Raw genomic sequence first — 57,671 nt, forward strand, 5'->3', positions numbered from 1 at the left:
ATGTCGACAAAGTTCTGAAGCTCAGCGAACTCAATAATGCCGTCAAAGTTGGCATCGATGAACTCCTTGGTATATCCGAGCAGAGCGCCGTTCAGATAGATGTTCTCACGGGCAGTCAACTCAGGATCAAAGCCGGCACCAAGCTCAATCAATGGTGCGATATTACCGTGAACCTTAACGCTGCCCTCACTAGGCTCAAGCACGCCGGCGATGATCTTGAGCATCGTAGACTTACCGGAACCATTGGTACCAACCAGACCGACAACTTCGCCGCGATGAATATCGAACGAGATATGCTTAAGTGCCCGAAACTCTTCAAAGAACAGCTCGTGCTTGGCAAGCTTAATAAAGTACTCCTTGAGGTTGGTCAGCGACTCGGACGCCATGTTAAAGATCATGGTGACGTCGTCGACCTCGACAGCCAGAGGCTGCTCGCTGTAATCAACAACAGATTCAGTCATCACAGCACTCCTTAGATGTAGAGGATAAATTTGCGCTCAGATTTATGGAACACAGTGTAGCCAATAACAAGCGCAAGGACCGCCCAAGCGACGCACATGCCAAACGTCACAAGCGAGGGCGTCGTCTGGAACAGGAAGATATCGCGCATAAACTGCAGGTAGTTGTACATGGGGTTCGCATACATCAAGATACGCACGAGATGCGGCATTTGCGCAATATAGTCAGTCGTCCAGAAGATGGGCGTAATGTAGGTCCATGCCGTAATGACAACGCTCCACAGATGCATGACATCGCGGAAGAAAACCGTAAGGGCAGAGAGCATCATGCCCAGGCCCATGCAGAAGCACATAAGCAGCAGCAGGCAGACAGGCAGCAAAATGAGATGCCAAGAAGGCATAACGCGGAACCACAGCATAACGATGGCGACGGCGACCAGCGAGAAGGCAAAGTTGACCAGCGAGAAGAGCACCTTCTGCACCGGGAAGACCCAGCGGTGCACCTTAACCTTCTTGAGCAGAGGGGCAGCGTCAACGATCGACGTCAGGGCCTGGTTCGTAGACTCTGACATGACGGCAAAGGTAACGTTACCCACGATCAAGTACAGCGGGTACATCTCGGGCGTCATTGAGCCATTGCGGCCCTGGCCAAAAATCGTCGAGAACACGATGGCCATGACAATCATCATCAGCAACGGATTGAGCACCGACCATGCGACGCCCAGAACGCTACGGCGATACTTGATCTTAAAATCCTTGGTAACCAGCTGGCGAAGGATAAACGCATCCTTCTCAAATTCATTCTTAGCAAACGTCGCAGGCAGACTGCGAGTTTCTTGTTGCTTTGTCTGATCCGACACGGATGCAACTCCTTTACTCGTAATCGTTGACAAACGAACAGTATAGACCCGCCCTCAACGCCATAAGGCGGCGTTGCGAAACTGGAAAACTATCCCACAACATCGTTTTCGGAACGTCTTCCATCAGACAGCATGCCGCGAGCGACCACCACAATCACAACAGGGAGACCAAATTGAGCAGCCACGATATAACGAGGCCAATACCAAATAGGACTGGCAATAAAGAGCGTTCCGTACAACAACAAAAAGGGCAAAAGCGGCAAAACAAGTCTTGCGCGACCACATGACACCAACAGTGCTGCCGAAAACATGAGCAACCAAAAGACAACGGCGCCAGAAATAGACCAAGCGCTCAGTCCAATCGCCACATCAACATCATCGCCGAGGGGCACAAGCAAGTTGCGAAATGTAACTCCCGTAGAAGCCTTTGCGTCGGCCACAAGGTTATACGGAACACCCATGTGAAAGTTTTCGGGAAGGCCGTCGGCACCCATTACGTTTGGGGCCCAAAAACCAAACGTCTGCAGCTCCCACGCCTCAAAGTATATCGATGGGTTACGCGAAAGCATCGAGGCCCAATGAGCCCAGAATCCATCCTTTAAATGGTCCGAATTAAAGTCATCGTTCCATTTAAGCGGATCGATAATACTGGGGTGGTAAACCTCTTTGTAACGATCAAGCGGAAGCAGCTCGTTCATATAAGAACGGTCGGACTCGGACATATCGCCATCGAGCGCGGCAACGCGAGCCATCTGAGCAAGCGGAATACCCACTGACTCAACATCCTCCGATGGAACAACGCCCATAGCCGAGTACACGGGCCCCGTAATAACCAAGCATGTGACAAGCGCAAACCCAAGAGATACGGCCAAACGAGAGGCAGACTTCATCGGGGCAATGCAGCCGAGTCGGTCCAAAGCTACAGCTATCGCAAGCACCACGAATAGCGCAGCGCAAATATACAAACCGTTATTCCGTAGAAGCATAACGCCCAACGCTAGGGCACCAAAAACGAGCAAACGCAACGCGCTCGACCGGGAATCCTTTCCCGTGACGGCATCGGCAAGCATGGTCACCATCAAGACAAGACAGCAGGAAAACAACGGGTCTTTCCAAAGCGCCACAGAATAAAGAGCGCGATACCGTGACAAGCCAAAATAGACTACGAGCAGCCAAGACCAGCGAGAGGAGACCCCCAAGCGGGAAGTCACCCAAATTGAAAGATAGCCAAACGTGCTGGCAACACAGGCCATCTGAAGCACCGTTAGCAAGGCAACGCCCACCGAAGGGCTCATCCCCATGAGGCCTGCAATTTTGATACAAGCAGCCATCATCATGGTGAATGCAACCGGATGATGGTTGCTCAATGGGTTCCACCCCATAATCTGAGCGAACGACGAGAAGGTATCCCAAAAAACAGGCCGGGACAATACCTCAGGAAGAACGGGAGATACAAAAGAAATATCACTAGAGCACGGACCGCAACAGATAGGAGTCGAATGGACGAGTCACCATCATTAGTCCGCAGCGAGTCATTGCAGAAAACACAGCAGCGGCAACGACAAGACAGCTGAACAAGCACCGACAAGACCCAAAAGACCAGCGCCGACATCACCCAAAAAGCAACAGAATCAATCGCGGAATATGGCTCAATATAGTTCTCGTAAATCCCGCCGGCAATCACCGGTTCAGTCACACGAATATGCGCTCCCAGCACAAGAACAAACGAAAATACAAGGGAAATCACTAAGCAGCAAGCTCTACCAAAAACCGACGGAAATGCAAAATCCCTGCACGCAAACTTATTGAAATTAACCAATGATGCGATTATCGCAACACATGCCAAGACAGATGGAAACAGGTCGAAGGAACCACTACAATACGTCACCGTAGCGATGCTTGCTGCAAACAGCAAAACAGCACGTGTCACATCTAATAACCTGAACTCTCGAATCAATGCGCCCATCCTAACCACGAAACAAACGATTCGATTGTACGCGACCAAAGGAACCTTCATGGCCGAGCAAACGATTGCCGTTATTATCCCCTGTTACAACGAGGCAGTCACCATCGGAAAGGTCATCGACGACTTTCACCGCGAGCTTCCGCAAGCGACGGTCTATGTCTATGACAACAACTCATCGGACGATACCTCACGCATCGCCGCCGAGCACGGCGCCACGGTCCGCTTTGAGCCCCGCCAGGGAAAGGGCAACGTGTGCCGCCAGATGTTTCGCGACATCGACGCCGATTGTTACCTGATGGTCGACGGCGATGACACCTACCCCGCCGAGGCGGCGAAGGCCCTCTGTGAGCCCATCCTTAACGGCACGGCCGACATGACCGTAGGCGACCGCCTTTCCAACGGCACCTATGCCGAGGAAAACAAGCGCGCCTTCCACGGCTTTGGCAACAATCTAGTTCGCGCCATGATCAAGTGGATCTATGGCTACAGCTTCGATGACGTTATGACGGGCTATCGCGCAATGAGCCGCCCCTTTGTCAAAACGTTCCCCGTGCTTTCCGAGGGTTTTCAGATCGAAACCGAACTCTCCATCCATGCCGTCGATCACCGCTGGCGCATCAAAGACGTGCCCATTGAGTACCGCGATCGCCCCGAAGGATCCGAGTCTAAGCTCAATACCGTCAGTGACGGCATCAAGGTCGTCGCCATGATCGGTACGCTGTTCAAGGACTACCGTCCGCTCAAATTCTTCAGCCTGGCCGCGCTTCTGTTTGCGATTATCGGCCTCGCCCTGGGCATCCCCATCGTCGTCGAATATTTCCAGACCGGTCTCGTCCCCCGCTTCCCCACCGCAATGCTCGCCGCATCTTTCATGTTCCTTTGGGGCCTGAGTCTCGCGACGGGGCTTATCCTTGATTCCGTTGCAAAGGTTGAGCGTAAACAGTGGGAGGTCAACGTGTATAACACATATGGCCGCAGCATTCCCTCCAGCGCAAATAAAAACGAGAGGTAAATCGCATGCCACTCATTTCCATCGTCGTGCCATGTTACAACGAGCAGGAATCGCTTCCGATCTTTCTCAAAGAGCTCGATGGCGTCGTTCAAATCATGACCCAGCAAGACCCCTGCATCTCCTTTGAAGCCGTCCTCATCGACGATGGCTCAGCGGACAAAACGCTCACCGTCATGAAGGCGGAAGCCGCGGCGGCGCATCCATACGCCATCCGCTGGCACTCTTTCTCGCGCAACTTTGGCAAGGAGGCGGCACTGTTTGCCGGACTCCAACATGCAAAGGGCGACTATGTCGCTACCATGAACGCCGACATGCAGGACCCGCCCTCGCTCCTGCCGCAGATGTACGAGATCTTGCAAACCGAAGACTGCGACAACGTCGCTACGCGCAGGACCACCCGCAAAGGCGAGCCTCCAATCAGGTCGTTCTTCGCCCGCATGTTCTACAAGATCATCAACCGCATTTCCAAGGCGGACATCGTCGACGGCGCACGCGACTTTAGGTTCATGAAGCGCCCCATGGTTAACGCCATCGTCTCCATGGGTGAATATAACCGATTCTCCAAGGGCATTTACGGCTGGGTGGGCTTCAAGACTAAATGGCTCCCCTACGTAAACGTCAACCGCGTCGCAGGCGAGACCAAGTGGAGCTTTTGGTCGCTACTCCTCTATTCCATCGACGGCATCGTCGCGTTTTCCACGGCGCCGCTCTCCCTCGCCGCTCTCACGGGTATCGTTTTCTGCCTCATCGCCATTCTGGGATTCGTCGTCATCCTGGTCAAAACACTCGTTTGGGGTGACCCCGTCGGCGGATGGCCGTCGCTCGCCTGTCTCATAACGCTGTTTGGCGGCATGCAGCTTCTGTGCTTAGGAATCATCGGTGAATACTTGGCGAAAGCCTACTTGGAAACCAAGCGACGTCCCATCTATATCATTCGAGAATCCAACGAGGAATCTGATGACACGGTCCAATAAATGCACGTTCAAGAATGTAGCATTCTATGCTGCCTGCTTTACGTTTACCGCCACGCTCTTTGTCGCACTTGCAGCGGCGGGGCACGTCTACCCCTTTGGCGACAACTCGTTTCTCGCTAGCGACCTCAAGTACCAGTACATCGACTTCTTTGCTTGGTTCCGGCGCGTCCTTTTGGGCGAGGAGAATCTTCGCTACTCCTTTTCTCAGGGACTGGGCATGAACACGTGGGGGCTCTATAGCTACTATCTCGCCAGCCCCTTTAACCTGCTCTGCGTACTGTTTCCTCAAGACAAGCTGACGCTCTTTGTGTTTGTTATCACCGCGCTCAAGCTCGGCTGCATCCACATCAGCAGCGCCTGGTTCCTGCAAAAGCGCTTTGGCCTACCCAAGCCCGCAGCATTCCTGCTTTCTCTCTCGTTCACATTTTGCAGCTGGACCATCAGCAACCTGCGCAACCCGCTCTGGATCGATTGCCTCATCCTGCTGCCCATCTGCGCCTACGGATGCCACGAGCTCATCCGTAAGCAGCGCATGATCCGCCTCGTCATCGCAACGGCGCTCAATGTCATGTTCTGCTGGTATACGGCCTACATCAGCATCCTGTTCCTCTGCATCTTCGTATTGGTCGAATTTATCGATTATGTTACAGAAGAAGGATTTAGCTGGAAGCTCACGCTCGATCGGGCCCTGCGATTCGCCGGGGGTATCGCGCTTGGACTGCTCCTGTCCGCATGGACCTTTTTGCCGACCATCCTTGCCATGTCCAAGGGCGGTCCCGTTCTGGCGCTCGGCCCCCTACTTAAAACCAGCCTCAAATCGCTCATCAGGGGCTTTCTTCCCTGCATGTGGGTAAACAACGATAGCACACCGCAGTTCTATTGCGGCATCATCATGATGCTGCTTGCGGCGAGCTTGCTGGTTAACCGCACGGTTTCAATCAAGACGCGTATCGCAACACTCGTCGTCACGATAACCTTGGTCGCAAGCTCCGTTTTGAGCCCGCTCGAGTACATCTGGTGCGGCATGCGCGTTCCTAACGGATTCTACTCGCGCACGGCATTTTTGCTTAGCTTCTTTGCGCTGTGGGCCGCAGGATACGCGTTGCAGAAACTCAATGAGCGGCCAACATTTCGTCGAGCCCATCGTCCGGCCATTATCATGCCGCTCCTGGCACTCACGGCAATTGAACTATTTACCAACGCCCATGTTATATGGAACCAGCTGTACACAGGCTATTCCGAAGAAGCCAACAGCGCCTATGTCGCCACCGCAACCAACACGATCACAGCCATTCAAGACCAGGATTCGGCGTCTTTCTACCGTATCGACCGTACGATTACGCGCGCCGATAGCGCCGCCCTCAACGAAGGCCTGGCGCTTGGATACAACCAACTGTCTTCATATTCGTCGGCAAACAACCCGCAGGCAATTGCACTGCTCAACTCCCTTGGATACAGCAGTGTCGGCGAGTTTTCGACCCGTTATGCCGAGCCCATTCTTGCCGTCGATGCCCTACTGGGAGTCAAGTATGCCATTCCTGAGAACGCGCCTGCGGGATACGTTTCGGCCAAAACGAATCAGGCGGACTCCACAAGCGCGGTGTACGAGAACCCCTATGCGCTCAGCATTGGCGTCGCAGCCTCAAGCGATATCCAAAACAGCACGCTGAAGATCGAGGACCCCTTCGAAAAGCAGAACGACCTCTACAGCAAAATCCTAGGCCGCGAGGTCGAGCTCTATACCAAGATCGAGGCCACGAGCACAGAGAATAGCGATAGCTTAAAGCAATGGAACGTCACCGTGCCACCGGGTTTCCTCGGGTATCTCTACATCAACAAAGATGCAACCGCCGGCAGCTATTGGCCCGTCGCACTTACCATCGACCAGCGAACGATCGAAAACGAAGCCTGGAGATTCGACAATAATATCCGTCAAATTGCAGGCGCATCGGATTCCGCAAGTCAGCATACGGTGTCAATCGGAGTCGCAGAGGGCTATACCAACATGCCCCAAGACAATCAGCCGGTCTTTTACGCACTCAATCTAGGAGTATTTGAGCAGATCATCGACAAGCTTAAGACAAACGAGTTTGTTCCGACAGTTTTTGAAGACGGCAAAATCGAAGGCGAGTATACCGCCGAGGATGACGGTAACTTGCTGTTGAGCGTTCCGTATGATGAAGGCTGGACGGCAACAATTAACGGAGCCGCCGCAGAGCTGACGCCCGCCGCCGATAAGGGCTTGTCATGTCTGAGCGTGCAGAAAGGCGCGAATAAGATCGTGATGAGCTATAGGACCCCGGGAGCATTTGCGGGGCTTGCAGTCAGTTTGGCGACCGCCGTTGCCCTTGTTATAGCGAGGTTATACACCACACATAAGAAAAGCCGCCGTTAACAAGCGGCGGCTTTTACTCTCGCAAATTAAATAGAGACTAGAGTGTCTTGAGGTACTCCTCCAGCTCTTCCTCCCAGTCGGGCATGTGGAAGCCGACCGACTCGAGCCTGGACAGGTTGAGTGCGGAGTGGACCGGGCGCGGGGCGATGGGGTTCGAAGCGTTCGCGTAGTAGTCGGCGGTGCTCACCGGCACGACCCTCTCCCCGTTGCCGTTGGCGGCCTCGAAGACGGCGCGGGCGATATCGGCCCAGGACTTGACGGCGCCGGAGCCGGTGCAGTCGTAGGTGCCGTAGGGGGCCTTCGCGTCCAGCACGTGGAAGATGGCCGCTGCCATGTCGCGCGTGAAGGTCAGGCGGCCCAGCTGGTCGTCGACCACGGTGACCTGCTCGAGCCCGTCCTCGGGGTCGGCGACTCGGTCGGACAGCGCCTTCATCGTCTTGACGAAGTTGTGCCCCTCGCCGATGACCCAGCTGGAGCGCATGATGTAGTGGCGCGGGCAGCCGGCCACGGCGATGTCGCCGGCTGCCTTGGTCTGGCCGTAGACGGACAGCGGGCTGAGCGGCTCGTCCTCGGTGTGGACCTCGGCGGCGCCGTCGAAGACGTAGTCGGAGGACACGTGGACCAGGGTGATGCCGTGCCCGGCGCAGGTGCGGGCGAGAAGCGCCGGGCCGGTTGCGTTGGCCTTCCAGGCGGTCGCGCGGCCCTCGGGGGTCTCCGCTTTATCCACGGCAGTGTAGGCACCGCAGTTGATCACGGTGCCGTAGAGCGACCAGTCGTACTGCGCATAGGCCTCCGGGTCGGACATGTCGAAGGTGTCGATGTCGCAGAAGTCGAAGTCCTTCGCCACGCCGCGATCCTCGGCCAGCTCGCGGACCGCGCGGCCCAGCTGGCCGTCGCAGCCGGTGACGAGGGTGCGCTTCGGCGCCATGGGGACGACGTCCTTCAGCATCGGGTGGTTGAGGTCGGCCTCGGAGACGGTGGCCTGCTCGAGCGGGATCGGCCACTCGATGGCGAGCTCGGGGTCGGCGAGGTTCACGAAGGTGTAGGTCTTCTTCAGCTCGAGGGACCAGTGGGCGTCCACCAAGTAGGTGTAGGCGGTGCCGTCCTCGAGCGCCTGGAAGGAGTTGCCCACGCCGCGCGGGACGTAGATGGCCTTGGACGGGTCCAGGGTGCAGGTGAAGACCTTCCCGTAGGTGGCGCTGCCCTCGCGCAGGTCGACCCATGCGCCGAAGACGCTGCCGCGGGCCACGGAGATGAACTTGTCCCAGGGCTCGGCGTGGATGCCGCGGGTGACGCCGCGGCTGTCGTTGTAGGAGATGTTGTTCTGGACGACGCGGAGGTCCGGGATGCCCAGGGCGGTCATCTTGGCGCGCTGCCAGTTCTCCTTGAACCAGCCGCGCGAGTCGCCGTGGACGGCGAGGTCGACGACCTTCAGGCCCTCGATGCCGGTCTCGGTGACGGAGAGGTCCTTCTCGAATGCGATGTCTGCCATGTGGGAAAAGCTCCTATCGAAGAGGTTGGGTAACCGGGGGCGCCCGCGCGGGGACGCAGGATCATCCCCATGCCCTGCGGCCCCGCGCGGGCGCCCCGCGGTGCGGTCCGTCGGGGTTCGGCCTACTGGCCCTGTGCCCGGTAGCGGGCCTCGGTGGCCTCCTTGGCCGGGCGCCACCAGGACTCGTTCTCCACGTACCAGTCGATCGTCTGCTTAAGCCCCTCTGCGAAGTCGGTGTGCGCCGGCCTCCAGCCGAGCTCGCGCTGGAGCTTGGTCGAGTCGATGGCGTAGCGGCGGTCGTGGCCGGGGCGGTCGGCGACCCAGTCGAAGTCCTCGGGATCCTTTCCCATCGCCTCGAGGATCATGCGGAGCACGGTGATGTTGTTCTTCTCCCCGTCGGCGCCGATGAGGTAGGTCTCCCCCGTGCGGCCGCGGGTCAGGATGTCCCAGACGGCCGAGGAGTGGTCCTCGGTGTGGATCCAGTCGCGGACGTTCTCGCCCTTACCGTAGAGCTTGGGGCGGACGCCGTCGATGATGTTGGTGATCTGCCTGGGGATGAACTTCTCCACGTGCTGGTAGGGGCCGTAGTTGTTGGAGCAGTTGGAGATCGTGGTGCGCAGGCCGTAGGTGCGGGTCCAGGCGCGCACGAGCATGTCGGAGGACGCCTTGGTCGAGCTGTACGGCGAGGACGGCCTGTACGGCGTCTCCTCGGTGAACTTGGCGGGGTCGTCGAGCTCCAGGTCGCCGTAGACCTCGTCGGTGGAGACGTGGTGGTAGCGGATACCGTATTTGCGGACGGCCTCAAGCAGGCGGAAGGTGCCCTCAACGTTGGTGCGGAGAAAGGGCTCCGGGTCGGCGATGGAGTTGTCGTTGTGGCTCTCGGCGGCGTAGTGCACGATGGCGTCGTGGCCGGGGACCAACTCATCGAGCAGCCCGGCGTCGCAGATGTCGCCGACGACGAGCTCCACGCGGTCGGCCGGCAGCCCCGCGATGTTCTCGGGGTTGCCGGCGTAGGTCAGCTTGTCCAGGACGGTCACGTGCACCCCGGGGTGGTTGTCCACCACGTAGTGGACGAAGTTGCTGCCGATGAAGCCGCAGCCGCCCGTGACGATGATGTTCTTCGGGGAGAAGGTCTCCTCTGCCATATGAATGTCTCCTCAGTTCCTAGTACTCGCGCGGGCTGTTGACGATCTCGCCGGCGGCGACCTTCTTGAGGTGCCGGCCGTAGACCGACTTGCCGTAGGCCTTCGCGGCCTCCTCCAGATCGGCTGTCGTGATCCAGCCGTTCTCCCAGGCGATCTCCTCGGGCACGGACACGGGCAGGTCCTGGGAGTGCTCGACGGCGCGGACGAACTCCGCGGCCTCGTGCAGGCTCTCCATGGTGCCGGTGTCCAGCCACGCGTAGCCGCGGCCCAGGGTGACGACGGACAGCGTCCCCTCCTCCAGGTACATCTGGTTGAGCGTGGTGATCTCCAGCTCGCCGCGGGCCGAGGGCCTTACCTCGTGCGCCTTGGCGGCCACGTCGCCCGGGTAGAAGTACAGGCCGGTGACGGCGTAGGAGCTCTTGGGCTCGGCGGGCTTCTCCTCGATGGACACGGCCCTCCCCAGCGCGTCGAACTCCACGACGCCGAAGCGCTCGGGGTCGTCCACGTGGTAGCCGAAGACCGTGGCGCGGCCCGACTCGGCGTTCTGGACGGCGCGCGTCAGGTGGCGGGAAAGGCCGTTGCCGTAGAAGATGTTGTCGCCCAGCACCAGGGCGCACGGCTCGCCGGCGATGAACTCCTCGCCGATGGTGAAGGCCTGCGCCAGGCCGTCGGGGCTCGGCTGCTCGGCGTAGGACAGGTTCACGCCGTAGCGCGAGCCGTCCCCGAGCAGGCGCTCGAAGTTGGGCAGGTCGGTCGGCGTGGAGATGACCAGGATGTCCCGGATGCCCGCCAGCATGAGGGTGGACAGCGGGTAGTAGATCATGGGCTTGTCGTAGACCGGCAGCAGCTGCTTGGAGGTCACGAGCGTGAGCGGGTACAGGCGGGTGCCGGACCCGCCGGCGAGGATAATGCCTTTCATGTAGTCCTCCGTGTCATTTAACTCATTTAGTTACGATTTATATAATAAGCTCTATCGGTCATATTAATTAAAAATATATGAGCGGTACCCATTGAACAGGGCATCTAATTGCCTCGGCACGGAAAGAGCGACCATAACGTGAAGATTTATATCGCAGCGCATAAGCACTTTAACATTGATGCAGAGGTGCCTTACCAGCCGCTCTTCGTCGGGGCAAGCTTCATTCCAGAAGAAAACCGTCGAGCTGGATGGCAGTACGACGATCAAGGCGACAATATTTCCCAGAAAAACAAACACTACTGCGAGCTTACCGGCCTCTATTGGATATGGAAGAATTCTCCTGAGTCAATAGTTGGGCTCACGCATTATCGAAGGGCGTTTGAGTCGCCCAGCAACTCGAAGCAGATGCTCAGAGACTATGAAATTGAGAATATTCTTGCTAATTATGACTGTATTGTTGCAGCCAAAGAACCCTGCACAAGCTCAATCGGGTGCAACTTAATCACTGTTGCCGAGCAGTATAGAATGATCCATTCTTCGACAGATCTGCTACATGCAAGGGAAATTATCAGGACGAAACGCCCTGACTACTTGGACGCTTTTGATGAAGCAATTTGCGAGGGGCACTCTTTTTCACCCTGCAATATGATTATTTGCAAAAAGGAACTGATGGACAGATATTGTAAGTGGCTTTTCAAAATTGAAAAACAACTTGATAAGCGGATTGACTATATAAGTGGTCGCGATAGCTATCAGCAAAGGATGCCTGGCTTTATCTCAGAACGACTGCTCAACGTTTTCCTTAGAAAGCATGACTTAAAATGCTATGAATGCCGCATCTTTAACCCAGCAAATAAAGATGCTCTCACAATCGATCGATGCACGTGGCCTCGGACAAGACCCCAGCTTACATGTGATTCCTCCGCTAAGGCCATATTTAACGGGGTGGACTATTCATCGGTATTTAATTATTCCTTTTATGTAAATCATTACGAAGATCTCTTCGATAGATATAAGAACGACCCTCTAGGAGCTTTGGAACATTTCATTGCAATTGGCATTAATGAGCATCGAGTTGCACATCCTCATTTTTCTATTGGCTCTCTTTTAAACGGAAACCCCGATTTACGAAAAAGGTGCAGCAAAAATCTCGAAGCGGTGCAAATGTATATAGCGGACCCTAAAGCGTATGAGCATCCAATTGGATATGAAAACATTCATCTGCTAGACGAGCAAAGCAATTCAACTATGGCTACATGGCATGAACGTCGAATTGCAGCAGCGCGCATTCGATACCAGGAAAGAATCGAAAGGCTACCTGTACTGGGTTAATTCAACGAAAGAAACTACTTGAAATCTGAGTGAAGTAGTAAATGTATCTTTAGTGCTACGGAAAGGTAAATTGAAATGAAAATTAACGCGGATTGCATTTGCCGTGGAAGCGGAAAGATGTATATTCTCCTAAAAAATGTAGAGGTAGATGCATCAAGTATTCAGGTGACTGCATCAAAGAGCGACGGGACAACGATACCGAGCTCAATCTATCCATACGAATCAAATGATAATCAATACGTCGTAGTTCTTCCCGACCTGGGAACTGGTGATTGCGATATTCAGATTAAAGATTTGAGTGCGCAATATGCCTACGCTGCCATTAAAATCTGCTTTAGCAAGGCAAAATGGGCGTCAAGATTAAACTACAAAATTAAGAATGAATTGTCCCACTCTATTAGGAACTATGATGATAAGCATGACTTGGATGTAGCAAGCATGCGTTTTCACGAGTTTATCGAAGATGGAGACGAGGCCATTCTTCGCTGCTCAGTTAAACTCCCTCAGCGCAACGACAACAAGATAGCCATCAAGTGCTTCGATATTTCAATGACTCGCATTCAGATTGAGCCGATTACCACCGATGACATTACGATTCCACTGTGGTTTGCCCCAGATAAAAAACGCCGTGAAATTCAATACTCGATTCGGATTCCTAATAGCACAAATAGGTTAATCTTCACAATCGAAGACGACAACCATCCGAGCTTCAACAGCTTTGCTGTTGCGGATAACGAAGAGCTTGAAAAGCTGCGCATTTTAACCACATCGAAAATGAAGCCTATTTCAATTGACCCATCTGCATATCCAAAATGGCTCGATCAACACAAGGCAAGCTCGGCAATGCTCGAAAAACAATCGATGGTCACCTTCAAGGAAATGCCATTGTTTAGCATCGTCGTCCCCCTATTCAACACACCCGAAAAACTGTTCAAGGAAATGGTGGAATCGGTTCTTAAGCAGAGCTATTCAAACTGGGAGCTCGTGCTAGTCAATGCAAGCCCAGATAACAGCGCGCTTGTAGATATGGTCGAAACTGCTAAGAATAAAGACGTGCGCATTAAGGTGATAGAGCTGGCAAACAATTCCGGCATTTCCAAAAACACTCTTGCCGGGACAAAAGAAGCGAAAGGAGATTTTATTTGCTTCTTGGACCACGACGATACTCTAGAGCCCTCGGCGCTTTATGAATACGCGCGTGCAATTAATGCTGAAAACAATACTGATCTTATTTACTGCGACGAAGACAAACTGTTTGCCAATGGCAGCTATGGAGATCCGTTCTTTAAACCAGATTTAAGCATCGACTTGCTGCGAAGCGTTAATTATATTTGCCATTTTCTTGCAATCAGAAAAACACTATTCGATTCTCTGGAGTACGGCGACGAGCAGTACGATGGAGCTCAAGACCACGACTTGACGCTTAAAGCGATAGAAAACGCACGGAATGTGGTACACGTGGCCAAAATTCTGTACCACTGGAGAATTACCGAAAACTCAACTGCAGGTGACCCGAACTCAAAGCTATATGCATGGGATGCTGGCGTCAAAGCCGTACAGGCCCATTTGGACAGACTTGACGTTTCAGCAAAGGTTTATCGCGGAAACGACCCCTTCACATATAAAGTTACCTACGCAGTTCCAGATAGTCATCCACTTGTATCAATCATTATTCCGACAAAGGACCATCCCTCTGTTCTCGATACGTGCATTAAGTCGATCATTGAACGATCAACCTACGATAACTACGAAATCGTCATTATCGAAAACAACAGCGAGAACCCAGAAACATTCGAGTACTACTCTGAATTGGAGAAATGCTATCCCGATACGATCCGCATCGAATATTGGGGTGCAGAATTCAATTTTTCAAAACTGATGAACTTTGGCGCTAGCAAAGCAAAGGGCGATTACCTTCTCTTGTTAAACAACGATACAGAAGTTATAACTCCAAACTGGATTGAAAACATGCTGGGCATTTGTTCGCGAAAAGAAGTTGGCATCGTAGGCGCAAGACTTTTTTACAGCGATGATACCCTGCAACATGCTGGCGTCGGCATCGGCGGAATTGGAGCCGGCCACCTCGGAAAAGACTACCCCAGAGGAAAATGGGGTTACTTCAATCTATGCGACCGCACACAAGATTTAAGCGCAGTAACCGCAGCATGTCTGATGACTAAGAGAGCTGTTTTCGACGAAGTCGGAGGCTTTAGAGAAGAACTGGCTGTTGCTTTTAATGATGTTGACTATTGCCTCAAAGTGAGAAGTCACAACTATCTAGTTGTATATACACCCGATACCGAGCTGTATCATTACGAGTCGTTATCACGAGGCTATGAAATCAGCGATGAAAAGAAAATGAGATTCCATAGGGAATACTCACTGCTCAACTACCTATGGCCAGAGTATTACGTGAAGGGTGATCCGTATATAAACAGCAACATCGTCAGCGGGAATTTGTATTATCAAATTTAAAAACGCTTATGACACTTTAATTCTGAGCAGGTAAAGGAGGAATAAGGGGCTGTCGGTTAAACCGACAGCCCCTTATTCCTAATAGGTTAATTTATAAAGAAAGAACCCGTTTGCTGAACCTAATTGCGTAATTTGCAATTCAACAGATGAATACTCTGTCAAATCCCTACTAGACATAACGTACTTCACATTAAGCTGCCTTAAATCATCTTCAGTCAAATTCACTGTGAAGAGATCATCCTGCGTGGAATTAAATGACGTAGATGGAGCGAATACATTAGCAACGATATGAGCATACCTGTTGTATGCGTACTCGTTCTCGTTATTATCATCGATAGAATTCCAACGCGATAGATCGGGATAAGCATTGGTGGAGTTAATTACAGGCGCTCCATACGCAGCGCAAAGATTGGCAACTGTCCAAGAACCATCGACAACCCATTTATCTGAATAATCACTCTCTTCCACAAACTGATTAACGAGAGACTCTAAATTCGTATCTGTTAGTGGAGCCGCACCGATTTGAATTGGATTAATACAGAGCCCTGGAATTACTCCGAAGCAAATCGCAAAAGCAACGAATAAACCAGTGCATTTTTTTCCAAGAATAAAGGAGCAAAACGAAAGGCACGAAAAAAGACAGAACAATATAAGCATCAACAGATACAGCATCCTTGCAACAAGATATTTAGCAGAAAGAAGGATGAAAACCTGGAATGCTGAACTCAGAATAAGACCAATTATTAAGATAATCGGCAAATAACCAATGGAGCTGTTATTCCCTTGGGACTCTTTAGCCTTTTCGACAGAAATCAAAAATAGGAGAAGTTCGAGGTAACCAATAGGAAACAATAGTCGCAGAACAGGGACGTTATACATTAAGGTCATTCGAGATAGAAATGACGGAAAACCAATAAATGCAAAGACTAGAAAAAACAATTGAAGTGCCGTAAGCACAAATAACTGCCAATCTCGCCTTTTAATAAAACAGAGCAGAGATGCAAGCGTTCCAAGAGGGAAGAAACAAAGAATGGTTGCAATTTCGCATTCATTTGAAACCAGCGGTGAATCAAAGGCATAAAAGAGTGGAATTGCATAAGAAAAAAGTTCGGGAAGTCCGCTTCCGCCTGTTTCAAAACGCGCACCAGGATAAACGGTATTCATAACAGATGTCATTGCTTCAGAGGACTGGAAGAATGAAAGGAATATTAGTCCCGCTGAGATCAACAGGCAGAATACTAAAACAAAAGTATCACTTAGCGACCATGCAAGAACTGAATGTTGGGCGTTATATTTTAATGTTTGATAATACTCTATTGTTCTAAAAACACCCATCAAGGCAAAAATGAAGAAAAATGGGACCATCCAGGCAGGGTACAAGAGCATTATGTAACAACCACATAGCCATGCTATGGCAGCTATCGCAATAACCCTGATATTCTTTTTTCGAGTAAAGAGCGCCTTATCCAACAACAAGACAAGGGCTTGTCCATAAAGAATCACCTCGCCCGTGCCCCACCATTGAATTAGTGGCGAAAAACAAAGCAAGCATGAAAAGAGCAAGCTGAGCGGCTTTGACTTAATAATGAGAAAGGCACAGTCAAAAGAGACAAGGACCATTAGACATAGTTTCGCGGACCAAGCAAACGCTAGGCCGAATTCAAAACCAAATAACAAATAACCCCAAAGCACTGGTCTAAATAACGTAATTACGCTCCAGCAGGCAGCGCCATAAACCATCCGGACATCCGTTAAATCTCCTCTCAGGATTTCCGAAATTGGAGCATAGCCATTATGGGATTGAGAAAGCTGAAACAGAGTTCCAACTGAGAACTCATCGCTTCGAAGGGACCTCGGTATACCCCAAAACGGAGTACCAGCGTTTTCAGGGAGCATAATGCTCCACATTCCAAGCGATGAACCGCTGATTTTAAAAGCAACGGCAAGTATCGCAACAGTCATACCGATTAGCCATCGATATTTATACAAAAAATCGCTTTTATACTCTACCAATTTGATTACAGAAATGACAAATATAATAGTCAATCCAGCAACAAATAGAACAGCCATATCGTCATTAAGCATCGGGTTGGCAATTGTAAAGCCAACCGTGCCATAGAAAGCATCAATGTAATTAACGAACAAAGACAGATATATCAGTGCAAAAGATAACGGCAGGGCAAAAATACCGACATGGTAAAGGCGATACAAGCCGCTGCACACACGATGCTTTCGAGCTTCCGCTGCTAAATAGTTATTCATACAGTTAATCTAAACTCCGTCTTTAATTAATCCTGCTGATTTCGCAAAACATCATTCTCATTTTCAAGAATCGCAATACGTTGGGTTAAGTTCTTGCAAGCCGTAACGAGTCTGCTAATCGCAATACTGAGAGATAAAGAAATCATCAATAAAAGTACTACAGCAACAAGAAAAGCGAAATTCGATGGGCTAATAAACCCAATACAATCTGAAATTCGATAAATCAACTCCGGAAAGCAAACGCTAAATAGTGCCACAACACACAGGCAAAGCCATAGTAGCGAGTACTTTAAAAGTAGCTTTCCTTTACCGACTAAGGAAACGACATAAAAGAAAAGGCCACTAAAAATTACTACAGCGCCCACGCGAATTATCATACTCATCAGTGAGCCGCCTTTCTATAAACAAAACAGGCCATGGAAATTGCAAGCGAAACCTTAATCATGTAATAAATTGAAGAAAAGCCAGAAATTGATGACACTCCGCCCTGCCTCTCGCGCATAAGTACAGGAACCTCAACCACCGAAAGACCAGTTTTTAATGCTGCGGCAATAGATTCGGGCTCTGGATAATCATCTGGATAGTCCCTACAGAACAAATCTATAGCTTTTTTGCCGCACGCGCGAAATCCAGAAGTAGGATCTTTAATCGTCTTTCCGGTAAATAATCTCAACCAACCAGAAAGCCATCGGATACCTACTCTCCTTAAAAATGTAGACTGAAAACCTTCCGTGGGAACGGCAAATCTGGAACCGATAGACAAATCGGCACCATCAATAATCGGCTCGATTAAGTTCCCAATATAAGAAGGATCATGCTGGCCGTCACCATCAACCTGAACATCAATGTCATAACCATGCCTGAACGCATATTTATGACCGGCTTGAACAGCACCACCAATGCCCAAATTTTGCGGAAGGTCAAGGACATTAAATCCATGTTGACGGCAGATGGATAGAGTTTTATCGGTTGAGCCATCATTCACCACTACATAATCATAGCCAGCTTCAACAACCGATGAAACAGTCTGTACGATATTGGCTTGCTCATTATAGGCAGGAATGATTACCAGCACTCTCAACATTTCATCCATTAAAACCCCAACGATCCATATCGGACCTATATTGAAAATAAAACCTGCTTAATTTTATCCAAACAAACCAATCTCGAGAAATGCTCACGATAATAATTGAAGCCATTAGATCCTAAAGCTTCAATAGCATCTTTATTCATTGAAGCAATTTTTACCATATTATCAGCAAGCGCATTAACATCTGAGGGATTGGATACAAACCCGCATTCAGCAGAACGAACCGCATTGGCCCCTTCGCCGCGCATTACAGCAAGTATTGGTTTCGAAGACGCCATACAACTTGAAATCTTCGCCGGAATAGTAAGCTCTAGTTCGGGATTGTCGGCGAATGGTGCAATCATTGCCGTTGCAATATCTGAATACATGGGCACAACTTCAGGATCAACGCGCCCAATAAACAAAATGAACTCGCTAAGCCCTTTATTTGCAACGGTCTTCTGCAATTCCGCTCTGGACATGCCATCGCCAAGAATTAGCAGCCTCATCTCAACAGAACTATTTTTGATTGCATACGAGAATGCCTCAATAACTGTGTCAAGACCCTGTGCGGGAGTTATTGATCCGGCAAAAAGGAAAACACACTGACTTCCAAATTGCGATCTCAGCTCCTGTGAAAAACTCTTTTGCTCGTAAACCTCCTCACAGTGCTGAGGTATTACACTTATCGAAATATCCGGATTCAAAGGTTTAATCCTATGAAATAAGTTGTCGGCCAAAGAGTCACTCAAGGCAATCAGCTTATTACAGGCAGCATACTGCTTGTCGCAAAAAGATTTGGCAAAAGCTCTCAGAAAGCTATTTTGGACGTTTAAAACGGTGTACAAATTCTCGGGCCAAATATCCAAGACATAGGTGACAAGAGGGCATTTATTTCGCCATGCAGCAAACCTAGCCGGAATTATCATCAAAATAGGACTTGTATTATAGCAAAATACAACGTCGTAATTGTTTTTGAGCCTTAACGCCTTGAAAGATGCAGTAATCGGCCAGCTAATATAGTTCAGGAAAATGCGGACCGAAGTGTTTCCCTTTCGGCGTATTTCACCAGACCGAAAGACAGACGCACCGTGGTAATCATCGTGACGATGGCCGCAGTAACCATATCCTTCGGCCCATTCGCCTGAAGGATAATTTGGAATACCGCAAAGGACGTCAACGCTTGCACCGTCTTCAATAAAGCCATCGACAATATCACTGATTCGAAAAGTCTCCGGGTAAAAATGCTGCGTCACGACAAGTATTTTCTTACCAGCGCATGAGCTAGTCATTAAATGCTCTTCCTCCACACCATCTTGTCCACGACGCCGGTGTAGCTCTGGATGATCTTGACCACCTTGGTGGACACGGTCTCGTCGGCGTAGTCGGGAACGGGCGCCTCGGGCAGCGACCCCTCCGCGTCTAGCTCGACGGCGGTGTGGACCGCCTGGAGCAGCCCCTTCTCGGAGATGCCGGCGAGCGTGAAGCAGGCCTTGTCCAGCGCCTCGGGGCGCTCGGTGGAGGTGCGGATGCACACCGCCGGGAACGGGCGGCCGACGCTCGCGAAGAAGCTCGACTCCTCGGGCAGCGTGCCCGAATCGGAGACCACCGCGAAGGCGTTCATCTGCAGGCAGTTGTAGTCGTGGAAGCCCATGGGCTCGTGCATGCGCACGCGCGGGTCGAGCTCGAAGCCGGTGGCCTCCAGGCGCTTGCGGGAGCGCGGGTGGCAGGAGTACAGGATCGGCATGTCGTATTTCTCCGCAAGCGCGTTGATGGCGGTGAACAGGCTCGTGAAGTTCGCCTCGGTGTCGATGTTCTCCTCGCGGTGGGCGGAAAGCAGCATGTACTTCTTCGGCTCCAGGCCGAGCTCGGTCAGGACGTCGGAGGCCTCGATCTTGCCCAGGTTGGCGCGCAGGACCTCTGCCATGGGAGATCCCGTGACGTAGGTGCGCTCCGGGGCGCAGCCGGTGTCCTTCAGGTAGCGGCGGGCGTGCTCGGAGTATGCCAGGTTGACGTCGGAGATCACGTCGACGATACGGCGGTTGGTCTCCTCGGGCAGGCACTCGTCCTTGCAGCGGTTGCCCGCCTCCATGTGGAAGATGGGGATGTGCAGGCGCTTTGCCGCGATGGCGGACAGGCAGCTGTTGGTGTCGCCCAGGATCAGAAGGGCGTCGGGCTTGACCTGGACCATCAGCTTGTAGCTCGCGGCGATGATGTTGCCCACGGTCTCGCCCAGGTCGGCGCCCACGGCGTCCAGGTAGACGTCCGGGTCGGCAAGCTCCAGGTCGCGGAAGAAGATGCCGTTGAGCGTGTAGTCGTAGTTCTGGCCGGTGTGCGCCAGCAGGCAGTCGAAGTGACGTCGGCACTTCTTGATGACCTCGGACAGGCGGATGACCTCGGGGCGGGTGCCCACGATGATCAGGAGCTTCAGGCGGCCGTCGTCTTTAAAACAAATATTGGAATTCATAGGTTTCCTTAAAACAGAGACTAATATTTTGCCAACAGTAGTGAGGCGGCCTGCACATCACCACACTCAACAAGTTTCGAATCGTTCCTATGCAAAGTCTCAGAGCATCCGCCGACATCGTAACAAACGACTGGCAGCCCACAAGCCTCAGCTTCAAGATTGACCGTAGGGTAGTTATCCTCGTATGTTGGATTGAATAGAACGGAGGCAGAACTATAAAGTGAGGCCAACTCTATCTGAGAGTCGGTTCGTGGAATACCAACTACCCCTGGAGGTAGTTTTCTCATCTGTTTGGCACTCAATCCAACCAACACAATGGAATACTTGGAGCAGTCAAGCTTGTCCGCAAGGGCATAAAAGTCAGAAAGACCCTTACGCTTGGACCATGGAGAGGCAACTCCTAAAATAATTTTTCTTGAATCGAGGCCGTATTTCTCTTTAACGCTAAAAACTTCACTATTTGATCGTGGCTTGAAAACGTTGAGATCAATCGTATTATGCACAACCTCAATCGGATACTTTGATAAATAGCTAGAAGCAACCAGTCCAGCCAGCCATTTTGAAGGGGTAATGATAGTCATTCGATTAGAAGGCAACGAAGTGAAAATCGAACGTTTGGCCTCGTAACTCCATTTGCATGATGCAGAATTAATAGTTGGAGGATACCCCATGAGTTGAGGGCACCTCTTGGCACCACAGCCGTTTTTCCATTGATTGCAGCAAGAATAGGTGAAATAAGGGCAATGGCCGGTAAAAGCCCAACAGTCGTGCAAAGTCCATACAACGCGACAATCAGACCTCATCAACCATTTAAATAGTTTATCAATATTCAAATAGTAGCCATGAAGGTTATGCAAGTGAACCACATCAGGACCGAACTCATCAAGACGATGAATCAACGCGTCGGTTTGCCTCGCTGAATGAAAACCTATCTTACCGTCAAGGAGAGTAAGCCCAACGTCGAGTAAAAAATTAGCAGATGACCCAAAACAGTATTCACTGGCAGTGTTTGCTGGCGTTCTTCTTCCCCAGCAAGCAAGCGATTCGTGCCCTTGATCAATAAGAGCAAAATGCTCCTTCATCATAATGCGCCCAGTGGATCCATTTGGAACGCTATTAATGTGAGCGTATCTGGTCAAAACCTCTAGACTTCCTCGTAGTAGGTGTCGGGGTTCTCGGGGTCGAAGGGCTCGTTGGCCCACATGACCGTCACGAGGTCCTCGGTGTCGGACAGGTTGGTGATGGAGTGCGTGTAGCCGGGGACCATCTCCACGGCGCGCATGTCGGAACCCGAGACGATGTACTCGTCGACGGGGAACGGATTTCCATCGGAGTCCTCCCCCACCTTCCTGAGCTTGATCGACGCGGTGCCGGAGACCACCAGGAACCTCTCCCACTTGCTCATGTGCCAGTGGTTGCCCTTGGTGATGCCGGGCCTCGAGACGTTGATGGAGACCTGGCCGCGCTCGGGCGTTCGCAGGAACTCCGTGAACGAGCCGCGGCCGTCCACGTTGGGCCTGAGCCCGTAGGCGAAGTGCCCCGGCTCGTAGTAGGACAGGAACGTGCTCCAGAGCTTCTTGGAGAAGGAGCCCTCGGTCAGGTCGGGCACCGAGAGCGTCTCGCGGCTGTCGCGGAAGCTGTCGAGCAGGCAGACGATCTCGCCCAGGGTCTTCACGTCGGTTTCCGGGACATAGCAGAACCCGTCTCCCTCTACCCTATCGAGGCCCTCGTAGCCGCAGCGGTGCTCCTCGCCCAGCAGGGCGCCCAGCATCTCGTCGACCAGGTCGTCGATGTAGAGGAGCTCCAGCTCCACGGAGGGGTCGTTCACAGCGTAGGGGCGGCCGTTGGCTATGGCGTCGCAGAAGGTGGCCACGGCGGAGTTGTAGCGCGGGCGGCACCACTTGCCGTAGAGGTTCGGGAAGCGGTAGATGAGCACCGGGGCGCCGGTGCGCTCCGAGTACTCCCGGAACAGGCCCTCCCCCGCGAGCTTCGACTCGCCGTATACGGAGCCCTCGAAGCGGCCGGACAGGCTCGCCTGCGCGGAGCTGGAGAGCATGACGGGGCATTTGTTCCCGTGGCGCTCGAGCGTGTCCAGCAGCGTGGAGGCGAACCCGAAGTTGCCCTCCATGAACTCGGACTGGTCCTCGGGGCGGTTGACGCCGGCCAGGTTGAACACGAAGTCGGCGCGGGAGCAGTAGTCATCGAGCTCGGCGGGCATCGAGTCGATGTCGTACTCCATGACCTCGAGGGGAAGGAGTTGCTGGTATTTGGCTCGGCGGTCCTTGCCGTCCCTTATGTTCTTGAGGGCGCAGCAGAGGTTCCTCCCCACGAAGCCCCTGGCGCCGGTGACGAGTACGCGCACCCTACTGCACCGCCTCGTGCTCGCGGGCCTCGAGGGCCAGCTGCACGTACTCGGCGGTCTTGATCTTGGCGATGGTGCCCTCCACGTCGAGCCTCTCGGTGTTGTGGGAGGTGTAGGACTCGTCGGCCTGGGTCTCCACCTCGCCGTCGACGACGAACTTGTCGTAGTTGAGGTCGCGCGAGTCGCAGGCCACGCGGTAGTAGCCGCCCATGTCCTCGGACCTCAGGCGCTCCTCGCGGGTCATGAGGGTCTCGAAGAGCTTCTCGCCGTGGCGGGTGCCGATGACCTGGGTGCCCACGCGGCCGAAGACCTCCTGCACGGCCTCGGCGAGGTCGCCGATGGTCGACGCCGGCGCCTTCTGGATGAACAGGTCGCCGGGGTTGGCGTGCTCGAAGGCGAACTGCACCAGGTCCACGGCCTCGTCCAGGTTCATGAGGAAGCGGGTCATGTTGGGGTCGGTGACCGTCAGCGGCTCGCCCTTGCGGATGCGGTCGATGAAGAGGGGGATCACCGAGCCGCGCGAGCACATGACGTTGCCGTAGCGGGTGCAGCAGATGGTGGTGCGGCCGGCGCCGTTGCGGGCGTTGGCGTAGATGATGGACTCCATCATGGCCTTGGACTTGCCCATGGCGTTGATGGGGTAGGCCGCCTTGTCGGTGGACAGGCACACGACGCGGTCGACGCCCTCCTCGATCGCGGCGTGGAGCACGTTGTCCGTGCCGATGACGTTGGTGCGCACGGCCTCCATGGGGAAGAACTCGCAGGAGGGCACCTGCTTGAGGGCGGCGGCGTGGAAGATGTAGTCCACGCCGTGCATGGCGTCGCGCACGCTCTGGGCGTTGCGGACGTCTCCGATGAAGAAGCGCACCTTGGAGGCGAGCTCAGGGGACTTCTCCTGCAGGCGGTGGCGCATGTCGTCCTGCTTCTTCTCGTCGCGAGAGAAGATGCGGATCTCGGCCAGGTCGGTGTTCATGAAGTGCTTGAGCACGGTGTTGCCGAACGAGCCGGTGCCGCCCGTGATCATAAGGGTCCTGTCTTTGAATACACTATCGCACATTTCAAGCTCCAATTAAATAAACTAAAGGCGAATGAAACTAAAACAAAATGCAAGTCAATGCTTAACCTATTGATACGCTTCTTATCCTAAACGAAAAGACGACTACTGCGCATAAATTAGAATTAAAAAGCGTTTATACCTACGTTAAAACTGATAACACCACCAATTAGCGTTTAAGAAGTCATTGCAAGTGGTTATATAGCTTCAGCCAAACACTTTTATATCTATGTATTTAGCGAATCTCTGATGCATTATTTCCGAATAATGCATGGAAGCATCGCGACACATCCGACAAAATAAGCAAGCGAAATTGCAGCACTCGTTCCGTTAGGTCCAAATAGCTGAATCAATAAGCCAGAAAGGGGGACAGCAACGATTAAGGCGACTAAATTACCGACAAGATTACCGGCCATCTTTCTCTTAACAATCGTCAGGTCGGAAAAGAAACCGATAAACGCCGTAAGCAGAGAGCTAATAACCGCACCGTACAGCAAAAAAGAGTACTGATGGATTTGGTCACCAAATATTAGCCCCAACATGTAGTCGCCGCAGATAAAACAAGCGAACAAAATAACAATGGACAAAACAAGGGCGCCAAGAACGACCTTCATCAACATAGTATTAAATGATTTTTTATCCCCCGACTCACTAGCGCTCGCAAACGCGCCGAGCAAAGGGGCATAGGCATTAGCAGCACCCGCCTGAACGATTGCTGCGGGAGAACACACCGAGGAATAAACACCCAACATTGAGGCCCCCAGCACGGTAGCAAGTTCCTGACGCGAAACGGATGTAACCGCAGCGCAACAAAAAACCCCAACCGTAGCGGGAAGACACTTATAAAACAGTTCAGTCATCGCCTTGAACCTAAAAGAAGGAACAATCAAATCGAAATTAGAGGCCCAATGTGCATCAACAATCGCCACGGGGAGAGACACCGCAATCATCAGAACGATACTCAACACAAGAGAATGTGAAATATACATTCCGGCACAAAACACCAGTAGAGACAAAATACCCCTCAGCAGCATCGACATACCGCAATAAATCATATTTCCAGCTTTTTGATCAATGCCATGAAACACATCAACCATGACTTCAATTGACTTATATATGCAATAGAGGTACACGGGAAGAAGAGAAGACTGCTGACAGGTAAAGAATGCATAAGGCACTACGAAAACAAACCCCAGCGCTATTGTGATTAAACGAAAACCAATATACTCCCCTGAAGAATACTCACATGAAAGATCGGATACTTGAAAGGATCGAATCTTATATAAACCGATCGGAACAAATAGATTGCTGATTGTCATTGCCAAAGATAAATCTCCGGCATAGTTAAAATCCGACGATAGTCGAACTACAGCAACTGTCGTTAACCACTGGCAAGCAAGGTATGCAATAGAGCCAACAGTATTCCATGTAATGTTTTTCTTTAAACTATCAGTCAAATTTACCCAATCGATTTTAGATCTAATTAAATAGCCTAACCAATAACCTCTCTAGCGATTGCATCAATGCTTTCACCATATCCAACGCCAGGAACAGCCCATTTACCATTTAAATCAATGGTTCTCGGAGCGCAACCACGACTGACATATTTAAAGCGAGCATCAATACATGGATTGACCAAGGGTTCCGTTGAACCATACGCCTTTAGATGTTGAACCTGAGCTCGTAGTCCTTCACGAACAGATCCGAAGCTATAGCCTGGGTTGCCAGGCCCAGTGGCGCCAAGGCCTCCAAAGTTGCACTGATTAGGCTGGACCAAATTTCCAAACTTTAAATACCCCGTTTCTTTCACCACCTGTCCATATAAAACCTCAGGCGAGACACCCTCCGACTGAGCCTCTTCATATAGAATTTTGCAGAAATCTCTAATGTTCGACGCTCCCCTATCCGCGTAAACGGCTGAAGGGAATCCTTTAGAGCCCATTATCTTTGTGAAATGATTAGCGGCATCTAGATAGGTTGAATAAGCGGGCGACATAATAAGACCTTCATATCCAGTCATACTTGCGCCATTGCGTCCCTCCTTAATGCCGCAATTCAAATAATGCATGTAATAGTTCTTCAGGTTCAGTCCGAAAGCCTTCCTCAGGTCCATATAACGATTTCGATAGCCGTAAACGTCGAAGGACTCGCTCCCGCGCCGTCCCTCCGCCATGCCGCAGTTGATGAAATGGCGCAGCACGGCAGCATCGTCAACGAACCTCAGACCGCCCCTGACGGTTGTAAAGGCACTCAGGACGTCTCCGTTGTTAGAGGTATAGAAGTAGAAATCGTAAACGGGGGAATAATCGGTACCGCCTTGCGAAACAACAGCACCCGTGAGGGAATCGCATCCGGTCGTGATCCTCCCCTCAGCGCGACCGCTGCTGAGGTAATGGCCATATAAAGCTGTGAGGTTGGCACCGAATGCGCGACGGAGGTCGGGGTATCTATTGTAATAGCTCAGCACGTCGAAGGACTCGCTCCCGCGCCGTCCCTCCGCCATGCCGCAGTTGATGAAATGGCGCAGCACGGCAGCATCGTCAACGAACCTCAGACCGCCCCTGACGGTTGTAAAGGCACTCAGGACGTCTCCGTTGTTAGAGGTATAGAAGTAGAAATCGTAAACGGGGGAATAATCGGTACCGCCTTGCGAAACAACAGCACCCGTGAGGGAATCGCATCCGGTCGTGATCCTCCCCTCAGCGCGACCGCTGCTGAGGTAATGGCCATATAAAGCTGTGAGGTTGGCACCGAATGCGCGACGGAGGTCGGGGTATCTATTGTAATAGCTCAGCACGTCGAAGGACTCGTTCCCGCGCCGTCCCTCCGCCATGCCGCAGTTGATGAAATGGCGCAGCACGGCAGCATCGTTAATCATTACAACGCCAGCGGGGCTTCGTTTAGAAAAAGCGTTACGAATGTCTTCGTTATTCGATAGATAAAATGAGGGGTCATAAACGGATGAATAATCAACGCCATTGATAGCCGTAGCATATCCTTCAATCTTTGAGCATCCGGTCCCATGCCTTCCTTCCGCTTTTCCAGCTGTAACGTAATGCTCATAGTACTTAACTAAATCAAAGCCAAAAGCAGCTCTTAAATCTGGATACTCATTAAAATAACTCTGTACGTCAAAGTTAGCAGAGCCGCGCCTGCCTTCGCTCATGCCATAGTTAATAAAATGGTCTAGAGCTAAATCACTATTTCCAGAAGTAGCTTTGGCTACGTCGGGATAAAGCGACAAATAGTAATTAGCATCGAATACGGAAGAATAATCGAGCCAAGTTGACTTAGGAAATTGCGCAATAATCGCATCGGCATCAGCTTCGCCAAGGCGTTTGCAACCAGCATCGCTAAAATAATTCAACACGTCCCCCGCATTAGAAATAAAGCCATGCTCGATTAAGATGCCGGGAATACCTTGCTCGCGGGCACAACGGATGACCGCAAACTCATCTCCAACTTCCATCTGGAATACACCGCGATAGCTGAGCCCCATAGAAGCGAGGTTGTTCATAACTTTATTCGCGAGCTCGACTGAAACTTGCGTGTAATCATATTCATTGGCAGTGGGGGCATATACCTCAGCGCCATGGGCAACAGGAGAACCGGAATTAATATGGAAGCTAACAAAGGCCTGCGCGCCTTGACTCACACATCGCTGGACACGATAAAGGAAATCATTTCCGGAGTAGCCGCCGCTTTGCTCGCGCGCAAGAACGACTTTAAAACCATACGCCTCAAGCTTATTCTTGCAAGCAGCAACAATCTTCCAAGTTAGATCCGCCTCACTCTTTTCATTTCCCTGTGCGCCGGGATCAGTGCCGCCATGGCCAGCATCAAGGGCAATTACCCGAACGTTTTTTCGAGCCGAGCGTGTGGCATAAGTAGAAATGCCGTCCGGTGAATCAGCACACTCCAACGCCTGTTTGATGGATTGGGCCTCAACAGCATTGCCTTCGCCGTCCGCATAGTAAACGGAAGTGCCCTCGGAATTAGCAGAGCTCTCAACAACCGCAAAAGAATAATCCCTGTCAGAGAGATCAATCTCATGTTCAGCATCATCGCCCTGCAGAACATAGGTTATTGAAGTAAGAAAATATGTATTGAGATCTAGCTTCGAGCCAAATGTAAATGCAGCAGAATTTACAGCCTGCGCGGAAGCGTCAACCGCTCCATGAACTCCGTTGGCGCTAACATAGTTTAGTGTTGCGGAGGCGATGGTATCGCTGTCATTAGGAGTTGCAAACGCGACGACTTGGTCAGTCCCGCTAATAAGGTTCGGATAGGCAAGGTATATATATTGAAAAGAAGAATCAGTCGATTCAGTTTGCGGCTCAGCCAAAGAAGCATCTACACCGAAATCCTCATCAGCCGATTCGTCGACGCCCGCCGGCGACGATTGCTCAACAGCTATGTCTCCGTCGGCAGCGCCCTCGTCATGTGAAGCTGCAGGATCGTCTGCGGACGCAGCATCTGATGTAATATCCACAGATTGCACGCTATTCGCAGCATAAGCAGCGGCTACAGGGCTCATCAAGGATGAAATCGTCAAGAGTGCAGCTAAAGAAAACGCTGTTGAGGCACGCAATGCCTTTTTCATATTGTATCCCCCATCACAAATAATGATACTAAGGATAAATTATCTTACAATATCCTCCGCATCGGAAGTCCAGTTGTCCAAAGCACGGGAATTGTCATAAAGGCAGATGGAACCTGCCCCTACAAAAGACAACAAGCGTACTCAGCGGGTTTTTCGCCCTTCCAAAGATACAGCGTAAAGCACTGATTTTTGAAGCAATTAGCCGCACCTAAACAGCGCAAGCACCAGTGACACGAAAATCCACTGAAGCAAGCAATTCGACATAATTCGTTTAAAGACGCGGCAGGCGGCGAAAGCGTTTACATAGCCGTGAAATACAGCAAAATGCCTCAGTGTTTCGCTTGCATCAGAGGCGTCTGAGGCTTCATTGACAGAATGATCGAGCCATTAATTGTAGAAAAGTTAGACATGGTCTTCCTGAATCAAACACTGGCAAACAATTGCCCCCACCGCTCTTGCAGCTCTTGAGGACACTTTGCCGGATCTTGGAATTACTTCGCTCCTAAAGCGAGAAGTACTCACTGTCGGGAGATAGGTTCGGCCCGAGCCAGGGATCACCGTACTAAAAGAACTCTGGCCAACGCTGCATGAACAGTGCTTGCTCGCACTTCCAGCGGCGCAGCTTTTCCTCGTCGGCCTCTTCCCTGCCGCGCGAGGTGAACTCGTAGTGGTACAGCTCGGCATAGGGCGTAAAGATGGTGCGGTAGCCCGCCTCCCACACGCGCAGACAAAAGTCCGCGTCGTTAAAGCCGACGGCGAATTCCTCGTTGTAGCCGCCAACCTGCTCAAATACGTCGCGCCGGACCATCTAACAGGCGCCCGTTACGGCACTGAAGTTGCCCGGGCGCACGGCACGGGCAAGATGGCCCTCACGCTTTGCAAAAGGCATCTTTGTGGCCGCAAATTAAAAAACGCAATACCATGCCCGTATCGATACGTAATATGCGGCCAGCGCATTCTATTGGTGTGGAAACCGGTACGATTCCTTGATTTAAACCGAAGCCTCTACAGCAATTAATAGCGCCTCCAACAACACAAGCACCAGAGGCATGTCAACCGAGTCATCATCGACGGTCTCAGATAACTTCGCAACGGTTACCACGTCAGCCTTCGGCTCGATCGGCTTCTTAACAGCAGCCTCGGTGATAGTCGTCTTAGTTGCAACAACCGTGGGCGTTACCATGCCTATAACTGGCCTTGCGTGCCCACGACGCACTTTCCTAGATGGTTATCGACCAATCCGCTACAACCAGAGAACGCTGGTACAGAATCCCAATCGTTCCATCACCTGTGTAGAGGGATCGTGTCAACTCACGTATGCGGAAGAAAATGTCAAAAGTCTTGGTTCTACGACAAAGCTTTATTTAACAAATCGCAAGGACCGATAAAACGTATGATGAAACCACCCAAGAGCTTCCTGAGACCTTCCAGCATTAAGCAGATCGCGAACACAACCGTTGGAACAAAAAGTACCTGCAATATTCCCAGCCCAACGCCGACACGCGTAAAGGGAAACAGCGAGCTCCAAAGCCAACTTTGAATGGGCCCATAGTCAGAAATAAGGTAAGTAGCAAAACAAAGTTTTGCGATAGCGTTAACGAAACGGGAGGAAAAATGCGGCATTTTTAAATCAATCAACAAGACCGAGATGGCTATAGCTAACGAAAAAATAGACGCCGGCGAACCGAAAAAGCCGTTATACAAATTCGCAAATGTCGAACCCAGCAAACCATCAAAATGGAATTGACCATAAAACGAGATTGCAACTCCCACAAAGGCAGCAATGCAGCAGGCAACCAGGCACCGTATATCCACTGTTGACAAATCTACATACCAGCGAATATAGGAAACAAAAACGCAAATTATAATAAAATCCACTAGTAGCCCGTCGATGGGAATCCAAAAGAGCGGCACATAACGCAGGAATCCAAAGACAGAGACCAGAAAGACTATTAGATATAGATGTAGTATAGATGTAGTTTCTGGCCCAACGCATGCAAAGCTGGAATTATAAAGGGCAGCAAAAATACAAGCCAAGCATAGACGGTTACAAACCACCAACTAGAACCAGTAAGAGTTGGTGCAAAAATACCTATCAAATTGGTTGGACTTACTTGAATATCGCCGCGAAGTATGAAGAAAAAACCCAGCGCAATACTATAAAAGAGAACCGTGCCTTCGGTTGAAGCTATCCGTTTAACAGCCTTATTTATGGAGTATTCGACTTTCCCCGCAACAAACCAGATTGTTATGGCAACAAAGCAGCCGACCGCAGTTCTTCCATTTGGATAGAAAAAGATATTCTAGAAAAACCTAGTAAACGAACCAGGAAATGCGGAAACAGAATCAGCGTTGTGGACAACGAAATGATGAGCCATTACCGTCCACATAAGGACAATGCGAAGTAATTCGATACGGGAATCTCGTATTGTCTTTGCCATTAAGCCCCCTCCAAAAATAAAAGGCTCTGTTAGACCAAGGTTGACATAAAAACGATGTCACCGCGAGGCGGTACCCTTCAATTAACGTCGAAGGAGCGCCCATGGATGCAGACGACCTGGTCATCACCCTCAAGAAGAGCCTGGCGAAGCTCAGCAGGACCGAGCGCCGTAAAGCCGTCGAGTTGGTCGGGGACGTCGTCCGCGCCGCCATGTTCGACGATGCGGCGGGAGATGGCCATGAGGTAGAGCGCTGCCCCCGTTGCGGCTCGGTCGCTATCGTCAAGAAGGGCAAGTCCAGGAACGGCGAGCAGCGCTACCTCTGCCGCGACTGCGGCAGGACGTTCTCCGGCTCCACCGACCGGATCCTCGGCGCGAGCAAGTTGCCCCGCGAGACCTGGATGGCCTACGCCGAGTGCTTCGCCCTCATGCTCCCTCTCCGCGAGTGCGCCGGCCGCTGCGGTGTCTGCCTCAAGACCGCCTGGACCATGCGCCACAGGCTCATCGAGTGCCTGAGGGAATACTCGCCCACGTTCCATGTGGGGCAGGGGCAGGCTTGCGAGCTCGACGAGACGTACTTCCCCGAGTCCTTCAAGGGCAACCATTCAAAGGGCTCCTTCACCCTGCCGAGGAAGGCTCGCCACCGCGGCAAGCAGGTCCATAGGCGCGGCCTCTCCCGCGAGCAGATCTGCGTCATGACGGGCGTCAGCGACACGGACGCCACCTTCTTCGAGGTCTCGGGCCGCGGCGTTGTCTCGCGCAGGCGTGCGGCGGAGGCCCTTCGCGACCGCATCGGCGCGGGCGCGGTCGTCGCCACGGACAAGGCGGCCGCATACATCGACGTGCTGCGCGACCTGAAGGTCGCCTCGCATGAATCCTATGATTCCAAGGACCGTTCGGAGGGCACCATCAACCGCATCAACGCCGTCCATTCGCTCCTCGGCTCGTTCATGGCCCGCTTCAGGGGAGTGTCCACCAAGCACCTGGGGGCCTACCTCGACTGGTTCCGCTGGTGCCGCACCTTCATGGCGGCGGGCTCGCGCGCGGCGGAGTCCACGGTCGCCCGCCAGCTCGCCAACGGCTCCTGCTCGACCCGCGTCCGCGGCATGTTCGGCCTCGAGCCTCCCCTCATGGACTACTGGGACGGGCGGGCGGCCTAGCGAATTAAAATGGTGGCCACGGAGCAGCGACCGCGGAAGGAGCGGCAATGACATCGAACGTCCCGGCCACCACGATAAGAATCGATCCCGAGGTCAAAAGGGAGGCCGTGGCCGTGCTCGACGAGCTCGGGCTCTCCATGTCGGGCGCCATGAACATATTCCTCAGGGCGGTGGTCCGCGAGGGCGGCCTGCCCTTCGACGTCAGGCTGGGATCTTCGGGGAAGGCTGACGGGGAGGGCGCGGACCGCGATGGGCGGGGATAGCCCGATTATTTTCCGGTTCGGCGAACAGCCGATCGTGTCAAATTTGGTCTAACAGAGCCAAATAAAATCTATGCCTCGCACGGTCAATCATCGCTTTAAATCTACTTGCAGACGATATCGGATAATATCGAGCTGCATAAGCCTGTATAAACTTATCGCGGAAGTATCGAGTTTTCGCAATTCGTCTTACTAAGTAGTCCACACGTTTCTTTCTTCCAAGCGCATACCAAAAGAAAGGTTAGGACTTCCTAAAACTATTGCCTTAACGCGAGAAGTACTCGCTCTCGGAGGATAGGTTTGGTCCAAGCCACGGATCGCCCGTCAAGAAGAACTCCGGCCAGCGCTGCATGAACAAAGCCTGTTCGCGTTTCCAGCGGCGCAGCTTTTTCTCGTTGGCTTCTTCCCTGCCGCGCGAGGTGAACTCGTAGTGGTACAGTTCGGCATAGGGCGTAAAGATGGTGCGGTAGCCCGCCTCCCACACACGCAGACAAAAGTCCGCGTCGTTAAAGCCGACGGCGAATTCTTCGTTGTAGCCGCCAACCTGTTCAAATACGTCGCGTCGGACCATCTGACAGGCGCCCGTTACGGCGCTATAGTTGCCCGGCCGCACCGCGCGGACAAGATAGCCCTCGCGCTTTGCAGAGAAGTCTTGGTTGGCATGGGCAAGTGCGCCACGCACGCCAACCAAAATGCCAGCGTGCTGCACCAGATGGTCGGCAAAATAGAGCTTAGCGCCCACCACACCCACATCGGGACGCTGCAGATAGCCCATCATCTCTTCAATAAAGTCCGGGCTTATGACCTCGGTATCGTTGTTCAGCAGCAGCAGGTAGTCGCCCCTGGCATGCTCAACGCCAAAGTTGATGATTTGGGAGTAATTGAACTCACCCGGCCAGTACACAACGTGCGCAGTGCCCTTACCGCCAGACGTAGCGGTCACGCGTTCCGGCAGGGTTTCGTAATACGCAAACGTCTCCGGGGCTTCGCTGTTATTCTCCACCAAGACGATCTCGTAATTGGTATACGTGGCCTTCTGGGCGATCGACATCACACAGGCATCGAGCGTCTCAACGTGGTCCTTGGTGGGAATTACAATGCTCACCAGCGGCGCAGGCTCCGGCAGCGCATAATGCACGCGGTAGACAAACGACGTCTCGGTCTCCTCGACCGTTCCGCAAATGCCCAGCGAGTCAAAGTGACGCTGCAGCGCCAAACGACCAGCTTCAATGGCGTAAGGTTTGCTATCTGCAAAGTCATCGGCGGTGAAACCGGGATGCACGCGCCAGTGATACAACACGTGCGCAATATGCTCAAACCGTGCGCCCGATGCAAGGCAGCGAAGAGTCAGATCATAATCCTGGGCGCCCGCGACATCTTCCGGCGACATGCCAATGCGATCGATAAGCGCCTTCTCCACCATCAGAAAATGCGTCACGCAGTTATGGCTATAGAGCAGGTCGACGTTGAGTTGCGTCTTAAAGACCGGCTGACCCCACTCCCCCGTTTTCTGGAACACGTCCTCGTCACAGAACAGGACCTGCGGACGCTCCCCCTCTGCCGCTTTGTTCAACGCGGTGACATAGTGGAACAACGCATCCGGCTCCAGAATGTCATCGTGGTCCAAAAATGCGATGTAGTCGCCCGTCGCTTGCTGAATGCCAGCATTGGTGTTGAGTACAATGCCGCCGTTACCAGGCAGCTCAATCCAATAAACCCGCTCGTCATTGGCGGCGGCCGCAAGATTGGCCACCACATCCCATTCGGGCGAGGCGTCCATAAGCAGCAATTCCCAGTTGTCATAGCTCTGGGATAGCACCGAGTCCAGCAGCTCACGCAGGTAGACCTGATCGGTCTTGTAGCATGGCACCACAATGCTCACGAGCGGCCTATAGGCAAATGCCGCTGAAGCGACACGCTGGCACGTCAAATCACCCGGCTTTGCGCGATGTTGCTCAAACCAACGTCGATAGGCCGCATCATCCGCGCGCGCATCCTTCATGCGGTTCCAACTGTCGTCGACCATGCCGTTGTACAAACGACCATCCATGGCGCAAAATCCGCTCTGGAATTGACCCGTAGGATCAGCCGCAATCGCGACAAAATCGCGTATATCCTGAGGCATCTCAACGCTCAGATACGTTTTATTGACGCGACATCCGTTTTGCTGGAGAACATCGACCTGCGACTCAAAAACATGCACGGTGGCATCGATCGCATTCATGTGCGTATCGAAGACCTGTAGCTCAGGGGCGCACTGGGGGTCTCCCGCCCACTTGACCTCATAGCGCCAGACGGCGCCCTCATCTGCCGGTAAATAACGAACGGCATCGATCTCGTAGCGACCACAGCATTCGCCACGCTGGGCATCGCGGATAAGCGCGCACATCGCAGGCTTTGCTTTGTAGTTAACCTTAGATTCCAGCTTGGCAATACGACTGTCAAAGCGAATAGAGCCCAGCCTTTTACCGCCGGACGCAAATGAAACGTCAATTGTAGAGCCGTCCATAAACGGAAGCACCAAGACGACAAGCTCGCGCTCATAATCGGCAACGGAGGGACAAAGCGCAAGCACGCGGCCGTGATCGACCGGCAGTGCCAAGGACGGCACGCATGCCCCATTGGTCGTCGCGTGAGCAAAAACCTGGGAGCCCTCCTGCTCAATAAGCCTCGCGATATCCTGACCGACAAAACGAAGCAGAACAAACAGACGACCCTGACTGCGGCAAAGCGCCAAACGCTTGATACTCATCTACACCTCTCGCTTTCCCAGAGCATTCGCAGCCATGCGCTTGCACGCGCCCAGGCGCCCAAACCTCAAGACGTCGTAAGCGAACATGAGCTTTTTGCACGAACGAGCAGCAGGAGCCTTACCGATAAGTGCCGCACGCACCATAGCGGCAACAGAAGGAGCGCATTGTGCGAGCGCAGCATCACTGCCCACGGCAGAACCATCAAGCGCCGCGGCAACGGCAGCAAAAACCTTGCCGCAGCCCGAGCTCAGCAGCCTGAGTGCATCGTACAGTACCAGATCACACAGGAAGTACGCCAGGTCATCGGCATGCTGGGCATCGAGCCCATCATGGCGCCAATCGGCCAGCACCGCGGAGTATATCTTCACGTGCTCCAGCAAACGCGTCTCATCGTCATAGCGCATGGTGTCCATGAGCGAGCCCTTGCGTGCCACGCGATAGTCGTACAGCTTGTTCGAGATAAGCGCGGTCTTACGCGAGCGACCATAGACGGCAAAATCGAAGACCTGGTCCTCGCCATACTTAACGGTTTCATCGAACACGATCCCGTTGCCCAGCAAAAAAGCGCGCTTGCAAGCGGTGCGCCATGCAAAGGGGCGAGACGCTTCCTTAAACAGCAGGTCGGAGCTATAGCCCTCAAACGACGCATCGCGCGGGCTCAAAACGCAGTTAAGCCACGGATACCCCGCCTCCAGCGGATACGGGTTTGCGCCAAAGGTCAAAACGTCGCAATCCTCACGCTCAAAGGCATCAACGATTACGCGGCACGCATCAGGCGTAAACCGGTCGTCGGAATCCAAAAACGCAACGACAGACGCCGTGGACGCAGCGATGCCCGCATTGCGCGCGCTCGATAGACCACCGTTGGGCTTATCGACAAGCTTAAAGCGTGTATCCTTTTCGCAATAGGCAGCGGCGATGTCGCGCGAACCATCCGGCGAACCATCGTTAACCAGCACGCCCTCCCAATCGGGCATATCCTGCGCGAGTAGGGAGTCCAGGCACCATGCCAGGCACTCCTCCACCTTATAGATGGGAACGACGACGGAAATCCTAGGGGTAGCCATGGTCACGCGCTCCTACTGTGCCGCCGGCACGTCGTCGGGATGCGGGTTATCGCCGTAGGTATGCTGATACGTCAGCACGCGCCAGACCAGCGGCAGCCCGCCTATCTTAAAGTAGTGCTTAAACGTATTGAGCTTGCCCGGCTTTTTAAAGCCAAAGCGCGAATCGATATAGGCACGGGGCGATTTGACCATCAAACGCAGGTCGGTCTCGCCGCGCGGGTCGAAGAGCGACAGGTCAAAGCGATCGGCATCCCAATCAGCCTTAAGCTCGGGAGACGCCTTCTCCCAAAACCGCTCACGCAACTCATCGACCAGACGCTCGTCATTCCAGCGGTACGTATCGACCTTCATGCGCATTAAAATGCCCTGGAGCCGAGTCTTAAGCTCGGGGCGTTGATCCAAAAAGCGCTGCATCTCGGCATATTCGTCGCACACGCAAAACACCTTGTTGGGCGAATTAACGGAGCTCTTCTCGTTATCTTGGCGATAGCACAAAATGGGGTCCGTAATAAACGCGGCACGCTCGGCGCAAGCCCAAACCTTAAAGTTAAAGCCTGCGTCCTGATACGAGGCACCCGGCGTGGGAAGAAACCGAATCTGATTGTCGTTGAGGAACTCGCGCCGATAGATGGCCGACCAAATGGAAGGCTTGCGGTAGAAAATGCCCGGGCGATCGACGGGGCGATACGCGGCGCCCGTCATATGCTCGTCGATGATCCCAAACAGATCACGGCGCTCGCTGGGCGTGGACCAGTACAGGTAGAAGTCGCCCTTAACAACATCGGCGTGCTCGGCGTCAGCCTTGGCAACCAGCTTTTGGAGCGAATCCTCGAACATAAAGTCATCAGACTCCAAAATGCCCACGTACTCGCCACGCGCCATCTCCAGGCCGCGGTTCATCGAGTCGCCGTAGCCGCTATTGGCCTTGTCAATCATCTTGACGCGCTCATCACGTGCCATGTACTCGCGAATGATATCCGGTGAGCTATCGGTGGAGCCATCGTTGATGCAGATGATTTCGATGTCCTTGAGCGACTGTGTCACAGCGGAATCGAGACACTCGCGCAGGTAGCGCTCAACATTGCAGATGGGAACAAGCAGCGAAACTTTAGGGGTATCAGAGTTCTGCAAGAGAACCTCCTGTTGAATAGCGTGTAACAGGGTTATTTTAGCAGCGAAGTAACGGCGCGCGGCAGCGCCCAGAATTAGATAAAGCGCTCCAGGCAGGCCTTGAGACCGCGAGTCGAAAGATAGAACAGCGTGGCGTCTGCCATCGAAACGCCCGAGGTCGCCGCAACGAGCTTATGGGCAACACGGCAAACGGCGCCCTTAGCAGGCATATCCGCCCACTCCGTTCCCAAAAACGTCGTGAAATCCATATTGACGCGACCGGCCACGCGACGGAAACCATCGGCATCCAAGCGCGCCAAATCAAACACGATAAGGTCCAAGAACCAGGTAATCAGCTCGCCGGGGCAAAGATCCAAAAGGCCGTAGGCCGCCCAGTCTTCCATAACTTCCTCGAGCATCCTCATGTGTGCGTCGAGCTTTTTGGCGCGTGCCTCGGCACTGTTGAACTCGTGCGTCGCCGATTCGCTCTCCATCACGTAGTGGTAGAACCTGACCGGCATGACGACGGTCTTTGAGGCCAGCGCGTAAGCTGCAAACTGGAACACAACGTCCTCGCCCAAGGCCAAGCCGGGGGCAAAACGTATGCCCTCGCGATTGAGCAGCTCGCGCGAAAAAGCCGCGCGGCACGCATAGGGCTGTGCGTTTGCGTGGAACAGCAACTGGGGATCACGGGCGCCAAAAGTGCCCGCCTTGGGGCTCATGAGTTGCTGGACCCGCTTGGGCGCGGCGTCGGACGGCTCGCAAACGCCGCCAAAAACGGCGACCTCGGCATCTGCAGACTCCATGGCATGCAGCACGCACTCGACCGTCTGGGCGTCGATGTAATCGTCGGCGTCCACAAAAAAGACGGTCTCGCCCTCGGCGGCATCGATACCGGCATTTCGAGCGCACGAGACACCAGCGTTTTCCTGGTCAATCACCAGCACACGGTCATCGGCCTGCGCAATTTGACGCAAGACGCCCAGCGAATCGTCAACCGAACCGTCGTTGACACAGACAACCTGAATCGAGCGCTCAGACTGTGCCAGCAGCGAGTCGAGGCATCTCTGAATGGAGCGCGCGGAGTTGTATACGGGAACGACAATAGTCGCTTTGGGAATCGAGGCCTCTCCCATACCGACCTACCCCCTCAGCGATTCGATGAGGAAGGCGGCGACCACACCAGGGCCTCCAACCGAGGCGTAATACTTAGCGCGCCCCAAGGCACCATCCGTTGCAAAGTGCGGATGCTCGTCAACCCAGCCCTCTGGATCTTTGAGGATGGCAGCGAGATTCGCGCGCTTCCACGGCTTAAGATCGTCCAGCGAAAACTCCCCGGCGTCCAAGGCCGCTTGGAATTCCTTGGCCATCTGCACCAGGAACTCCTTATAGAACTTGGGTGCCAAGCGCACATAGTTCCACATATACGAATCGTATTTAATGAGCTGATTGAACTTGAGCATGCGGGCGACGTCATCGCTTGCGTGATCGCGAGCATAATCTTCTCGGATCCAGCGCTCGATTTCGGCATACTCGGTATTGACGCAAAAGACCTTAGCCGAAGAATTGACCGAGGAGTTCTCGTTGTCCTGACGATACGAAAGCACGGCATCGTGCAGGTAAACAGCCTTGTCGGCGCATGCGATCGCCTTAAAGGCAAACGACGTGTCCTGAAAGGATGCTCCCGGAGTCGGCAGGAACTTGATGCCGTTGCGCTCAAGAAAATCACGGCGGTACACAGCCGACCAAATCGACGGCTTTTGCTTAAAGAACTGCGTCGTGTCGCTCGGATGCACCGGCTTGTCACAGTCCCTTGCCTTAAACATCTCGTGCAGCGAGCGGCGCTCCTCGGGCTTAGACCAGTAGAAGTCAAAATTTGCCTTCGCAAAGTCGGTATTGAAGCGCTCGGCAGCTGCCACGAGCTTCTCCAGCGCATCGGGCGCCATAAAGTCATCGGACTCCAGAATGCCCACGTACTTGCCGCGCGCCATCTCAAGCCCGCGGTTCATGGAGTCGCCGTAACCGCTATTGGCCTTGTCGATCATCTTCACGCGCGCGTCGCGCTCCATGTACTCGCGGATAATTGCCGGCGAGTTGTCGGTAGAGCCGTCGTTGATGCAGATGATTTCGATGTCCTCGAGCGTCTGCGCCACGGCGGAATCGAGGCACTCGCGCAGATAGCGCTCAACGTTGTAGATGGGAACAAGCAGCGACAGGACAGGGTCGCCAGGGGAATTAGTAGACAAATGCGCTCCTTAGGAAATACCTGCCGTTAATGGTATCAAAGGGTCGTCCCGCCCGCGGGCGTTTATATAATCTATGGAGCCCGCAGAGGCAAACCGATACGAAAGGACGTCATGCAGCACAAAGCCGCACGCAACATAGTCATCGAAGCGCTGCGCTTAATCGCGGTCGCCACGCCCATGGCAGGTTCCTGCGTTTTATTCAAACCTTGCCAACATGGCGCAGCGACCCTTTACAATAGGTGCCGTCCAAACGACGCATTCGATAGCTTCCGTGCGGCGCTCGCCCGCCACGCGTGAAAGGATATATTCCCCATGACTTCCACCCTCCCCGCTCCCATCGACAAGCTCGCCATCGTTGTCGTCACCTATAAACGCCAGGAGCTTCTGGCCAACCTGTTCGACTCCATGACCGAACTCACGGCAACGCCTTGGCGCATCGTGATCGTCGACAACGAGAATTCGCGCGAGACCGAAGCCATGTGCGCCGCATTCAACGAGCGCCTCGCCAACCTGTGGGGTATCGACACTGGCCAGCCCGATTCACAGGGTGGTACCGACCGCGTTATCTACGCGCCACAGCTCGAAAACGGCGGCGGCGCGGGTGGTTTCTCCGCCGGCACCAAATGCGCCTACGACCTGGGCGCCCAATGGTTCTGGGTGATGGACGACGACGTGCTCGTAATCCCGGAGGGCATCGAGCGCCTGGCCAAGTGGACGGACCGCTACGACGTCATCCAGGGTTCGCGCCTGGACTTCGACGGCGGTGCCTTCTTTTGGCAGTACCAGCTCATCCTTTCGCTCGGTATCCCCAACCCCATCGCTAAGTGGGACCTAGGACCCGAGGGCCACCGCGCCATGAACCAGCTGTGCTTTGAAGGCGGCCTGTTCTCCCGTCGCGTAGTCGACAAGATCGGCCTGCCCGATGCGCGCTTTTTCATCTACGGCGACGACGCCTGCTACGGCTATGTTGCCAGCCAGCATTTCCCCGCCGCCGTGGTTGCAGACGTGGTGCTCAAGCGCGCCCGCGCCGTCTCTAACTGGGACATCGCCGGCAAACGCCAGCTCAACTCCACGAGCGACACCAACCGCTACTACATCATGCGCAATCGTGGCTTTTTGGCCCGCTACATGCAGATTTACGGCGATTACCACCCCATCTTGTTCCGCTTGGGCAACGCCGCGACCTTCTGCAAGGAGTTCATTCGTCTGGCAGCGGTCGACAAATGCTTTAAGACCGGCATTCCGGCGCTGCGCCGCGGCATGAAAGACGCCCGCAAGATCATCAAGGATCCCAACTGGAAGCCCATGCCGCCCATGAAGGACGCGGAATAGCGGGCACCCCCGCAGCATCGCCTGCCCCTACAACCGCTGGCACACCGCAGCCACGTGCCGCCCATCAAACCCAAATCCCCAGCGCAAACGGCCCACGCCGGGTCGCGGTACGCGAATCTTGTCGATACCGTCGCGCTCTATGTCGAGTAGCGCCTGAACGGCCAGCAATTCCAGGCCGAGCGCGTCCACACCGGGGTCATACATCATGTTGATAGAAATCAGCGGGCGCTCGTCGAGCATGCCGATCGTGTCTGCCACGTCGAGCACGGCGCCCGTAGGGATAACCTGGATGTCCCAGCGATCCGCGCCACACTTTCGCCTCGAAGCAGGATTGGCATAGCCCGGCAATCCAAAGCAGAGCCCCTGTAAAAGCAGATGATATGGCAACGGCGCATCTGGGTCGGTCGCACCGATTCCCGCATCTCCCAAGATGCGGTCTAGCGCCTGCCTCACCGTATCCTCGTCCCCACAGCACAACCCGTCGCGAAACGCATCGACGTCTTGAATGTCTTCGGCAGCGCACTCAAACCACTCAATAATCACCAGACGCAATGCCTGGCGAAGCTCGTTATTGGGCAGCCGCAGAGCACGGAGACGACTGCCATGCTCCGGCTCCTCTGTCATATCCGTCGTGAGAAAACCGGACAGATACAGCGCCGTCCACAGGCCATCATCAGACGGGGCCTCTGGACCCGCAGCGCCCAAACAAAGCGGGACCTCAACGCACCCATGGGCCTCGAGCAAATCGAACAGGACCGAAAGGCGGTCGAGATTCCACCCGGCAACTACCCTACTCAGGCAATCGGCATATCCATACAGATCGGCACGCACAGGCGCCGTGCAGCCTCGGTCCAGAAAGCCGATCACACGCGCCGGACTCGAGCAATAGGCCCTGCCAAACCGATATCCCTCGAGCCACTCACGCGCATCATCCAGGTATTCTTCGCGTCCAGCATGATTCAACAGAGCCTCGACCTCGGCATCCGAAAAGCCGAACCAACGGTCACACCACGTCGACAGCGGCGTCGTCAGACAATACGAGCAGTTTCGCGAAGAAAGTGCCGCTTCGGCAGGGCCGGGACGCTCCCCCATCAGACACGCCAGCCGCAACGAATCGCCCGCAGCGGCAATGACGTCAAACAGCACGCAATCGAATAGCTTTGCCGGATCGGCGCCGGAAGCGCCCCTCGCACTCGCACGGCCCAACCACACCGCGTCGTACCCATCAACGAGCAATACAACCTGCTCATCACAGGCCATCACCAGCAGCTCAATGAGCACGCCAAGCACCGAGTCAACCTCGTCCGCGCTCGCTACGCCACGCGCAACGCGTTCGATGTGACGCACCTTATCTCGCGCTAAATCCGGAGCCTCCAAGAGCGCCAACAGCCGAGCGCACTCGCCCGAAAGAGCATCACGCACGACGTCGGCAACAGCGGCGTCACGCCTCGTAGCGCCAGAAAAGTCCAGCGATATCACCGGATAGCAAGCGTACTCGTCCCGATAGCGTCCGCTGGCCGCATCCCAAATCTGGGAACCAGCAAACAGGCCCCGATCGACCTGCCCGACCGCGGGTCGCTCCAGAAAAGCCTTAAGCATCGACAGGTTCATGCTCTTGCCAAAGCCTTCGGGTCGACAGCACACCACAACAGAGGCATCAGCATCCAAGACATCGGCAATAAACATCGTCTTGTCGACTAGCACGCATCGATCCATGGCCTCGGCAAAGTCATGTTCGCCGACCGGTAGCGCCCCGTTACCCGAGCGATCGATCAACTCTACGCCATAGTAGGCAGTATCACCATAAATCGCCTGTTCAGACACCGTAACTTCTCCCTAAAACGCAGCACGATGCCCATTGTATCGAGCAACTCAACCGCAATTATGCCGTCATACAGACGTTTCGGGCAACGGTAGCAACATGAAGTGTGAGGGGGCATAACTAATCGATGCACAACAAAACAGGGCCCGATGCAGTTGCACCGGACCCCGTCCTAGTTCTTAGATTATCAGGCGACCAGGAACTTACTCCTCGGAACCGTCCTCACCAGCAGCCTTATTCTGCTGATCGAGTTTATGCTTACCGCTCACAATAGACGTGGCGCCCAGCGTGGCCAGGCTTGCGCTGGCAAGGCTCGCCATCACGATGAGGTCACCCGTCTTGGGCATATTGCCACCCGAGGCCTTGGTCGTCGTGGTGGTCGTAGTCGTCGTGGTGGTGGTAGTAGCACCACCCTTATCCCCAGCCTTCTGAGCATCGGCGTCGGACTGTCTCGCGCCCTCATCGGCGGCATCGGAACCGGAACCCTGGTCAGACGCCCCCTCATCAGAAGAAGAGCCACCGTTAATGCCAGCCGTCAAAGAAGATCCAAGCATGGAGCCAAGCTGCTCGCTGGTAGAAGGCTTATTTTCCGTCGAGGAATCGCCGGCATTGGATACCTCACTCGAACCGCCCTCGGAAGCATCGGAGCCAGAACCGTTAGAGGAGCCAGCATCGGCAGCGGAATCGCCAGCGCCGTTGGAAGCGCCCGCATCGGTAGAGCCAGATGTCGCACCATCCGTAGCGCCGTCGGGGCCAGAAGTCGACGAATCGCCAGAAGCGCCACCGGCCGCGGTGCCACCAGACGCAGCCCCGCCGTTACCAGCATCATCGCTGCCCGCATCAGTCGAGGGCGCATCCGTATCGTTATCGTCGCCCGCATCGTCATCGGTACCAGGTGTCGGTGCGGCGGGAGCAGCGGGCGCCATGCTCGGACCGGGCGCCGGCGCGGGCTCGGGCTCAGGCTCCACGGGCGTTGCCGCGGCAGCCTCGTCCTCGGTAATAAAGACCAGGCAGTCCTTGAGCTCATTGCGGTAGCGGTTCTTCCAGCCCTCGTGGTACTGGGGCTGGCTTGCATACTTGGTCGCCACATTATTGACCACGCTGCTGGAAAGCGCCGTCACAAACTCGCGGTCGGTCATGTTGTTGGAAAGTTTTGCCCAGCGGAAAAGTCCTGGCAGCCACCGGTGCCGCACATATTGGTGATACTCCACACCATACCCTTGACGCAGTCGGCACGGCCGGAAATGTCAATACCAAGGGCGCTCTTGAGCCACGCCTCGGTCACCGCATAGTACGAGTTGTACGCATACGCATCCTGTAGAGCCGAAAACTCAGCAGGGTCGGTGTTATAAGCACCCTGGAAGGCCTCCTGCGCAATACGGCCCAGCTCGGTGAGCTGGCCGTTCGCATACATAGGGTTGTTCGCGTTGGAAATCTCACCGCCGCGATCGATCGCAGCCTTAAGCATGCCGTACTTAGCAGAATCGTAGTTGTAGACCTGCTTCATAAACGGAATGAGCGACCAACGCCGGTCGAACTGGTAATAGCCCAACGCGTTATAGCCGTCGCCATACGAAAAGCCCTGGTTATAGTTGCCGTGGCTCTCATATTTGGTGAAGTACTTCATCTCGGCGGTCACGTTGACAAACGAAACACCCTGAACCGACCTCAGCACGCCCGAGAAGGACTGCTGGGTGTAAAGGCCCTTATCGATATCGGTGGCATCCGAGGCAACACCCGGCGTGGGCTCCTCGGCAACAGCAGTCACAGGCGCGGCAAGGGCGCCAAACGAAAGCGCCAACGTAAGACCTGCGACAATTGCGGAATGCTTGGGCTGCATAGATCCTCCCTGCATTGGTGTAGTTAAAGTGCAGTTTGCAAAGATGAATTCAGTATTACAGCTCGCCGTTTGTTGCACAACAACCCATCGGTAAACGGCAACAACCCTCCGCGGAATCTTAAGGAAATGCTCTCAAACTACAGCTTAATGTCGAAGTTGATCTCGGGGACAGCAGCTAGGTCGGCCAACGTCACGCCGTCGACGTACTTTTCGATCACGTCGTCCAGCCCGCGCCAGAACTTAACGGTCGAGCAAAGGTCGCTGCGAGTACAGCTGTTGTCGATGCCGTCGCACGCCACCGGAGCCGTGCTGCCCTCGACGGCACGCAGGATGTCGCCGGCGCGCACCTCGGCCGGGTCCTTAGCCATCATGTAGCCGCCGCCCTTACCGCGTACGCTCTTAAGCAGGCCCGCCTTCATAAGCGGACGAACCAGCTGCTCCAAATACTTTTGTGAGATATGCTCGCGGTCGGCGACCTCGCGCAGAGCAATCTTGCCCTCGGCGTCACCAAGCGCTGCGATATAGATCATCAGTCGGAGGGCATAGCGGCCCTTAGAAGAAATGAGCATACCTACCCTCCCGTTGTTCCTGGAACAAAACCACCAAGGGCATTTGTCCCAAATCTTATGCACGCGGGGCAAACAAACCTGATTATTATGTCCCACATCTAAAAAGTCGAGTGGATTAGTCGGGTTTTCCCTTGACTAACGCCGAACCCATAGTAACTTTATTCCGAGAAGATTCCTAGGGTTTAGTACACCTATGAGTACACCATATACAGAGAGGGACAGCATGAGCGCAAATCCGCTGCTTTCCATCGAAGGTCTCACCGCCTCCGTGGACGAGAAGACCATCCTCCACAACGTCAACCTCAACGTCGCCGCCGGCGAGACCCACGTGCTGATGGGACCCAACGGCGCCGGCAAGTCCACCCTCGGCCACCTGGTCATGGGCGACCCCGTCTATACCGTCAACGACGGCCGCATCGTCTTTGACGGCCAGGACATCACCGATCTCACCACCGACAAGCGTTCCCGCGCCGGCCTGTTCCTGAGCTTCCAGGCCCCGGTCGAGATCCCCGGCGTGCCGCTGTCGAGCTTTTTGCGCGCCAGCATCGCCGGCCGCCCCGGCCTGGAGATGAAGGGCAAGGAGTTCCGCCGTCGCGTCAAGGAGCTCGCGGCCGAGCTCAACATGGACACCGCCTATCTCAACCGTGAGCTGGGCGTGGGCTTCTCGGGCGGCGAGAAAAAGAAGGTCGAGATGCTCCAGCTTCTGCTGCTGCAGCCCAAGCTCGCCATCCTGGACGAGACTGACTCCGGCCTGGACGTCGATGCCCTGTCCACCGTCAGCCACGGCATGGACGCCTACCGCAAGAGCTGCGACGGCTCCATGCTCATCATCACGCACAACACGCGCATCCTGGAACACCTGGATGTCGACCGCGTCCACGTTATGGTCAAGGGCCACATCGTGCGCGAGGACGACGCCTCGCTCATCCCCTGGATCGACAAGAACGGCTTTGAGACCTTCGAGCGCGAGGCCGCCGAGCAGCGCGCCCAGGCCGAGGCCGCCGCTGCCGAGCAGCAGGCGTAAAGGGGCGACGCAATGACCAAGAACCGCACCGAGGTCGCGGACATCGACCGCAGCCTCTACGACTTCACTTATGGCGAGGAGGGATTCGAGCGCCTCGATGCCGGCATCACGCCCGACATAGTGCGCGAGATCAGCGCCAAGAAGGACGAGCCGCAATGGATGCTCGACCTGCGCTTAAAGTCCCTCGATATTTTCAATCGCTTCCCCGACCCGACGTGGGGTCCCTCCATCGAGGGCCTGGACATGGACAACATCGTCACCTACGTCAAGCCCAACACCGACCAAAAGCACGACTGGGAGTCGGTGCCCGACGACATCAAGAGCACCTTTGAGCGCTTGGGCATCCCCGAGGCCGAGCGTAGCTACCTGGCGGGCGTCGGCGCGCAGTACGACTCCGAGCTCGTCTACCACAACATGCAGGACACGGCGTCCAAGATGGGCATCGTCTACTCCGGCATCGAGGAGGCCCTGCACGACCCGCAGTGGGAGCCGCTCATCCACGAGAAGTTTATGACGCTCATCCCGCCCACCGACCACAAGTTTGCGGCCCTGCACGGTGCCGTGTGGTCGGGTGGCTCGTTTGTCTACGTGCCCAAGGGCACCAAGCTCGATTTTCCGCTGCAGAGCTACTTCCGCCTCAACGCCAAGGGCGCTGGCCAGTTTGAGCACACACTCATCATCGTCGAGGACGATGCCGACCTGCACTTTATTGAGGGCTGCTCCGCGCCCAAGTACAACGTGGCCAACCTCCACGCCGGCGCTGTCGAGCTGTTTGTGGGCAAACGCGCGCATCTGCGCTACTCGACTATCGAGAACTGGTCCAAGAACATGTACAACCTCAACACCAAGCGTGCACGCGTGGACGAGGACGGCGACATCGAGTGGATCAGCGGCTCCTTCGGCAGCCACGTGGGCTACCTCTACCCCATGAGTGTGCTCAACGGCCGCCGCGCTCGCTCGAGCTTTACCGGCATCACCTTTGCCGGTGCCGGCCAGAACCTCGATACCGGCTGCAAGGTCGTGCTCAACGCGCCCGACACCTCGGCAACCGTCGAGACCAAGGGCATCTCCAAGAGCGGCGGCATCCAGACCTTCCGCAGCTCCATTGTGGCCACGCCCAAGGCCGAAGGCTCCAAGGCAACCGTGAGCTGCCAGTCGCTGATGCTCGATGACCAGAGCCGCTCCGACACCATCCCCGCCATGGACATCCGCGCCAAGAACGTCGACATCGGCCACGAGGCCACCATCGGCCGCATCGGCGACAACAAGGTGTTCTACCTGATGAGCCGCGGCATCTCGGAGGAAGAGGCCCGTACCATGATCGTCAACGGCTTTGCCAACCCGGTCTCCAAGGAGCTGCCGCTTGAGTATGCCGTCGAGATGAACAACCTGATCAAGCTCGAGATGGAAGGAGCGATCGGATAATGAAACAGACCACGAACACCGCTGCTACCACGCTCGAGCAGGTTAATGCGATGCCGGCCGCCACTTGGGGTTGGCTCAAGATGAACCAGACCAAGCTTGAGCTTTCGGACGAGCTTGCCGCCGCTCCCGCCGAGACCGTTAAGGTTAAGGGCTTGGACGAGCAATTTGCTGGCGTGGCAGACGCGTTCGACGCCGCCATGGACGCCATGGCCGAGCGCTTCCCCGAGCGCCGCGCCTCCGCGCCCGGCGATGCCGCCGACCGCGCCCGCATCACGCCCGAGACCGAGCTCGACGTGCCCGCCACCTCCGTCTACCAGGCCGGTGCCATTAAGCTGGAGGAGGAGCTCTCCCCCGCTGAGGCCTTCGAGACTGGCATGGGCGAGGCTGCCTACACCTACCTGGCCGACCACGCCACCAAGCGCGTCGTCATCGATGTGCCCGCATACAAGCACGCCACGGTTACCGTGCGTGTGAGCGGTGTCGATGCCGCCGCGGCCATCGCCGCCATCGACGTCGTCGTCCGTCCCCAGTCGACGCTCGACCTGCAGATCGCCCTGGACTCCCCCGTTGCCGGCGAGGGCGTCGTGGGATCCGTGCTGCGCGTGTGCGCCCACGAGTACGCCACCGTCAACGTGGCCTGCACGCAGACGCTCGACGATAGCTGGATCGCACTCGACGATACCGGCCTGTTCCTGGACGAGGGCGCGCGCGTCAACGTGCAACACACCGTCCTGGGTGCCGGCGCCAGCGCCACCGGCCTTGCCGGCGACCTGCTGGGCGATACCGCCAAGGTCACCATCGATACTGACTACCTTGGCGCCCGTGAGCAGGTGCGCGACTTTAACTACGAGCTGCGCCACCGCGGTCGCAAGACCGAGTGCGAGATCGACGCCAACGGCGTGCTGACCGGCACGTCCAAGAAGGTCTACCGTGGCACCATCGACCTCGTGCACGGCTGCAAGGGTGCAACCGGCACCGAGCGCGAGACGGTGCTTTTGGCCAACAAGGGCGTCGACAACAAGACCATTCCCGTCATTCTCTGCGACGAGGACGACGTCGCCGGCAACCACGGCGCCACCATCGGTCACGTCCGCGACGAGCAGCTGTTCTACCTCGCCTGCCGCGGTCTTGACCAAAACGCCGCCGAGGACCTGTTCATCCGCGCCAAGCTGGAGGACGCCGCGCTTTCCGCCACCGACGAGCGCACCCGCGCCGGCATCGTCCGCCTGGGCAACAACCTGATCGACAACTTTGAAGAGGAGCTCGCATGATCGACACCGAGCACGTTAAATGCGACACCTGTACCGCACCGGAGCCTATGGAGCTCGACGCCAGCGACGAGGCCTCGCGCGGCTGGCCTACCGTCGACATCGAGACCAATCCCTACAAGGCGCAATTCCCGCTTTTCCAGCAGCACCCCGAGATCGCCTTCCTCGATAGCGCCGCCACCGCGCAGCGCCCCGCCTGCGTGCTTGACGCCGAACGCGACTTCTACCAGCGCATGAACGCCAACCCCCTGCGCGGCCTGTACTCGCTGTCCGTCGAGGCAACCGACGCCATCGCGAAGGTCCGCCAGCAGATCGCCGACCTCATCGGCGCCTCACAGGCCAACGAGGTCGTCTTCACCCGCAACACGAGCGAGTCGCTCAACCTGGTCGCCAAGAGCTTTGCGCCCACAGTGCTCAAACCGGGCGACGAGGTCGTCATCACCATCATGGAGCACCACTCCAACCTGATTCCGTGGCAGCAGGTCTGCCGCGAGACCGGCGCCAAGCTCGTCTACCTCTACCCCACCAAGACCGGCCAGCTCACCACCGAGGAGGTTCTTGCCAAGGTGGGTCCCAAGACCAAAATTCTGGCCGTGGGTCAGGTTTCTAACGTGCTGGGCGTCGAGAACCCGGTCAAGAACCTCGGCAAACTCGTGCACAAGTACGGCGGCTACCTGGTCGTCGACGGTGCGCAGTCGCTGCCGCACATGCCGGTCGATGTGGCCGACCTGGGCGCCGACTTCTTTGCCTTTAGCGCGCACAAGGCCATGGGTCCCATGGGCATCGGCGTGCTGTGGGGCAAAATGGACCTGCTCAACGCCATGCCGCCCATGCTCACCGGCGGCGAGATGATCGACTCGGTCACCGAGCAAGACGCCGTCTGGGCGCCCGTTCCCGAGAAATTCGAGGCCGGCACGCAGGACGCCGCCGGCATCTTCGCCACGGGCGCCGCCCTTGATTACCTGGTCAACACGGTGGGCTACGAGAACATCCAGGCCCGCGAGCAGGCACTCGTCCACTATCTGATGGGCGAACTCATGCAGCTCGACTTTGTCCAGATCATCGGCTCCATCTATTGGGACAACCACCACGGCGTTGTGAGCTTTAACGTCAAGGGCATCCATCCGCACGACGTCGCGAGCATCATGGACATGGACGGCGTCTGCATCCGCGCCGGCCACCACTGCGCGCAGCCGCTGCTTACCTGGCTGGGTGTCGAAAACCTTGCTTGCTGCCGCGCCAGCGTGGCCTTCTACAACGACAAGGCCGACATCGACAAGTTCATCGCCGGCCTGCATCACGTTTGGAGCACGTTCAATGGGTAATCTGTACACCTCCACCACATTTATGGAGCACAACTCGCACCCCGACTATAAGTACGAGATGGATGCTCCCACGCACGAGCACGACGGCATCAACCCCAGCTGCGGCGACGAGCTCACCTTACAGCTGCGCGTCGAGAACGATGTAATCGAGGAAGCCTCGTTTACCGGGCACGGCTGCGCCATAAGCCAGGCCAGCGCCGACATCATGGCCGACCTCATCACCGGCGAGACCGTCGAGGAAGCTCGCCGCCTAGCAGAGCTCTTCCTCGCCATGATCCGCGGCGAGAAGCTCTCCGAGGAGGACCTGGAAGACCTGGACGAAGCCGCCCAGCTCCAGGACATCTCGCACATGCCCGCCCGCGTCAAGTGCGCCGAACTCGCCTGGCGCACCCTCGACGGCATGCTCGAGGGGCAAACAAACCAGTAGCTTATGCCCCGAATCCAAGGTTTTTGATTGCCGAGCCGCCCGATACGGGCGGCTCTGTTTTTCCTAATGAGCGCCGGACGCACGAAGTCCGCGCGTCCGGCGCTCCGTCTGTCATTTACCACACAGCAGACGCGAACACGGGCGTTTTCCACAGCACCAAAGGCCTGCGGCAGGGCCCCGGACCCGCCAAGCAATGCGCCAAGCCCCGTTCTGCTGAGCTCCGACTCGCTTCGCGCCTGCCGCAGAAGGGTCCCATAGGATGCTGCGTGCATTTTTGCGAGTATTCAGCACGCCAAGCTGTGTGCATACGCATCGGAAGCGTTAATCAACGTCTCCAGGCGCATAAATATTGTGTTTTAGACCAGACATCGCGGTCTGACGGGACGCAGGCACATACTCCGGGGGTGCAACGGCAGGGATCAATAGCTTAGGGGCCCGTGTGTTGCAAGATTGTGGCAGTGCCGACAGCACCACGATGCTGAAAACTCCGTTTTTTGCACGGCGCAGACGGGGGTAGGCACGGGCAAACCCGGACTGAGCTGTTATTTTATGCAAGATGACGATTGTTCTATGCATATTAAGAAGTGCAGTTACCGTACCAAGCTTTTGAACGCTGGTTGCGGCGTATGGACGACCCCAGCTGCGGTGAACAGGCGACCCTACATCACGTTTCCGCCAGCCCGCATCGCCGTTCGCGCGCGGGCGCGCACGATACGAGAGACGGTACTTTTGCCAATCCCGGTATACCGCTCAATCTGACGCACTGTAAAGCCGGCATTGTTCAATCCAACAATAACGGTATCGCGCTGCGCCGGCGGTACAGTTTTAACCCCGTTGAGCGGAACCCCTAGCTCCTTCGCCAACTTGTTGGCAAAGGCGTGGCGTTCCCACTCCGTCTCTTTCATATCGCGCAGCGCCGGTTCGCCGCTGTCGGGCGTCGAAAGCGAATAGGCAGCAAAGGCCTCGGCAGAACCAAAAAGCTCAAGCACGCAAGAAGGATCGGAAAATCCCCTCGTGGCATCTGCCGCATCACTGTCGTAAGCGCGCAGATGCTCCGCAAAGCTGCTCCAGGGGTAACGCTCGATTAGGCTCATGCCCGCCTCCTGCGGATCGGCGTGAACGGAGCGAATAGCCTCCATCACCTGCCAGTCGGTATCGAGCGAGCGCCGGTCAAAACGGTTCTGGAACAGATGCCCTGTGCGCCCCGTGCGTTTATTGAACCGCCGCGCGTACGTCAAAAGCAGCCGGTGCATCGCCGCGCTCATCGCGTCCTCGTAATCTGCAAGCACCAGACGCACGTGATTGCCCATAAGGCACCAGGCGATAACCGTCACGCCCGCCTTGCGGCAGCACTCACGCATCAGCTCCAAGAACTCCCACCGGTCTTCATCGCCCTCAAAGATGAGCTGCTTGCCCGTACCGCGGGCACAGACATGGTAAAAGCCGGTAACCGTTCTCCAAACGCGCTGCATGGCGCTCCCTTCGCCGGGATCTGCTTGCCATCCAATACAGCACGATTGAAGCGTGCCATTAAAACATTCACGCAAAACAATTCGCTCGCGCGGCCAAAGGCAGTAAACAGGCGGCGAACGGCACCGTTGCAACAGGTCAACCCCCGCAACGCTTACAAGAGCTGCCCAAAAGCTTGCCAAAGACGGACCCCCTCTACGGAAGTTCGCGACCACAGAACATAGAGTTAAACCGTTTCAATTAAAACTTCCGGACTTCTCGCTACGAAAACTGAGCCGTTCGCCGAATATTCCGTGCATTTCGCGGTATTATAGGGGCTGCATGTCATGTCCCTTTCGAAGGGTCGCCCGGCAATCGCCAGCCACGGCCCCCAGACGGGACGCCAACACGATAGAGAGGAGAGGCATGCAGTACTCACAGGAAGTGGAGAACATGTGCCCCGTTGCCAAGGGTGCATACCACGGCCCCGCACCCATCCCCGAGGAGGGCAAGTGGGTCCAGGCTAAGGAGATTTCCGACATCTCCGGTCTTACGCACGGTGTGGGTTGGTGCGCACCTCAGCAGGGCGCCTGCAAGCTCACGCTGAACGTCAAGGACGGCATCATCGAGGAGGCCCTCGTTGAGACCATCGGCTGCTCGGGCATGACCCACTCTGCCGCCATGGCTTCCGAGATCCTTCCCGGTAAGACCATCCTCGAGGCCCTCAACACCGACCTCGTCTGCGACGCCATCAACGTTGCTATGCGCGAGATCTTCCTGCAGATCGTTTACGGCCGCAGCCAGACCGCGTTCTCCGAGGGCGGCCTGCCCGTGGGCGCCTCCCTCGACGACCTCGGCAAGGGCCTTCGCTCTCAGGTCGGCACCATGTTCGGCACCAAGGCCAAGGGCGCTCGTTACCTCGAGCTCGCTCAGGGCTACGTCACCCGCATGGCTCTCAACGACAAGAACGAGATCATCGCATTCGAGTTCCTGAACCTCGGCAAGTTCACCGACGCCGTCAAGGCCGGCAAGACCCCCGAGGAGGCCATCGCTGGCGCTATGGGCCACTATGGTCAGTGGGAGAACGCTGCCAAGTACATCGACCCGCGCACCGACGAGGAGACTCACTCCGTCGCCAGCGTGTTCCCGGTTCACGAGTAGAAAGGGAGGGAAATAACTATGACTGTTACGTTCGAAGGTTACGAGCGCCGCGCTGACAAGATCAACAAGTGCCTCGCCGACAACGGCATCGCCTCCCTCGAGGAAGCTCTGCAGATCTGCACCGACAAGGGCTTCAACCCGCGTGAGATCGTCAACAACACCCAGTCCATCGCCTTCCAGAACGCCGAGTGGGCCTACACCCTCGGTTGCGCTCTCGCTGTCAAGCGTGGCGCCAAGTCCGCTTCTGAGGCTGCCGCCATCATCGGCGAGGGCATCCAGGCCTTCACCGTCCCCGGCTCCGTCGCCGAGGACCGCAAGGTCGGTCTGGGCCACGGCAACCTGGGCGCTATGCTGCTCTCCGACGACACCGAGTGCTTCGCTTTCCTGGCAGGTCACGAGTCCTTCGCTGCCGCTGAGGGTGCTATCGGCCTGGCTCTGAACGCCAACAAGGCTCGCAAGAAGCCGCTGCGCGTCATCCTCAACGGTCTGGGCAAGGACGCTGCTCAGATCATCGCCCGCATCAACGGCTTCACCTACGTGAAGACCCAGTTCGACTACTTCACGGGCGAGCTCAAGGTCGTCGAGACCATCCCATACTCCGATGGTCCCCGCGCCGCCGTCAACTGCTACGGCGCCGACGACGTCCGCGAGGGCGTTGCCATCATGTGGCACGAGAACGTCGACATCTCGATCACCGGTAACTCCACCAACCCCACGCGCTTCCAGCACCCCGTCGCTGGCACCTACAAGAAGGAGCGCCTCGAGGCTGGCAAGAAGTACTTCTCCGTCGCTTCTGGTGGCGGCACTGGCCGTACCCTGCACCCGGACAACATGGGCGCCGGCCCTGCCTCTTACGGCATGACCGACACCATGGGCCGTATGCACTCCGACGCCCAGTTCGCCGGTTCTTCCTCCGTGCCTGCGCACGTCGACATGATGGGTCTCATCGGCATGGGTAACAACCCCATGGTCGGTGCCACCGTCGCCTGCGCTGTCGCCGTCGAGGAGGCCCTCAAGGCCTAATCGCGCCCGTGCGATGCTCATATAGCTGAGCTTTGGAGCCGCTACCCACCCGGGTAGCGGCTCTTTTTGTTTGCCCCGTCCCAAATTGGTTACTCTTATTAGAAGGTCCGATATATCAGTTGCGGTGAAATACGGACTGAATTGCATCCATACAGGCCAAAACAGTCCATATTCCACCGCAACTTACCAAATTAGCCGACCGAAGTGACCGAGTCCACCTGACGCCCACCTGCCATATTTGCCCTTTACCGATTTGCCGAGTCTTTGCGGCCCCATTGCCGATCACCCGTGCGACAATGCGCCGGACGAGAAAGGAATCCGATGGAATCGACTGATGTACTGGTAATTGGAGCTGGCATTGCGGGCCTTTGCGCCGCCATCGAAGCGGCACGCACGGGTGCAACCGTCACTGTGGCAAGCGCCGGCAAGACCATGAGTGGATCGAGCTTCTTCCCGGGTACCTGGGGCCTCGGCCTCATCGGTCCCGTCGACGAAGACGACGAGCAGGACCTCATCGACACCATCCAGACCGTCGGCGGCGGCGTTGCCGACCCCGAACTCGTCCAAACGTTCGTCCACGGCATTCGCCAAGCGATTGACTGGCTCGAGCAAGACCTGGGCGTTGAGCTCCAGCGTCCGCAAAGCGCCAAGAGTGCTCAACAAAAGCAGTTTATCCCCTGCTTTGACCACAAGACGCGCATGTGGCGCGGCCTCACCCGCAAGCCCCTTGAGGACGCTCTGACGACCTGGATCGAGTCGCTCGGCATTCGCCTGCTCCCCCGCCATGAGCTTATCGACCTTGTTGAGGACACGAACGGCAGAATAACCGGAACCGTACTCTACGACCTTACCGAAAATCGAATCGTGCCCTTTGCTGCCAAGGCCACGATCATCGCAGCCGGTGGCACAGGCGGCCTGTTCGAGCGCAGCCTTACGTCGGCTGATGTGCTCAGCTCCTCGCAGGCCATCGCACTGGCGCACGGCGCAACACTTACTAATATAGAGTTCATGCAGATGATGCCTGGCTTCATCGAGCCCAGGCGTAACTTGGTCTTCAACGAGAAAACCTGGCGCTACGTGCATGTAGACCAGCCGGTAGATATTGCCGACGACAAGCTGGACGACCTGCTCGAGCAGCGCTCTGGATATGGTCCCTTCACGTCACGCTTGGCCTCCCGCGCTATCGATCTCGTCATCGATCAGGCAGGTGCCGAAGGCCTGGCACTCCACTACGACTTCCCCCGCGAGGATGTCCCAGAGTTTGTGCAGACCTTTGCCACCTGGCTGCAAGACGAGCACGGCATCGCGCCGACCGACGAGATGCGCGTTGCGATGTATGCCCACGCCGCTAACGGCGGCATCAAGATCGATAAGACCGCGCACACGGGCGTTGAGGGCCTCTACGCTTGCGGCGAGGCGACAGGCGGCATGCACGGCGCCGACCGCATTGGTGGCTTGTCAAGCGCCAACGGCATCGTATTCGGACGTATCGCGGGCGCATCGGCAGCCCTCACAGCGCAGAAAGAGCCTGAGGCGGCCCTGAAGGCGGATATCACCCTCCCCCAGTACGGCATTGCCACAACAGATGCCGAACGCCTGACACACAGCCTTAGGCACACGATGAGCACCTTTTGCATGATCAACAGGACCGAAACAGGCCTATCCGAGGCCCTGCAACAGCTTGAAAGCCTGCAAGACAAGGCCATGGCGCTGAGCAAGCCGCATACCGATGACAGCGAGATTGCAGCCCTCGCCCGCCTACAGTCGCAGATTCGACTAGCACAGGAAATGGTCAAAGCCATGCGCAAGCGAACTGAAAGCTTAGGTTCGCACTATCGAGCAGACTAAATCGATTCTCACTTTGAGTTTGATCACAACTTCTCAACATGCATCGAGCCCCGTAAGCATGATTCCCCTAAGGAGAACACGCCTACGGGGCTTTAGCCGTGTTTCCCTAAGGGAATCACGGTGCAGATTACTCAGCTCCGCGCCCTTTCGGGTTCGACCCCATTCGTGGTCAACAAAAAACGACCAGCCTGAGCCAGTCGCTTTAACAATCTTTGGGTGGGCCGTCAGGGGGTCAGCCTGCTGCGCAGGCGGTCGCTGCGGCGCTTCGCGCCTTGCGCGCTGCGCTGGCAAATGCTTACGCATTTCCTCAGCTCCGCACCCCGACGGGTTCGACCCCATGTGAGGTTAACAAAAAAAGCGACCAGTCTAAGCCAGTCGCTTTAACATGCTTTGGGTGGGCCGTCAGGGGGTCGAACCCTGGACCTTGGGATTAAGAGTCCCCTGCTCTACCAACTGAGCTAACGACCCAAAGCTAAAGTCCGTTGTGGCGGACTTTAGAGTAGATATCGTGTGGTGGGTCGTCAGGGGGTCGAACCCTGGACCTTGGGATTAAGAGTCCCCTGCTCTACCAACTGAGCTAACGACCCGATATCAACACGAAGCAAGAACTGGGGTGGGTAAAGGGACTCGAACCCTCGACCTACGGGACCACAACCCGTCGCTCTAGCCAACTGAGCTACACCCACCGTGTCCTGTGCGCTTCGCGCTCGACTATTATTGCAAGGAACGCCACGCGATGCAAGCCCCAATTTTCAAGAATTTTGAAAAGAGTTTTTCGAGCCTTGATTCTCATTTTCATTGCAACAGCCTCAGGACTCAGCGCAACGCGTTGCGCTGAGTCCTGAGGCGCGAATCCGGGTAGGCAACCCCAGAGGGGCCGGAATCCCCCGGCCCGCGATGGAGGGAGGCCGGCATGTCCAGACCCAAGCCGTCCGGAAGGTCGTACGGGAGGCTCACGAGGCACGAGAGGAACACGGTCGAGAGGATGCTCGACCGCAACCGCAGCGCCCGCGAGATCGCCGCGGAGCTCGGCAGGTCGCCATCGACCGTGACCAGGGAGGTGGCGGCGCACCGCTACGTCACCGCGCCGCGCTCGCGCTACGGCGAGCCCGCGCCCGCGGACCTGTCGGGGGCCTGCCCCAGGCTCTCCGCGTGGCCGAGGTGCTGCAACGGCTGCTCGCACAGGAGGGGCTACGGCTGCTCGAGGAGGCCCAGGGTGTTCTACAGCGCAAGGAGGGCGCAGGAGGCGGCCGACGCCGAGCTCTCGGCGAGCAGGTCC

Annotated in this window: 46 protein-coding genes and 3 tRNA genes (2 of these 49 only partly in view); 17 read left to right on the top strand and 32 right to left on the bottom strand. The window is 55.5% G+C overall.

The genetic code is table 11. The features are described from left to right. From ACGHEN_RS06595 to ACGHEN_RS06605, 3 genes are all read right to left on the bottom strand, one after another. On the bottom strand, positions 1-461 hold the 5' portion of the coding sequence (locus tag ACGHEN_RS06595) for an ABC transporter ATP-binding protein (RefSeq protein ID WP_118289078.1). Its footprint begins 307 nt before the window's first position; the window shows 461 of its 768 coding nt (coding positions 1-461); its start codon is at positions 459-461; its stop codon lies beyond the left edge, outside the window. An 11-nt stretch (positions 462-472) separates the two neighbouring features. Beyond that, positions 473-1,318, bottom strand: a complete 846-nt coding sequence (locus tag ACGHEN_RS06600) for an ABC transporter permease (RefSeq protein ID WP_390398247.1) — start codon at positions 1,316-1,318, stop codon at positions 473-475. 89 nt (positions 1,319-1,407) lie between these two features. Next, entirely contained in the window at positions 1,408-2,685 is a 1,278-nt protein-coding gene (locus tag ACGHEN_RS06605; RefSeq protein ID WP_390398250.1) for a DUF6020 family protein, read from the bottom strand. Positions 2,686-3,333: 648 nt separating this feature from the next. Between ACGHEN_RS06605 and ACGHEN_RS06610 the strand changes: the two genes are divergently transcribed. The 3 genes from ACGHEN_RS06610 to ACGHEN_RS06620 are packed head-to-tail and all read left to right on the top strand — an operon-like array spanning position 3,334 to position 7,665. Further along, the gene (locus ACGHEN_RS06610) at positions 3,334-4,296 is read left to right on the top strand and encodes a glycosyltransferase family 2 protein (RefSeq protein WP_390398253.1); all 963 of its coding nucleotides are present in this window, start codon (positions 3,334-3,336) and stop codon (positions 4,294-4,296) included. 5 nt (positions 4,297-4,301) lie between these two features. Further along, the gene (locus ACGHEN_RS06615; protein WP_390398255.1) at positions 4,302-5,270 is read left to right on the top strand and encodes a glycosyltransferase family 2 protein; all 969 of its coding nucleotides are present in this window, start codon (positions 4,302-4,304) and stop codon (positions 5,268-5,270) included. Continuing rightward, complete coding sequence (locus ACGHEN_RS06620) at positions 5,254-7,665, top strand: YfhO family protein (RefSeq protein WP_390398258.1); 2,412 nt, start codon at positions 5,254-5,256, stop codon at positions 7,663-7,665. Before ACGHEN_RS06615 ends, ACGHEN_RS06620 begins: the two co-directional genes overlap by 17 nt. 37 nt (positions 7,666-7,702) lie before the next feature. On the opposite strand, the gene ACGHEN_RS06625 is transcribed toward ACGHEN_RS06620, so the two are convergent. The 3 genes from ACGHEN_RS06625 to rfbA form a co-directional block, all read right to left on the bottom strand. Then, complete coding sequence (locus tag ACGHEN_RS06625) at positions 7,703-9,157, bottom strand: sugar nucleotide-binding protein (RefSeq protein ID WP_390398259.1); 1,455 nt, start codon at positions 9,155-9,157, stop codon at positions 7,703-7,705. Positions 9,158-9,279: 122 nt separating this feature from the next. Then, entirely contained in the window at positions 9,280-10,302 is a 1,023-nt protein-coding gene (gene rfbB, locus ACGHEN_RS06630; RefSeq protein WP_390398261.1) for a dTDP-glucose 4,6-dehydratase, read from the bottom strand. Positions 10,303-10,321: 19 nt separating this feature from the next. After that, positions 10,322-11,221 carry a glucose-1-phosphate thymidylyltransferase RfbA gene (gene rfbA, locus ACGHEN_RS06635; protein ID WP_390398263.1) on the bottom strand — a complete coding sequence of 300 codons (900 nt, stop codon included), beginning with the start codon at positions 11,219-11,221 and terminating at the stop codon, positions 10,322-10,324. A 138-nt stretch (positions 11,222-11,359) separates the two neighbouring features. Between rfbA and ACGHEN_RS06640 the strand changes: the two genes are divergently transcribed. Together ACGHEN_RS06640 and ACGHEN_RS06645 are read left to right on the top strand one after the other, a co-directional pair. After that, positions 11,360-12,553: a DUF4422 domain-containing protein gene (locus tag ACGHEN_RS06640; RefSeq protein WP_271738034.1), complete on the top strand. Its 1,194-nt coding sequence runs from the start codon at positions 11,360-11,362 to the stop codon at positions 12,551-12,553. Between the two features lie 75 nt (positions 12,554-12,628). Continuing rightward, on the top strand, positions 12,629-15,028 hold the full coding sequence (locus ACGHEN_RS06645) for a glycosyltransferase (RefSeq protein WP_390398266.1): 2,400 nt from the start codon (positions 12,629-12,631) through the stop codon (positions 15,026-15,028). Between the two features lie 78 nt (positions 15,029-15,106). Here ACGHEN_RS06645 and ACGHEN_RS06650 read toward each other — a convergent pair whose 3' ends face one another. The 13 genes from ACGHEN_RS06650 to ACGHEN_RS06710 all read right to left on the bottom strand — a co-directional run bounded on the left by ACGHEN_RS06650 (position 15,107) and on the right by ACGHEN_RS06710 (position 30,723). Beyond that, positions 15,107-17,290, bottom strand: a complete 2,184-nt coding sequence (locus ACGHEN_RS06650; protein ID WP_390398269.1) for a hypothetical protein — start codon at positions 17,288-17,290, stop codon at positions 15,107-15,109. Positions 17,291-17,316: 26 nt separating this feature from the next. Further along, positions 17,317-17,673 carry a DUF2304 domain-containing protein gene (locus tag ACGHEN_RS06655; RefSeq protein ID WP_390398272.1) on the bottom strand — a complete coding sequence of 119 codons (357 nt, stop codon included), beginning with the start codon at positions 17,671-17,673 and terminating at the stop codon, positions 17,317-17,319. Continuing rightward, positions 17,673-18,383 carry a glycosyltransferase family 2 protein gene (locus ACGHEN_RS06660; protein ID WP_343000568.1) on the bottom strand — a complete coding sequence of 237 codons (711 nt, stop codon included), beginning with the start codon at positions 18,381-18,383 and terminating at the stop codon, positions 17,673-17,675. The genes ACGHEN_RS06655 and ACGHEN_RS06660 overlap by 1 nt, the downstream gene beginning before the upstream one ends. A 26-nt stretch (positions 18,384-18,409) precedes the next feature. Further along, a complete protein-coding gene (locus ACGHEN_RS06665; RefSeq protein WP_390398274.1) occupies positions 18,410-19,669 on the bottom strand; it encodes a glycosyltransferase family 4 protein in 1,260 nt (419 codons plus the stop codon). Continuing rightward, positions 19,651-20,826, bottom strand: a complete 1,176-nt coding sequence (gene wecB / locus ACGHEN_RS06670) for a non-hydrolyzing UDP-N-acetylglucosamine 2-epimerase (RefSeq protein ID WP_390398276.1) — start codon at positions 20,824-20,826, stop codon at positions 19,651-19,653. Before wecB ends, ACGHEN_RS06665 begins: the two co-directional genes overlap by 19 nt. Before the next feature lie 20 nt (positions 20,827-20,846). Further along, entirely contained in the window at positions 20,847-21,911 is a 1,065-nt protein-coding gene (locus tag ACGHEN_RS06675) for a glycosyltransferase (protein ID WP_390398279.1), read from the bottom strand. A 59-nt stretch (positions 21,912-21,970) separates the two neighbouring features. Further along, positions 21,971-23,188: an NAD-dependent epimerase/dehydratase family protein gene (locus ACGHEN_RS06680; RefSeq protein ID WP_390398281.1), complete on the bottom strand. Its 1,218-nt coding sequence runs from the start codon at positions 23,186-23,188 to the stop codon at positions 21,971-21,973. A 1-nt stretch (position 23,189) separates the two neighbouring features. Further along, a complete protein-coding gene (locus ACGHEN_RS06685) occupies positions 23,190-24,245 on the bottom strand; it encodes a polysaccharide biosynthesis protein (protein WP_390398284.1) in 1,056 nt (351 codons plus the stop codon). Positions 24,246-24,496: 251 nt separating this feature from the next. Beyond that, positions 24,497-25,699: a lipopolysaccharide biosynthesis protein gene (locus ACGHEN_RS06690; RefSeq protein WP_390398286.1), complete on the bottom strand. Its 1,203-nt coding sequence runs from the start codon at positions 25,697-25,699 to the stop codon at positions 24,497-24,499. A gap of 35 nt (positions 25,700-25,734) precedes the next feature. Continuing rightward, the gene (locus tag ACGHEN_RS06695; RefSeq protein ID WP_390398288.1) at positions 25,735-28,845 is read right to left on the bottom strand and encodes an N-acetylmuramoyl-L-alanine amidase; all 3,111 of its coding nucleotides are present in this window, start codon (positions 28,843-28,845) and stop codon (positions 25,735-25,737) included. 562 nt (positions 28,846-29,407) lie between these two features. Further along, positions 29,408-29,653: a glycosyltransferase family 2 protein gene (locus tag ACGHEN_RS06700; RefSeq protein WP_271738045.1), complete on the bottom strand. Its 246-nt coding sequence runs from the start codon at positions 29,651-29,653 to the stop codon at positions 29,408-29,410. A 183-nt stretch (positions 29,654-29,836) separates the two neighbouring features. Beyond that, complete coding sequence (locus tag ACGHEN_RS06705) at positions 29,837-30,028, bottom strand: hypothetical protein (protein ID WP_343000576.1); 192 nt, start codon at positions 30,026-30,028, stop codon at positions 29,837-29,839. 164 nt (positions 30,029-30,192) lie between these two features. Next, positions 30,193-30,723 (bottom strand): hypothetical protein, encoded by a 531-nt coding sequence (locus ACGHEN_RS06710; protein ID WP_390398290.1) that lies wholly within the window; start codon positions 30,721-30,723, stop codon positions 30,193-30,195. 664 nt (positions 30,724-31,387) lie between these two features. Here ACGHEN_RS06710 and ACGHEN_RS06715 point away from each other — a divergent pair. Next, the gene (locus ACGHEN_RS06715) at positions 31,388-32,443 is read left to right on the top strand and encodes an IS1595 family transposase (RefSeq protein ID WP_390397795.1); all 1,056 of its coding nucleotides are present in this window, start codon (positions 31,388-31,390) and stop codon (positions 32,441-32,443) included. A gap of 47 nt (positions 32,444-32,490) precedes the next feature. Continuing rightward, a complete protein-coding gene (locus ACGHEN_RS06720; protein WP_390397797.1) occupies positions 32,491-32,706 on the top strand; it encodes a type II toxin-antitoxin system RelB/DinJ family antitoxin in 216 nt (71 codons plus the stop codon). Between the two features lie 262 nt (positions 32,707-32,968). Here the strand turns inward: ACGHEN_RS06720 and ACGHEN_RS06725 are convergent, their stop codons facing one another. The 5 genes from ACGHEN_RS06725 to ACGHEN_RS06745 all read right to left on the bottom strand — a co-directional run bounded on the left by ACGHEN_RS06725 (position 32,969) and on the right by ACGHEN_RS06745 (position 39,879). Next, positions 32,969-35,455 carry a glycosyltransferase gene (locus ACGHEN_RS06725; protein WP_390398293.1) on the bottom strand — a complete coding sequence of 829 codons (2,487 nt, stop codon included), beginning with the start codon at positions 35,453-35,455 and terminating at the stop codon, positions 32,969-32,971. After that, complete coding sequence (locus ACGHEN_RS06730; RefSeq protein ID WP_390398294.1) at positions 35,456-36,523, bottom strand: glycosyltransferase family 2 protein; 1,068 nt, start codon at positions 36,521-36,523, stop codon at positions 35,456-35,458. A gap of 12 nt (positions 36,524-36,535) precedes the next feature. Next, positions 36,536-37,654 (bottom strand): glycosyltransferase family 2 protein, encoded by a 1,119-nt coding sequence (locus ACGHEN_RS06735; protein ID WP_390398295.1) that lies wholly within the window; start codon positions 37,652-37,654, stop codon positions 36,536-36,538. A 74-nt stretch (positions 37,655-37,728) separates the two neighbouring features. Next, on the bottom strand, positions 37,729-38,769 hold the full coding sequence (locus tag ACGHEN_RS06740; protein WP_390398298.1) for a glycosyltransferase family 2 protein: 1,041 nt from the start codon (positions 38,767-38,769) through the stop codon (positions 37,729-37,731). 6 nt (positions 38,770-38,775) lie between these two features. Further along, entirely contained in the window at positions 38,776-39,879 is a 1,104-nt protein-coding gene (locus tag ACGHEN_RS06745) for a glycosyltransferase (protein WP_390398300.1), read from the bottom strand. Between the two features lie 312 nt (positions 39,880-40,191). On the opposite strand from ACGHEN_RS06745, the gene ACGHEN_RS06750 reads away from it, so the two are divergent. Next, complete coding sequence (locus tag ACGHEN_RS06750) at positions 40,192-41,211, top strand: glycosyltransferase (RefSeq protein ID WP_390398302.1); 1,020 nt, start codon at positions 40,192-40,194, stop codon at positions 41,209-41,211. 27 nt (positions 41,212-41,238) lie between these two features. Here the strand turns inward: ACGHEN_RS06750 and ACGHEN_RS06755 are convergent, their stop codons facing one another. The 4 genes from ACGHEN_RS06755 to ACGHEN_RS06770 all read right to left on the bottom strand — a co-directional run bounded on the left by ACGHEN_RS06755 (position 41,239) and on the right by ACGHEN_RS06770 (position 45,442). Further along, positions 41,239-43,035 carry an AAA family ATPase gene (locus tag ACGHEN_RS06755; RefSeq protein ID WP_390398305.1) on the bottom strand — a complete coding sequence of 599 codons (1,797 nt, stop codon included), beginning with the start codon at positions 43,033-43,035 and terminating at the stop codon, positions 41,239-41,241. Positions 43,036-43,236: 201 nt separating this feature from the next. Further along, the gene (locus ACGHEN_RS06760) at positions 43,237-44,244 is read right to left on the bottom strand and encodes a hypothetical protein (RefSeq protein WP_390398308.1); all 1,008 of its coding nucleotides are present in this window, start codon (positions 44,242-44,244) and stop codon (positions 43,237-43,239) included. Then, positions 44,169-44,873, bottom strand: coding sequence for a hypothetical protein (locus ACGHEN_RS06765; protein ID WP_390398311.1), 705 nt, complete (start codon positions 44,871-44,873; stop codon positions 44,169-44,171). Before ACGHEN_RS06765 ends, ACGHEN_RS06760 begins: the two co-directional genes overlap by 76 nt. A gap of 137 nt (positions 44,874-45,010) precedes the next feature. Continuing rightward, positions 45,011-45,442, bottom strand: coding sequence for an Rrf2 family transcriptional regulator (locus ACGHEN_RS06770; protein ID WP_055310594.1), 432 nt, complete (start codon positions 45,440-45,442; stop codon positions 45,011-45,013). 223 nt (positions 45,443-45,665) lie between these two features. Between ACGHEN_RS06770 and sufC the strand changes: the two genes are divergently transcribed. The 5 genes from sufC to sufU are packed head-to-tail and all read left to right on the top strand — an operon-like array spanning position 45,666 to position 50,911. Further along, positions 45,666-46,466 carry a Fe-S cluster assembly ATPase SufC gene (sufC, locus tag ACGHEN_RS06775; protein WP_117735618.1) on the top strand — a complete coding sequence of 267 codons (801 nt, stop codon included), beginning with the start codon at positions 45,666-45,668 and terminating at the stop codon, positions 46,464-46,466. 12 nt (positions 46,467-46,478) lie between these two features. Next, the gene (gene sufB, locus ACGHEN_RS06780; protein ID WP_390398315.1) at positions 46,479-47,891 is read left to right on the top strand and encodes a Fe-S cluster assembly protein SufB; all 1,413 of its coding nucleotides are present in this window, start codon (positions 46,479-46,481) and stop codon (positions 47,889-47,891) included. Beyond that, entirely contained in the window at positions 47,891-49,162 is a 1,272-nt protein-coding gene (locus ACGHEN_RS06785; RefSeq protein WP_390398316.1) for a SufD family Fe-S cluster assembly protein, read from the top strand. Before sufB ends, ACGHEN_RS06785 begins: the two co-directional genes overlap by 1 nt. After that, positions 49,159-50,484: an aminotransferase class V-fold PLP-dependent enzyme gene (locus tag ACGHEN_RS06790; RefSeq protein ID WP_215673611.1), complete on the top strand. Its 1,326-nt coding sequence runs from the start codon at positions 49,159-49,161 to the stop codon at positions 50,482-50,484. The genes ACGHEN_RS06785 and ACGHEN_RS06790 overlap by 4 nt, the downstream gene beginning before the upstream one ends. Beyond that, positions 50,477-50,911: a Fe-S cluster assembly sulfur transfer protein SufU gene (gene sufU, locus ACGHEN_RS06795; protein ID WP_390398318.1), complete on the top strand. Its 435-nt coding sequence runs from the start codon at positions 50,477-50,479 to the stop codon at positions 50,909-50,911. The genes ACGHEN_RS06790 and sufU overlap by 8 nt, the downstream gene beginning before the upstream one ends. Before the next feature lie 659 nt (positions 50,912-51,570). Here sufU and ACGHEN_RS06800 read toward each other — a convergent pair. Then, positions 51,571-52,383, bottom strand: coding sequence for a transposase (locus tag ACGHEN_RS06800; protein WP_035138656.1), 813 nt, complete (start codon positions 52,381-52,383; stop codon positions 51,571-51,573). A 403-nt stretch (positions 52,384-52,786) separates the two neighbouring features. Here ACGHEN_RS06800 and ACGHEN_RS06805 point away from each other — a divergent pair, with 403 nt between their 5' ends. The 3 genes from ACGHEN_RS06805 to ACGHEN_RS06815 all read left to right on the top strand — a co-directional run bounded on the left by ACGHEN_RS06805 (position 52,787) and on the right by ACGHEN_RS06815 (position 56,392). Then, the gene (locus ACGHEN_RS06805) at positions 52,787-53,521 is read left to right on the top strand and encodes an iron-sulfur cluster assembly scaffold protein (RefSeq protein ID WP_006235554.1); all 735 of its coding nucleotides are present in this window, start codon (positions 52,787-52,789) and stop codon (positions 53,519-53,521) included. Between the two features lie 18 nt (positions 53,522-53,539). Beyond that, complete coding sequence (locus ACGHEN_RS06810; RefSeq protein WP_006235553.1) at positions 53,540-54,544, top strand: GGGtGRT protein; 1,005 nt, start codon at positions 53,540-53,542, stop codon at positions 54,542-54,544. A gap of 321 nt (positions 54,545-54,865) precedes the next feature. Further along, the gene (locus ACGHEN_RS06815; RefSeq protein WP_390398320.1) at positions 54,866-56,392 is read left to right on the top strand and encodes an FAD-dependent oxidoreductase; all 1,527 of its coding nucleotides are present in this window, start codon (positions 54,866-54,868) and stop codon (positions 56,390-56,392) included. Between the two features lie 395 nt (positions 56,393-56,787). On the opposite strand, the gene ACGHEN_RS06820 is transcribed toward ACGHEN_RS06815, so the two are convergent. The 3 genes from ACGHEN_RS06820 to ACGHEN_RS06830 all read right to left on the bottom strand — a co-directional run bounded on the left by ACGHEN_RS06820 (position 56,788) and on the right by ACGHEN_RS06830 (position 57,078). Beyond that, positions 56,788-56,860: transfer RNA gene (locus ACGHEN_RS06820), tRNA-Lys, on the bottom strand. A 43-nt stretch (positions 56,861-56,903) separates the two neighbouring features. After that, positions 56,904-56,979 (bottom strand) — tRNA-Lys (locus tag ACGHEN_RS06825). 22 nt (positions 56,980-57,001) lie between these two features. Next, a tRNA-His gene (locus ACGHEN_RS06830) sits at positions 57,002-57,078 on the bottom strand. A 227-nt stretch (positions 57,079-57,305) separates the two neighbouring features. On the opposite strand from ACGHEN_RS06830, the gene ACGHEN_RS06835 reads away from it, so the two are divergent. Further along, a protein-coding gene (locus ACGHEN_RS06835) for an IS30 family transposase (protein ID WP_390397345.1) crosses the window boundary here: on the top strand, positions 57,306-57,671 show its 5' portion. Its footprint extends 897 nt past the window's final position; the window shows 366 of its 1,263 coding nt (coding positions 1-366); the start codon lies at positions 57,306-57,308; the stop codon falls past the right edge of the window.

Origin of the sequence: Collinsella sp. i06-0019-1H4 (genome assembly GCF_042849575.1) — a bacterium.
In the GTDB taxonomy this organism is placed as follows: Bacteria; Actinomycetota; Coriobacteriia; order Coriobacteriales; family Coriobacteriaceae; genus Collinsella.

Excerpts from the sequence above, each read along its gene's own strand:
- ACGHEN_RS06805 (WP_006235554.1), top strand. The coding sequence starts at position 52,787 with ATGCAGTACTCACAGGAAGTGGAGAACATGTGCCCCGTTGCCAAGGGT.
- ACGHEN_RS06685 (WP_390398284.1), bottom strand. The coding sequence starts at position 24,245 with ATGTGCGATAGTGTATTCAAAGACAGGACCCTTATGATCACGGGCGGC.
- ACGHEN_RS06730 (WP_390398294.1), bottom strand. The coding sequence starts at position 36,523 with ATGGCTACCCCTAGGATTTCCGTCGTCGTTCCCATCTATAAGGTGGAG.
- rfbA (WP_390398263.1), bottom strand. The coding sequence starts at position 11,221 with ATGAAAGGCATTATCCTCGCCGGCGGGTCCGGCACCCGCCTGTACCCG.
- ACGHEN_RS06715 (WP_390397795.1), top strand. The coding sequence starts at position 31,388 with ATGGATGCAGACGACCTGGTCATCACCCTCAAGAAGAGCCTGGCGAAG.
- ACGHEN_RS06645 (WP_390398266.1), top strand. The coding sequence starts at position 12,629 with ATGAAAATTAACGCGGATTGCATTTGCCGTGGAAGCGGAAAGATGTAT.
- ACGHEN_RS06700 (WP_271738045.1), bottom strand. The coding sequence starts at position 29,653 with ATGGTCCGGCGCGACGTATTTGAGCAGGTTGGCGGCTACAACGAGGAA.
- sufC (WP_117735618.1), top strand. The coding sequence starts at position 45,666 with ATGAGCGCAAATCCGCTGCTTTCCATCGAAGGTCTCACCGCCTCCGTG.
- ACGHEN_RS06790 (WP_215673611.1), top strand. The coding sequence starts at position 49,159 with ATGATCGACACCGAGCACGTTAAATGCGACACCTGTACCGCACCGGAG.
- ACGHEN_RS06765 (WP_390398311.1), bottom strand. The coding sequence starts at position 44,873 with ATGCAGCCCAAGCATTCCGCAATTGTCGCAGGTCTTACGTTGGCGCTT.
- ACGHEN_RS06620 (WP_390398258.1), top strand. The coding sequence starts at position 5,254 with ATGACACGGTCCAATAAATGCACGTTCAAGAATGTAGCATTCTATGCT.
- ACGHEN_RS06725 (WP_390398293.1), bottom strand. The coding sequence starts at position 35,455 with ATGAGTATCAAGCGTTTGGCGCTTTGCCGCAGTCAGGGTCGTCTGTTT.
- ACGHEN_RS06750 (WP_390398302.1), top strand. The coding sequence starts at position 40,192 with ATGACTTCCACCCTCCCCGCTCCCATCGACAAGCTCGCCATCGTTGTC.
- ACGHEN_RS06655 (WP_390398272.1), bottom strand. The coding sequence starts at position 17,673 with ATGAGTATGATAATTCGCGTGGGCGCTGTAGTAATTTTTAGTGGCCTT.
- rfbB (WP_390398261.1), bottom strand. The coding sequence starts at position 10,302 with ATGGCAGAGGAGACCTTCTCCCCGAAGAACATCATCGTCACGGGCGGC.
- ACGHEN_RS06615 (WP_390398255.1), top strand. The coding sequence starts at position 4,302 with ATGCCACTCATTTCCATCGTCGTGCCATGTTACAACGAGCAGGAATCG.
- sufU (WP_390398318.1), top strand. The coding sequence starts at position 50,477 with ATGGGTAATCTGTACACCTCCACCACATTTATGGAGCACAACTCGCAC.
- ACGHEN_RS06695 (WP_390398288.1), bottom strand. The coding sequence starts at position 28,845 with ATGAAAAAGGCATTGCGTGCCTCAACAGCGTTTTCTTTAGCTGCACTC.
- ACGHEN_RS06720 (WP_390397797.1), top strand. The coding sequence starts at position 32,491 with ATGACATCGAACGTCCCGGCCACCACGATAAGAATCGATCCCGAGGTC.
- ACGHEN_RS06705 (WP_343000576.1), bottom strand. The coding sequence starts at position 30,028 with ATGGTAACGCCCACGGTTGTTGCAACTAAGACGACTATCACCGAGGCT.
- ACGHEN_RS06800 (WP_035138656.1), bottom strand. The coding sequence starts at position 52,383 with ATGCAGCGCGTTTGGAGAACGGTTACCGGCTTTTACCATGTCTGTGCC.
- ACGHEN_RS06770 (WP_055310594.1), bottom strand. The coding sequence starts at position 45,442 with ATGCTCATTTCTTCTAAGGGCCGCTATGCCCTCCGACTGATGATCTAT.
- ACGHEN_RS06810 (WP_006235553.1), top strand. The coding sequence starts at position 53,540 with ATGACTGTTACGTTCGAAGGTTACGAGCGCCGCGCTGACAAGATCAAC.
- ACGHEN_RS06625 (WP_390398259.1), bottom strand. The coding sequence starts at position 9,157 with ATGGCAGACATCGCATTCGAGAAGGACCTCTCCGTCACCGAGACCGGC.
- ACGHEN_RS06610 (WP_390398253.1), top strand. The coding sequence starts at position 3,334 with ATGGCCGAGCAAACGATTGCCGTTATTATCCCCTGTTACAACGAGGCA.
- ACGHEN_RS06675 (WP_390398279.1), bottom strand. The coding sequence starts at position 21,911 with ATGATGAAGGAGCATTTTGCTCTTATTGATCAAGGGCACGAATCGCTT.
- wecB (WP_390398276.1), bottom strand. The coding sequence starts at position 20,826 with ATGAATTCCAATATTTGTTTTAAAGACGACGGCCGCCTGAAGCTCCTG.
- sufB (WP_390398315.1), top strand. The coding sequence starts at position 46,479 with ATGACCAAGAACCGCACCGAGGTCGCGGACATCGACCGCAGCCTCTAC.
- ACGHEN_RS06660 (WP_343000568.1), bottom strand. The coding sequence starts at position 18,383 with ATGGATGAAATGTTGAGAGTGCTGGTAATCATTCCTGCCTATAATGAG.
- ACGHEN_RS06740 (WP_390398298.1), bottom strand. The coding sequence starts at position 38,769 with ATGGGAGAGGCCTCGATTCCCAAAGCGACTATTGTCGTTCCCGTATAC.
- ACGHEN_RS06785 (WP_390398316.1), top strand. The coding sequence starts at position 47,891 with ATGAAACAGACCACGAACACCGCTGCTACCACGCTCGAGCAGGTTAAT.
- ACGHEN_RS06650 (WP_390398269.1), bottom strand. The coding sequence starts at position 17,290 with ATGAATAACTATTTAGCAGCGGAAGCTCGAAAGCATCGTGTGTGCAGC.
- ACGHEN_RS06815 (WP_390398320.1), top strand. The coding sequence starts at position 54,866 with ATGGAATCGACTGATGTACTGGTAATTGGAGCTGGCATTGCGGGCCTT.